We start from the raw sequence: 55,188 nt of genomic DNA on the forward strand, positions 1-55,188 counted from the left end.
GGTTTTGAATACCAGTATCCCGATCCGGCGCGCATGCCGGTCAGTTAAGACGGTATATGTCGTTTAAAGCGGGAAAAGGTGGCTCGTCACAAAGTCGACGAATAGCCTGATTTTGACTGACAGGTGGCGGCCCGACGGCCAGAGGACATGAAAAACCATGTTCTCGCGGTTGTAGTCATCCAAAACCGTTACCAGGCTGCCCTGTTCCAGTTGTCTGCGCACGGCGATCTCCGGCAGATAAGCGATGCCCAGCCCTTGTTCTGCGAAGCACACCTGCGGATCGAGGGTATTTGTCACCATGCTGGCCGGCCGTTCGGGGATCATCTCCGTCTTGTCTCCCAGCGGCCAGACATCCAGTTTGCCGGTGCTGGGAAAGCGATAATGCAAACGAGCATGGCTTGTCAGATCCTCGGGCTTGCGCGGCATACCCACTTTGCTGAAATAACCCGGCGCGCCAACGAAAACCTTGCGGCATGTACCCAGCCGGCGGGCAACCAGCCGTGAGTCGCTCGGGGTTCCGCTGCGGATAACGGCATCGAAACCTTCCTCAATCACGTCAACCAGCCGATCCGAATAATCAATATCCAGCTCGATCTCAGGATAGCGGCGCTTGAAGTCCCCCAGTTTTGGCATGAAAAGCGTGCCCAGCGACGGGAGACTGATGCGCAGCTTGCCCTGAGGCGTTCCCCGCGTTTGCAACAGCTCGGCTTCCGCCTCTTTCACCTCACTCAAAATTCGTCGACACCTTTCCAGAAACAAGGCCCCTTCAGGCGTCAGGTTGACCGTGCGGGTAGAACGGTGAAACAGGCGCACGCTGAGCCGTTCCTCCAGCCGGGCAATGGTTTTGCTGACCGCCGAGGCGGAGATCCCCAGCTGTTGCCCGGCCGCCGTAAAACTACGGCTTTCACTGACCCGGACGAAAACGTCGAGAGAACCCAAGCTTTCCATAGGCTTCCATTCTATTGATGAATTTTGAGTCATGAGTGTTGTTCACTTTAGCCTATTTTTCTTTTATCGGCGAGTGGGCAGCATGATGCAACCGTCATCCGCGATGGGCGGAAACATCTTTGAATGGGGAGTGATTGATGAATCAAACGACGATATCTGCGCCTGCCGGGAGCATCGAGCGGTTGCCGCTGGGGGGCCTGTTGGCATTGGCAATGGCCGCTTTTATCACGCTGCTGACCGAGATCATGCCGGCGGGCGTGCTGTCTTCGATCGCGGGCGATTTGAACGTATCTGAAAGCCTGGCGGGGCAGTTCATCACCGCCTATGCGGTGGGCGCGTTGGTCGCCGCTATTCCGCTCACCGCATTGACGCAAGGCATGCGGCGCCGCCCCTTGCTCTTGAGCGCGATCTGCGGTTTTGCCATCGTTAACTTCGTCACGGCGCTGTCGAACGATTATCACGTCTCATTGGCGACGCGTTTCTTCGCCGGCGTTTTCGGCGGCATCGTTTGGTCTTTGCTGGCTGGTTATGCGGTGCGCATGTCACCGGCCCACCTTGGCGGCCGCGCTATTGCGATCTCCGGCGCCGGCGCCACTCTGGCGCTGGTGCTTGGCTTACCGCTCGGCACGTTGCTTGGCCGAGCCATCGGCTGGCAGGGCGCTTTTGGTCTGATGACGTTGATGGCGCTCGTGCTCGTGGCGTGGATCATCGCCATCGTGCCGGATTTCCCCGGTCAGGCTAAGGCGCATCGGCCGTCTCTGAGCGGCGTATTCTTGCAACGGGGGATCCGCGCCGTGCTATTCGTGGTGTTCACCTTTATCGTTGCCCATAACATTCTGTATATCTACCTGGAGCCTTTTCTCAAACCGTCGGGGTTGTCCGAACGGGTCGATATCGTTCTGTTTATCTTCGGGCTGGGCGCGATTGCCGGATTGGGCGTCGCCGGGATGCTGGTCGATCGGCGAGTCCAATCTCTTACGGTGATGAGTATCGTCATCTTTGCTCTCGCTGCCGTGCTGCTGGAGAGTGGGGGACGGATGCTCCCGATGGTCTATCTCTCTGTCGCTTGCTGGGGCTTGGCTTTCGGCGGCTTCGCCACCCTCACGCAGACGGCGTTGTCACGCCTTTCCGGCCGTGCGGCCGACGTTGCGCAGTCCATGTATACGACGGGCTGGAATACGGCCGTAGCCGCCGGTGGCGCGGTCGGCGGCATGTTGCTCGATAAGGGCGGGGCGCCCTCTTTCGCCTGGGCCATCATCGGATTACTCGTCCTGTCTTTAACCGGCACGGTGTTTGCCATGAATCGGGCGCTGGCCTCTCAGCGATGAGGTGATGGGCGTGCGGCGCGCGCCAAATCCTCCAGCAGCGCGTTCAACGCCTCGTCGGGTTGGACGGGGCGGCTGACCAGGCTGAGCGTGGCGCGGTAAGAGAGCGCCGTGCCGCCCAACTGCCGCAGCAGCCCTTGCTCCACCCAGCGCGCCGCATAGTGGGTGGGCAGATAACCGAGACAGGTGCCGCTCAGCACCAGATGGGCGACGCTCTCCATGTGGTGGGCCACCGCGGCCAGATGCGGCGGGGCGATCGGGCACAGCTGCTGCGCCAGCAGGTAGCCGCGCTTGACCCAGCGCGCGTTTTCAATCTGCTCGCGCTCGGGTTCTTCCACCGCGAACAGCGGGTGATCCTCACTGCAATAGATCGCCTGCGTCTCCTCCAGCCACGGTTGATAACGCAACGCCTCCAGCTGCTGGCCAAAGTAGCCGATGCCCAGATCGAGCTGCCGATGCAGCAGCCCTTGTTCAATCTCGGTCGGTGAACAGATGCGGCACTGCAATTGCACGTCCTGGTGGCGCCGCTGAAAGTGCTTGATGGCCTGACTGAACGGGTTGCCCGGCAGTGAAACCAGGTTATCCACCAGACCAATTTGCAGATCGCCGGTCAGCAGGCCGTTCAGCGACTGGCTGACCCGGGTGAAGTCGCGGGCGGCGTTGAACAAGGAGCGGCAGGCGATCAGCATGCGTTCCCCTTTTGGCGTCAGCCGGAAGCCGGAGCGCCCGCGCTGGCACAGGCGAAAACCCAGTCGCGTTTCCAGCGAGGCCAGATGGGTGCTGATGGTAGATTGGTTCATCAGCAGCGTTTCCTGTGCGGCGCTGACGCCCTGGGCTTCCGCCACCGCGACGAACACCCGCAACAGCTTCAGATCGATATCGCTTAGGTTAGTGAGCATCGCCCCCTCCGCAGAACGTCGGCCGCTTAACCCATTTTTAACATCGAAGAAATAGGCGCGGCGCTGAAGATATGGCCTTTCTTATGGCATGAGATTGAAATAAAAATCAATGCTTCAATGGGTTAGTTACATCGTGTTTTTCGATGTTTACATGCAAAAGCGGGAATGGTAGCCGGTGCGGTCAACGGGGTAGTCTGCGAATGTTGCTTAAATGTTTCAATTTATCGCAAGCCCAAGACAAGGAAACGCCATGCTGAACCAACCCCAAAGCGGCAACGACATGCCGCGCTTTGCCGGTCTCCCCACCATGATGCGCCTGCCCGCCGCCGATCAGGCGCGTGGTCTGGACGCCGCCTTTGTCGGCATTCCTCTGGATATCGGCACCTCCAATCGCAGCGGCACCCGCTATGGCCCGCGCCAGATCCGTCAGGAGTCGGTGATGATCCGCCCCTACAACATGGGCACCGGCTCCGCCCCATTCGAACGGCTGCAGGTGGCCGATCTGGGGGACGTCGCCATTAACCCCTACAGCCTGGCGGACAGCGTACGGCGCATCGAGGCGGCTTACCGCGAGATCCTGGCGCACGGCTGCACGCCGTTGACGCTCGGCGGCGACCACACCCTGACGCTGCCGGTGCTGCGCGCCATCGCCCATCGACATGGCCCGGTCGGGCTGATCCACGTCGATGCGCATTCCGACACCAACGAGGAGATGTTTGGCGAACAGCTGGCGCACGGCACCACCTTCCGCCGCGCGTTTGAGGAGGGGCTGCTGGCGCCGGAAAAAGTGGTGCAGATTGGTCTGCGCGGCAGCGGCTATGCGGCGGATGACTTCGATTGGTCACGGCGCCAGGGCTTCCGCGTGGTGCCGGCCGAAGCCTGCTGGCATCGGTCGCTGACGCCGCTGATGGCGGAGATCCGCGAGCAGATGGGCGATGCGCCGGTTTATCTCAGTTTCGATATCGACGGGCTGGATCCGGCCTTCGCGCCGGGCACCGGCACGCCGGAGGTCGGCGGACTGTCGGTTTGGCAAGGGCTGGAGATCGTGCGCGGCTGCCGTGGGCTGAACCTGATTGGCGGCGACGTGGTGGAGGTGTCGCCGCCTTACGATCGCTCCGGCAATACGGCGCTGCTGGCGGCCAACCTGCTGTTTGAAATGCTGTGCGTGCTGCCGGCCAGCTGAGGCCGGCGTACTGACCCTGCCGGCGGAGCGGTTGCGTCGGGCCCCCTGATAACAATAACAACGGAGTGGAGGTACCCATGAATTTCGATCTGCTGGTTGTGGTGATTTACTTTTTGGTGATAGGCGCGGTGGGGTGGATGGGCATTCGCCGCGCCAACTCCAAAGAGGCGTATCTGGTGGCCGGGCGCAACCTGGGGCCGGGGCTGTATCTGGGCACGCTGTCGGCGGTGGTGCTCGGCGGCGCGTCGACCATCGGCAGCGTCAAGCTCGGCTACACCTACGGCATCTCCGGCGTCTGGCTGTGCGGCGCGCTCGGGCTGGGCATTGTGGTGCTGAGTCTGGTGCTGGCCAAACCGCTGCTCAAACTGAAGCTGTATACCGTCAGCCAGGTGCTGTCGCGGCGGTATCACCCGGCGGCGCGGGTCACCAGCGGCGCGATCATGCTGGCGTATGACCTGATGGTGGCGGTGACCTCGATCATCGCCATCGGCAGCGTGATGCAGGTGATGTTCGGCCTGTCGTTCAGCGCGTCTATCCTGCTCGGCGGCGGGCTGGTGGTGCTGTATTCGACGCTGGGAGGCATGTGGTCGCTGACGCTGACCGACATCATTCAGTTCATCATCATGACCGTCGGCATGATGCTGGTGCTGATGCCGATGAGCATCGTCAAGGCCGGCGGCTGGGAGGCGTTCACCAGCCTGCTGCCCGCCGGTTACTACCAGCTGTCGTCGATCGGGCTGGATACTATTCTGGTATTTTTCCTGATCTACTTCTTCGGCATTTTGATCGGTCAGGACATCTGGCAGCGGGTGTTCACCGCCCGTAGCGCCAATGTGGCGCGCTTCGCCGGGCTGGGGGCGGGCGTCTATTGCGTGCTGTACGGCGTGACCGGCGCGCTGATCGGCATGGCCGGCAAGATCGTGCTGCCGTCGCTCAGTAATACCGACGGCGCCTTCGCCGCCATCGCGCAAGCGGTGTTGCCGGTCGGCGTCAGCGGGCTGGTGGCCGCGGCGGCCCTGGCGGCGCTGATGTCCACCGCCAGCGCCTGCCTGCTGGCGTCTTCGACCATCGCACTGGAGGACGTGTTGCCGGCCATCCGGCGCAAACCTTCCGGCGGGCTGGCCGCCGGGCGCTTCACCACGCTTTTCATGGGCGCGGTCATGCTGGGGCTGGCGTTTGTGGTGCGCGACGTGCTGGCGGCGCTAACGCTGGCTTACAACCTGTTGGTGGGCGGCATGCTGATCCCGTTGGTGGGGGCTATCTTCTGGCCGCGCGCCACCAGCGCCGGCGCCATCGCCAGCATGCTGGCCGGCAGCCTGTGCGTGGTGGGGCTGATGATCTGGCACGGCATCGACGCCAACAGCCCGATCTACGGCGGTCTGCTGGGCGGCGGCGTCGCCTTCGTGCTGGGCAGCCTGCTGAGCCGTCCGGCGCCGCAGCTGGAGACTCAAACTGAACGCTGAGGGGCGGCCGGGCTTTTATCACGGCGCCTTTACTGATTTACTGAGGAGTAGGGGGTATCGCCGCCCTGTCGGTTTAACGGTGAGGGTAAGGAGAAGGTGAGTCATGGGTACGATCAGCGTCGCATGTTGCCAGTTGGCGTTGCGGGTAGGGGAAGCGGAACATAATCGGGCGCTGTCCGCCCAGGCGATCCGCCGGGCGGCGCAGCGTGGCGCCAACGTCATCGTGTTGCCGGAGTTGGTGAACAGCGGCTATGTGCTGCGCGACAAGGCGGAGGCGCGGGCGTTGGCCGAGGCCGAAGATGGGCCCAGCTTTAGCCTGTGGTGTGCCCTGGCGAGTGAGCTGGATGTGGCGATCGTCGCCGGTTTTTGCGAGCGCCTGCCCGAGGGGGAGGTGGCCAACAGCGCGGCGTTGATCGATGCGCAGGGGGTGAGGGCGATTTATCGCAAAGCGCACCTGTGGCATGAAGAGAGTTTGATCTTTACCGCCGGCGATCGGCCGCCGCCGGTCGTCGAGACGCGTTTTGGCCGGTTGGCGGTGATGATCTGTTACGACCTCGAGTTTCCGGAGTGGGTGCGCTTGCCTGCGTTGGCCGGTGCTCAGCTGCTGTGCGCGCCGGTCAACTGGCCGCTGGCGCCGCGCCCGCAGGGCGAACGGCCGGCGGAGATGGTGAAGGCCCAGGCCAACGCCGCCGTCAATCGGCTGTTCATCGCGGTGTGCGATCGCTGCGAAACGGAGCGCGGCGTTGCGTGGATCGGCGGTTCGGTGATCGTCGACGCCGACGGCTATCCGTTGACGCAGAGCCTGACAGGCGAAGGCATGGTGCTGGCATCGATGGATATCGGCGTAGCCGATGACAAGCACATTGGCCGCCACAATCACGTGCATCGCGATCGGCGGCCGATGCTGTATTGAAGCGGCGGGGCGGTCGGTGGACCCGGCTGCTCCGCAGATCGTCTTCGCCGGTGGGGAAAATCCGCCGTTCTGGCGCTTACAGCCAGCCCGATTTCTTCAGTTTCTGATACAGGAAAATGCAGCCGACGGCGGTCACTCCCAGCGTGGCGTGATAGGCCCACGGGAACTTCAGTTCCGGCATGTCGGCGAAGTTCATCCCGTACAGGCTGAAGACCACCGTCGGGATGGCCAAGATTGCCCCCCAACCCGCCAGCCGTTTCACCACTTCGTTTTGTTTGACCGTCACCAGCGCCAGGTTGACGTGCATGGCGTTGGTCAGCATTTCGCGCATGTCGTCGATATTGCTGACCACCTGATGGGCGTGATCTTGCACGTCGCGCACGTAGGCGCGCAGCTCTTTCGGGATCACCTCTTCGTGCAGGCGGATCAGCTGGTTGCAAATTTCATCCATCGGCAGCGCGGCGTTGCGCAGCGCCAGCAGATGGCGGCGCAGGGTATAGACGTTCTCGATCGCCGCCTGATCGAACTCTGACTGAAACATGTTGGCTTCAATGTTCTCGATGGTGCTCTCGAAGCGCGCCACCACGCTGCGGTAGTTATCCACCACGAAGTCCAACACCGAATAGAGGGCGAAGCCCGGCCCGCGGCACATCTGCTTGTGGTTCTCTTCCGCCTTGGCGCGGATCGGCGCGTAACTGGGCGAAGCGCCGTGGCGCACCGTCACCAGAAAGTTTTTGCCGACGAAGAAGTGGGTTTCGCCGTATTCGATTTCGTCGTGCTCGCCCCACTGCGCGGTTTTCACCACGATGAACAGCGAGTCGCCGTAGGTCTCCAGCTTCGGCCGCTGGTGCGCGCACAGCGCGTCTTCGATCGCCAAATCGTGCAGCCCGAACTCCTCCTGCACCTTGCGCATAAACGCCGGCTCCGGCTGCCTTAATCCCAGCCAGATGAAGGTGTCGGGCTGTTTGACCACCTCGCTGATATCGTCGATGGTCACTTCGCCCAGCCGTTGGCCGGCTTTGTACGCTACACAGTTCACCACCATGCTTTTGCTGTCCATCCGTCCATCCATTAATCAGTCAGCGTTTTGGTAAGTAAATAACACTCATGTTCCACCGGATACTCTTTCAGCGTCATTTGCAGCTGATAACCGAGCTTTTCGTAGAACGGCCGCGCCTGAAAGCTGAAGGTGTCGAGGCGGGCGTAGCGGCAGCCGCGCGCCTGCGCCTCGTGCTCGGCGGCGCGCATCAGCCGGCCGCCGAGGCCGCTGCCGCGCTGGGTATCCGCCACCCACAGCCACTCGATGCTCAGCCAGTTGCCCCAGGTTTCGGCGGTCAGGCCGCCGATCACCGCGCCGGTTTCGTCGCGCGCATAGACGCTGAGCGGCTTGCGGTGGCTGGCGTCGATATGCGGCAGGTTGTAAGCGCGCAGGCCTTGCCTGATCGCATCGAGGGTTTGTTCGTCGATCGCGTCGGTAACGGTAATGTCCATTTTTCCTCCTGGGTAATGGATTAACTTAAGCACATGGCGGCTAAAAGGCAACCCGTTGAAATGTAATGCAAACGACCGCGGCCGCTGAGTGGGCTACACTAAACGGGTTATTTTATCTTCAGGAGGACGCCATGCCCCGATTGACTCTGCTGGCCGGTTTGCTGCTGTGCAGCGGCCTGGCGCACGCCGCGCCGACGGTCAGCCAATTGCAGGACGGCCTGGAACACCCTTGGTCGCTGGCCTTCTTGCCGGCGGAACAAGGCCTGCTTATCACCGAACGGCCCGGCCGGCTGCGGCTGTGGCAGCAGGATAAAGGGCTGTCGCCGCCGATCGCCGGTGTGCCGCAGGTCTACGCCGAAGGGCAGGGCGGCCTGCTGGAGGTGCTGCCGGCGCCCGATTTCGCCGCCAGCCGCCGGGTGTATCTCAGCTTCGCCGAACCGGGCGAGGGCGGCAAAGCCGGCACGGCGGTCGGCTATGGCCGCCTGAGCGACGATGGCGCGCGGCTGGAAAACTTTAAGGTGATCTTCCGTCAGCAGCCCAAGCTGTCGGTCGGCAATCACTTCGGCGGCAAATTGGCGTTTGATCGGCAAGGCTACCTGTTTATCACGCTGGGCGAAAACAATCAGCGGCCGACGGCGCAAGAGACCGACAAATTGCAGGGCAAGCTGGTGCGGCTGACCGCCGAGGGCGCCGTGCCGCCGGACAACCCCTGGGTCGGCCAGGCAGGTAAACGCCCGGAGGTTTGGTCTTACGGCCACCGCAATCCGCAAGGGCTGGCGTTGAACCCGTGGAGCGGCGCAATCTGGGAGCATGAGCACGGTCCACGCGGCGGCGATGAGCTCAACATCCCGCTGCCGGGTAAAAACTACGGCTGGCCGCTGGCCACCTACGGCATCAACTATTCCGGCCAGCCGATCCCCGAGGCGAAAGGGGAGCGGGTGCCCGGCACCGAACAACCGCTCCACTATTGGCGGGTTTCGCCCGGCCTCAGCGGCATGGCGTTCTATGATGGGCAGCGCTTCCCCGCCTGGCGGCACTCGCTGTTCATCGGCGCGCTGGCGCAAAAGGCACTGATTCGCCTGACGCTGAAGGGGGACAAGGTGGTGGCGGAAGAGCGGCTGCTGGGCGATCGCGGCGAACGCATCCGCGAGGTGCGCAGCGGGCCGGATGGCTACCTGTATCTGCTGACGGACGAACGGGACGGCAAGCTGCTGAAGGTCGGGGCGTCGTAACGCCCCGCACGCGTCAGGTGAGTGCGCTCATCACGCCGCGCTGGTAGGCCGGGCGTGCGCGCAGTTGCTGATACCAGCGCTCCATGTTCGGCCGCGGGCGGCGGGCGATCGGCATTTCGAACCAGGCGTAGGCGAAGCTGCCGAGCGGGATATCGCCGAAACCGAACGCGCCGCCGGAGAGGTAAGGCTGGTGCGCCAGCGTCTGTTCGATGACGTCGAAGTGTTTTTCCAGCGTGGCGATCGCCGTTTCGATTTTCGCCATGTCGCGCAGCTCCGGCGCGGTGCGTATCAGGCCCCAAAAGACGATGGTGAAGGCCGGGACAATCGTCGAGGTGGTCCAGTCCATCCATTTCTCGGCGGCGGCGCGCGCCTGCAGATCTTGCGGATAGAACGTCGCGTCGCCGAATTTCGCCGCCAGGTAGCGCACGATGGTGTTGGACTCCCACAGCACGAAGTCATCGTCCTGCAGCAGCGGCACCAGGCCGTTCGGGTTCAACGCGCGGTAACTCTCTTCGTTGACTTTGCCGAACGCCCCGCCGGCGTTGATGTGGGTGTAGTTGAGCCCCAATTCGGCGGCGCACCACAGCACCTTCCTGACGTTGTTCGAATTCTCACGACCCCAAATGGTCAGCATGGGATAACTCCGTTAGCGGATAATAAGGACCCTCTATACCTACGCCACAACGCGCTTTTTGTCACACCGCAGGGCACTTTTTGTCTGCCGCTCAGCGTTCCCAGCGGCACACTTCCCAGCCGCGCTCCGCCGCCAGCGCGCTCAGTTCGCTGTCGGGGTTGATCACCGTGGCGCTGTCGACGAATTGCAGCATCGCCTTGTCATTGAGAGAGTCGCTGTAGCCGTGGCTGTGCTCGAACTTCAGGTGCGGGTGCTGCGCCAGCCAGTGCTGCAGGCGGATCACCTTGCCCTGTTGATAGGTCATGGTGCCGTAGGTGTTGCCGGTGAAGCGGCCATCGCTGATTTCCACGCCGATCGCCAGCGCATCGTCGGCGCCGAGCTGTTCGGCGATCGGCGCCACCAGATGCTCGCCGGTGGCGGAGATCACCAGGATGCAGTCGCCGCGTTCGCGGTGCCACTGCAGGCGTTCGCGGGCGGCGGGATAGACGCGCGGCAGGATGTCGCGGCGGATGTAACGTTGCACCCAGCCGGCCACGGTTTGCACGCTCAGGCCGGCCAGCGGCGCCAGCGTGGCCTGCATGTAGTCCTCCATCGACAGCTTGCCCTGATAGTAGAGCTGCATCAGCTGCTGCTCCTGCAGTTCCAGCTCCGCCGGCGCGAACCCCTGGCCGACCAGCCAGCGGATCCACAGGCTGGCGCTGTCATCGTCAATCAGGGTTTCATCCAGGTCGAATAAGGCTAAATCCATCAGTATTTCTCCGGCAGGCAGGGTATGAGGTCGTTTACAGGATAGCGGATAGCGCACGTCGCCAGCCAGCGGCGTCGGCGAAATTGCGCAGAGCATAAGAAACATTGATGACGGTTTTGCGACAGTTTGTTGAACGTTTGCATAACTTAGAACGCAACAATATTGGCCGCTCCGGCGAGCGCGGTGATAACTATGAAGCAAATGCAGCTACCCGCTGGGGAGTGACAATGTTGATTATTCGCCTGTATGGCAGCCCGATCGTGATCGGGGAAGAAGAGGAATCGCATGATGACGCATCTGACGACGCAGAAGACGCTGCCGCTGCTGGATCTTTCGCAGCTTGACGGTGATGCGCGCCAACGGCGCGCCTTTCTCGACGATCTGCGCGCGGCGGCCCGCGACGTCGGTTTTTTCTATCTGCGTGGGCACGGCGTGGACGGCGCGCTGAATGCGCGGCTGCAGCACGCCGCGCGGCAATTCTTCGCCCTGCCGGAAGCCGACAAGCTGGCGGTGCAGATGGTGCATTCGCCGCACTTTCGCGGTTACAACCGGGCGGCGGCGGAACTCACGCGCGGGCAGCCTGACTGGCGCGAGCAGTTCGATATCGGCGCTGAACGCCCGGCGCTGACGCTGTCTGATGACACGCCGCGCTGGGCGCGCCTGCAGGGGCCAAACCAGTGGCCGGCGGCGCTGCCGACGCTGAAACCGCTGCTGCTGCAGTGGCAACAGGCCATGACCGCCATGTCGCTGCGGCTGCTGCGCGCTTTCGCTTTGGCGCTGTCGCTGCCGGAGCAGGCGTTCGATCGCTTGTACGGCGAGAAGCCCAACGAGCACATCAAACTTATCCGCTATCCGGGGCGGGACGCCACCGGCAGCGCACAGGGCGTCGGCGCGCACAAGGACTCCGGGTTTCTCAGCTTTTTACTGCAGGACGTGCAAAAAGGGCTGCAGGTAGAGGTGAGCGAAGGGCAATGGATAGACGCGCAGCCGCGTGAAGACACCTTCGTGGTGAACATCGGCGAGCTGCTGGAGCTGGCGACCAACGGCTACCTGCGCGCCACGGTGCACCGGGTGGAAACGCCGCCGGCGGGGCGCGACAGGTTGTCGATCGCTTTCTTTCTCGGCGCGCGGCTGGACGCGGTGGTGCCGCTGTATCAACTGCCGCCGCAGCTGGCGGCGCAGGCGCGCGGCCCGGCCAGCGATCCGCTCAACCCGCTGTTTCGCGACGTGGGCGACAATTACCTGAAAGGGCGCATCCGCTCTCACCCCGATGTGGCGCACCGTTTTTATCAGGACGTCATCGGCGTCTGAACGCCGGGCGTAAAAAAGCCCGGCGCGTCGGCCGGGCTGATGGTGCACTGATGCGGTGATTATTCCGCCAGCGCCTGCTGCAGATCGGCGATCAGATCTTCCACATCCTCAATCCCTACCGACAGGCGCACCAGCTGCGGCGTGATGCCGGTTTCCAGGCGCTGTTCCAGCGGAATGGAGGCGTGCGTCATGCTGAACGGCTGGCTGATCAGGCTTTCCACGCCGCCCAGGCTTTCCGCCAGGGTGAACAGGCGCGAACGCTGGATGACCCGGCGGGCATAGGCGTCGTCGCCTTTCAGCCGTACCGAGATCATGCCGCCGAAGCGCGTCATTTGGCGCGCCGCCAGCTCATGCTGCGGATGGCTCGGCAGGCCGGGGTAATAGACGTTTTCCACCTGCGGCTGGCTCTCCAGCCACTGGGCGATGCGCAGCGCGCTGTCGCTGTGGCGCTGCATGCGCAGTGCCAGAGTGCGAATGCCGCGCAGCGTCAGGAAGCTGCTGAACGGATCGAGAATGCCGCCGACCGCGTTTTGCAGGAAACCGAGCTGTTCCGACAGCGCCGGGTTATTCCCCACCGCCGCGACGCCCGCCACCACATCGGAGTGGCCGTTAAGGTATTTGGTGGCGGAGTGCACCACCACGTCAAAGCCCAGATCCAGCGGACGTTGCAGATACGGCGAGGCGAAGGTGTTGTCCGCCACGCTGATGAGCTGATGCTTTTTGGCGATCGCGGCGATGGCGCTCAGATCCGCCAGCTTGAGCAGCGGGTTGGTCGGCGTTTCGACCCAGATCATTTTGGTATCCGGCTCGATCGCCTGTTCCAGCCCGGCGAGATCCGCCGGCGACACGTAAGTCACGCGCAGGCCGGCGGTGCGGCTGCGCACTTTTTCCAGCAGGCGATAGGTGCCGCCGTACAGGTCGTCTACCGCGATCAGGTGGCTGTCTTTATCGAGCAGCTCCAGCACCGTGGAGCACGCCGCCAGACCGGAGGCGAAGGCGTAGCCGCGGCTGCCGCCTTCCAGTTCGGCGATGGCGCTTTCCAGCGCGGTGCGCGTCGGGTTGGCGCTGCGGGAGTATTCGTAGCCGGTATGTTCGCCCGGCGCCGGTTGGGCGTAGGTGGAGGTGGCGTAAATCGCCGGCATCACTGCGCCGGTCGCGTCCGGGGTGTAACCGGCGTGAACGGTCAACGTATCAAACTTGGCCATAATGGATCCTTATTAACGTAATTTTTGGCGCCAGGCGTTAAGCACGTCTGTGCGGGTAATCAGGCCGAGGAAGCGCTCGCCGTCGAGCACCACCGCGACGTGGCCATGGTTGAAGGTGGCCTGTAATTCCTCGTAGCCGGCTTCCTTTTGCAGCGTCTGGACCTGCTTGGTCATCGCGCTGCCGGCCGGCAGGCTGAAGTGGGCGGCGTCGGCCTGGACGGCGTTCAGCAGATCCCACTCATCGATCAATCCGACCACCCGATCGCCTTCCAGCACCGGTAGCTGCGAGATGTCGTACAGCCGCATGCGGGCGTGCACGATCGCCAGCGTGTCGTCCGGCGCGGCGGAAACGGCGGCGCCTTCGTCGTGGCGATAAGCGATCAGATCGCGCAGATCGCCGTGCTGCGGTTTGCTCAGCAGGCCCTGCTCCAGCATCCAGTGGTCGTTATACATTTTAGACAGGTATTTGTTGCCGCTGTCGCAAACGAAGGTCACGACCCGCTTGGGTTCGGTTTGCGCGCGGCAGTAACGCAGAGCGGCGGCCAGCAGGGTGCCGGTGGAGGAGCCCGCCAGCACGCCTTCCTTGCGCAGCAGATCGCGCGCGGTGGTGAAGGCTTCTTCATCGCCGATGCGGTAAGCGTGGCGCACCTGGTCAAAGTCGCTGAGCGGCGGGACGAAGTCTTCGCCGATGCCTTCCACCAGCCAACTGCCCGCTTCGCCGATTTGGCCGTGGTCGAGATAGTCCGCCAGGATAGAGCCGGCAGGGTCGGCCAGCACGAATTCCGTCTGCGGCGAAACCTCGGCGAAATAGCGGCTCAACCCGCCCAGCGTGCCGCCGGAACCGACGCCGACCACGATGGCGTCCACGTCATGATCCATCTGCCGCCACAGTTCGGGCGCGGTGGTGGTGGTATGGGCCGCCGGGTTGGCCGGGTTGTTGAACTGATCGATATAAAAGGCACCGGGGATCTCCCCGGCCAGGCGTTTAGCGTAATCCTGATAATAAGCTGGGTGCCCCTTGCCGACGTCCGAACGGGTCAGCAACACCTCTACCCCCAACGCGCGCAGGTGGAAGATCTTTTCGCGGCTCATCTTGTCCGGCACCACCAGCAGCAGCTTATAGCCTTTCAGCGCCGCCACCAGCGCCAACCCCAGGCCGGTATTGCCGGCGGTGGCTTCGATGATGGTGCCGCCCGGCTGCAGTTTGCCGTCGCGCTCGGCCTGCTCGATCATCGACAGCGCCACGCGGTCTTTGATCGAACCGCCGGGGTTTTGGTTCTCCAGCTTGACGAACAGCCGGCACGGGCCGGTATCAAACTGGGTCAGTTCCAACATCGGGGTATTGCCAATCATCTCGATGACGGAATGGGGGATCGCCATGACTCATCTCCAGGATTATTCGGTATAAAAGTCGTTGTGCGGATGATAGCGCTGAGGATAAGCGCTTTAAAAAGAACAAATAACGGTTCTATATGCCATTATGGAATATATTAATCTTTTTTAGACGTATGGAAGCGCAGATGTTTAGCGGTGCAGATGCTTGGCCGTTTAGCCGTGGATGGGGGCGAAAGTGCGCGTCTCGATGCTTTTTTGAACGATAAGTGCGTGCCTGCGTACAGTTATGTAAAAATGCTGAAAATTCACGCTAAACCCTGCAAAAATAAGATAAATCACATAAACTCACAGCAAGGGCATTTTCGGTGTGTTGTGTTACCCGCTACGGGCGCCGCAGGGGGTTGCGGCCGGCACGCGCGCACCGGGCCACTCTCGCTGGTTGGCTTAAAACGTGAACATGTTTGAAAGTTAACGCTATTTCAATGGTTTTGAATGGACACTCTGGCGACGTCATGATGAAAAAAAACTTATCCACTTCCCTGAAAAAACTGACCTTCAGCGTAGGCATCCTGTTGCTGGCCGCCCCGGCCGTACACGCGGCCGAGCCGCCGGCGCCGCCGCAGGTAGACGCCAAGGCCTTCATTCTGATGGATTACAACAGCGGCAAAGTGCTGACCGAAGGCAATGCCGACACCCGTCTCGATCCCGCCAGCCTGACCAAGATCATGTCCAGCTACGTGATCGGCCAGGCGATCAAGGCCGGCAAGATCAAGCCGGAAGACATGGTCACCGTCGGCAAAGATGCCTGGGCGCCCGGTAACCCGGCGCTGCGCGGCTCTTCGCTGATGTTCATCAAGCCGGGCGATCAGGTGCCGGTACTGGAGCTGAATAAAGGCATCGTGATCCAGTCCGGCAACGACGCCAGCATCGCGCTGGCGGACTACGTGGCGGGCAGCCAGGATTCGTTCGTCGGCCTGATGAACAACTACGCCAAATCCCTGGGCCTGCAGAATACCCACTTCCTGACGGTGCACGGCCTGGATGCGGAAGGGCAGTACAGCACCGCGCGTGACATGGCGCTGCTGAGCCAGGCGCTGATCCGCGACGTGCCGGACGAATACGCGCTGCATAAAGAGAAAGAGTTCACCTTCAACAAGATCCGCCAGATTAACCGCAACCGTCTGCTGTGGAGCAGCAACCTGAACGTCGACGGCATCAAGACCGGCTACACCAGCGGCGCCGGTCACAACCTGGTGGCGTCCGCCACCGACGGCCCGATGCGCCTGATCTCGGTGGTGCTGGGCGCGCCGAGCGATCGCGTGCGCTTTAGCGAAAGCGAAAAGCTGTTGACCTGGGGCTTCCGCTTCTATGAAACCGCGACGCCGATCAAGGCCGATAAACCGTTCGTCATCCAGAAAGTGTGGTTCGGCGACGTCAGCGAAGTGCCGCTCGGCGTGGCGAAAGACGCCTCGGTCACCATTCCGAAAGGGCAGATGAAAAACCTGAAGGCCAGCTACAAGCTGACCCAACCGACGCTGGAAGCGCCGCTGGCGAAAAACCAGGTGGTCGGCACCATCGATTTCCAGCTGGACGGCAAAACCATCGAACAGCACCCGCTGGTGGTGATGCAAGAGGTGAAAGAGGGCAACTTCTTCAGCCGCATCTGGGATATGGTGATGATGAAGCTGAGCCAGTGGTTCGGCGGGATCTTCGGCTGAATAGCCTGATATGAGGAGCGCCCCGGGCGCACCATCCTCGACCAAGCCGCAACGGAGACGTTGCGGCTTTTTTTATTTTCAGTATCCGGCCGAAGCGGCGCTTTAAAAATAGTCCACCAGCATGGTGGCGCCGCTGGAGAAGTCGCCTTCCGCCAGGGTGACGGCGCTGTTTTTCACCGGCACTGCATCAAGCGTCGGCGGATTGGCGTAGTCGATGTTCAGCGGCGTATTGATGGCGAAGGCCTTACCGTTGGCCAACAGCTTGATGCCCAATCCAGTGACGCTGCTGATCAACACGCTGTTGTCAAAGGCCGCCGCGCTGCCCATGATCTTCATTTTCAACTGGCGGCTGTTATCCAGAAACTCGCATTTGATGCTGTAATCGATGCGTTGCATATAGCGGCTGCCGTCGATGCGTTTGATGCCGACCTTGCCGAAGTCGATATCGATGGTGCGCCCGTCGTTGATCACGCAAGGCGGAGGCGCCACCACGGTGGCGGTGATGTTGACTTTGGTGCCCTGATCGGCGGCCTGAGCGGCCGAGCTAATCAACTCCAGCGCCAACAGCAGGGCGTAGCCCGTTTTTATCGTCATGTTCATTCTGGCTCCCGTCTCAAGGTGCGCTGAAGATCAGCGTGGCCGAGCCCGACAGCGGACCGGTGGCGATGCTGGTGTAAGGGACATTGTTCTTCACCGGCACAAAGGTGACGGTGTCGTTGCCCAGACCGTTGACGATGCGCGTTCTGAAGGCATTGTTGGGCTTTACCACCGCGCCGTTGTGCACCATGGCCACGCCGACGTTGGGGTTGGTGGTCTTGATAAAATCGCTGGAGAAGCCGCTGGCGTCGCTGACCATCCGGATCAGAATATCCTGCGTCGCACTCTGATCGTCGCACTGGTAGCTGAGCGCTTTGTCCTGTTTGATCTGGGCGTCGTTGGCGCTCTGGGTCAGGAAGTCCTGGCGGATCTGACCAAAATCAACATTAATTTGCTGGCCGTTGTTGATGGTGCAACTGGTGGTGACGAAGTAGGCGTCGTTGTCGGCGATCAGGCGCCAGCGATAAACGCCGCACTGTGGGCAGCCCGGTTGATCGTTGGTCTGAATAAAGTTGATTTGGCCGATGACATCACCCTTATTCACCTTGATGTCCGGCGTTGGGAAACGGTTCAACACGATATAGACCCGGATGGCGACAGACTGGGTCTGCAAGCCGGTGAGGCTGAGTACGCTGATGCCGGCAGGCACCGGGGAGTTATAGTCGCTGCCGTTGATGGTCGTGCCGCTGCCGATCGAGCCAAAAATCGCGCCGTTCATCGACAGCGCCGGGCTATCGGTTTTGAGATAGTCGTACCAGCTCGCGACGTCGTTTTTACAGGTGACCTGGCTGACGTTGACGATTTCGTTTTTGCCATAAGAAAGCTGCGGCCCGATGCGAACCCGGACGTCAACCGGCGTGGCCGATCCCCCCGGGGGAATAAGTCCGCCATCGGACGTGCGGCAAGTAAATGCGTTGGCGTTGCCAAACAGCAGGAAGAAAGAGAGTGCCAGGCAGCAACGTAAAAATAGCAGGGCTGTTTTTCTCACGATAATATCCCGATATATATAAATGGTGTGCGGCGTTACTCCGCAATGAAATATTGCCAATCAGGCCGGCTGGCCATATTTATTCCGTTAAAGGAGAGTGAGATGCATCTTTGTTGGGTATGCCGTTGTTATCGCCACCGTCCAGCAACGCGGTGGGATACCACCTCAACGAGTTGTTGATGGAGCCGTCCGTCACAATCACTTCTTGTCGGGCGACAAGATCCAATAACAGCCGTCGAGCCCGGTAAACACCGACGTTGACGGCATTGGCCAGTTGCCGTGTCGAGAGCCACTGCTGCTGTGGCGGCGGCCCGGCGACGGGACATTGACGGGGCGATTGCGCGAATAATGTTTGCAGCAGATCGTGCTGCAATTGCCGTATTTCCTTTTGTTTCGGAGATAACGCTTCCATAGCACTTCCTCTGTATTCCGATTGCCGTATTCCTAAGAAAAAACAAACATTCGCCGTCTACCAACAACGAGGTAAAACGCGAACAAAGAAAATTCCTATCTATTTATCAGGATTGAAAAAAAAGGCGTTGCCCGCCCCGTTTTTACCTATGTTCAGGCAGGGGTGGCGTCACGCAGAAACCTAAAATTTTGGTTTATTATATTCACAAAGCGCCACTTTGCGATCTGATTACTTGTGAATCTCGCAAAAACAGGATATTGCTCTATAAAAGTATTTTTTACGATCTATGAGCCTAAAAATAACAGTAAATTAACTTTAATTAGGAAATAAATTGCGAATGTTCGCCTTGATCAAAAAAAGCCTTTTTTTGCTGAGAGGCATTTGCCAGAATATTCATCGCCGGACAAGAAGGGCGGATTAGAAAGTATTGGCCCCTACTCGTTGTGATTTCGTTTATTTTTATAGGGCGAATTCATTAATGGGTGGGCCGCTGCAGACTTACCGTTATCGACTTTTTATTGTCGGTGCCTTTGGGTTTTGGCAGTTAACCAACTAGCAAGATGCTAAAGAATCAGGGCTGCGCACATATAAGCGCGAGCAGGTTTCCTGTTGCTCTTTTTCTTGATTGGAATATGCATTTTTTCTTATAAGGAATATAGGTTCTATGAAACTTAACAAAATCATGATGGCTGCAGTGATTGCATTTGGCGCAAGTTCTTTTGCACAGGCAGCCGATCAGGGACACGGTAAGGTCACTTTCACGGGCTCTATTATTGATGCGCCATGCTCTATTGCGCCTGAGTCGATCGATCAGACCGTAGATCTGGGCCAGGTGTCCAACGTGGCGTTGAAAAACGGCGGCAAATCCAACCCGCGTCCGTTTGAAATCAAGCTGGAGCAGTGCGACATCACCACCCTGAAAACCGTTAAAACCACCTTCAGCGGCGTAGCATCGTCTACCGATAAGGATCTGCTGGGCATCGCGGGCACCGCCAGCGGCGCCGGCGTAGCCATCTCTTACAACGGCCAGCCGATCAAATTGGGTGAAGCGACTACCGCGCAGACCCTGAACACCGGCAACAACACCCTGCATTTCGCCGCCTACCTGCAGGGCGAAGGCGCTTCCGCCGCCATCGTTCCGGGCGACTTCACCGCCGTAGCCGATTTCACCCTGGCTTATCAGTAAGTGAGTCCGAAGGCTTAATCAACCAGGCATGGGGCTCGCCGCATGCCTGGTGAATCTCCCTGTCAAAGGAATGTCGCGATGTTTTTACCAAGGAATCGAGCGGGTGCCGTTCTTTTGGCGTCGTTGGCGTTTGCGCCCGGCTATGCAACTTCCGCCGCGCAGGGGTGGGGCAAGGTCAGCATGCACGGCGCCATTATCGACACCGCCTGCGCCATTGCCGCCGGCAGCCGCGATCAGACGATCGATATGGACACTCTTCCTCTCGGGCAGATCATTCGTGACGGCCAGGGGATGACCAAACCTTTCAGTATTGAATTGGTCAACTGCATTTTGGAACGGCCGGAAAACAAACCTGATTGGAAATTCTTTCAGGTCACGTTTGATGGTTATGCGGAAGGCGCTCTGTTTGGCGTACAGGGCGAGGCGCGCGGCGTCGCATTGAAGATAAAAGACAGCAACGGCACGCCGGTTATTCCAGGGAAACCCTTACCGATGGAAGGAATAATACCGGGAAATAGAGTGCTGAATTATTCCATGACGTTGATGCCGAATCATCAGCCGTTGAAGGCGGGAGCGTATTTTTCCACAGTGCGTTTTAAGCTGGATTATTTTTGATTTTTTCTCGTACTGACGGTTAATTCGTTATTGAAAGGACTTTTATTATGCTTTCACCGGCAGGGAAGTTATTTCGTCTTCAAGCTTTGGGGCTTTGTGTTGCCCTTTCTCTGGGAAATCCGATCGCGTTGGTCTATGCCGCCGACGTTATTCAATTCAATACTGACGTATTAGACATCAACGATCGTAAAAATATCGATCTGAGCCAATTTACGCGCAGCGGCTACATCATGCCGGGCGTTTATACCATGGTGGTGCACGTCAATAAGAACGACCTGCCGGAACAGCCGGTGACGTTTTTGGCGCCTGAGAACGATCCTAAAGGCAGCGAAGCCTGTCTTTCACCGGCATTGGTCAACCAACTGGGGCTGAAAGAAAAGCTGTTAAGCACGCTGAACTGGACACACGGCGGCCGCTGCCTTGACGCCTCCAGTCTGGCGGGGATGGAAGCGCGCGGCGATCTCGCCAGTTCCGCGCTGTATCTCAACATCCCACAGGCCTATCTGGAGTACAGCTCGGAAAACTGGGATCCGCCTTCGCGCTGGGATGACGGTATTCCCGGGCTGCTGTTTGACTATAACGTCAACGCCCAAACGCAAAAGCACCAGAAAGGCGGCAGCAGCTACAGCCTGAGCGGCAACGGCACCGGCGGCGCCAACCTGGGCGCCTGGCGCCTGCGCGCCGACTGGCAGGCCAACCTCAACCACCAGACCGGATCTTCTCAGCCGACTGACAAACAGTTCGACTGGAGCCGCTATTACGCCTATCGGGCGATCCCGGCGCTGCGTTCGCGGCTGACGATGGGGGAGGATTACCTGAACTCCGACATTTTCGACAGCCTGCGCTTTACCGGCGTCAGTCTGCGATCCGACGACAGCATGTTGCCGCCCAACCTGCGCGGCTATGCGCCGGAAGTGACCGGCGTGGCGAAAACCAACGCCAAGGTGGTGGTCAGCCAGCAAGGGCGCGTGCTGTATGAAACGCAAGTGGCGGCGGGGCCGTTCCGCATTCAGGACATCAACGACGCCGTTTCCGGCGAGCTGGACGTGCGCGTCGAAGAGCAGGACGGCAGTGTGCAGGAGTTCAAGATGAACACCGCCAACATTCCTTACCTGACGCGCCCGGGCACGGTGCGTTACAAGCTGGCGACGGGCAAACCGTCGGAGTGGGGGCATCACCTGCGCGGGCCGATGTTCGGCACCGGCGAGTTCTCCTGGGGCATCAGCAACGGCTGGTCGCTGTACGGCGGTGGCATCGCCGGCGGCGATTACAACGCGCTGTCGCTGGGGATCGGGCGCGATCTGATGGCGCTGGGGGCGCTGTCGTTCGACGCCACGCAGTCGCGCGCGCGTTTGCCGCAGGAGGGCACGCTTACCGGCGGTTCGTATCGGTTGAGCTATTCGAAGAACTTCGATGAATACGACAGCCAGGTCACCTTCGCCGGTTACCGCTTCTCCCAGGAGGACTTCATGAGCATGGGGGACTACCTCGATGCGCGTTACGAAGGGGGACGCAGCGGCAAGAGCAAGGAGATGTACACCATCACCTTCAACAAACAGTTCCGCGATCTGGGGCTCAGCACCTATCTCAACTACAGCCACCAAACCTATTGGGATCGGGCGCCGAACGATCGTTACAACCTGATGGTATCGCGCTACTTCGATATCGGCGATTTCAAGAACGTCAGCGTATCGCTGTCGGCCTATCGCAACCGTTACAACGAGCGCAACGACGACGGGATGTACCTGTCGCTGTCGCTGCCCTGGGGCAGCGCCGGGACGCTCAGTTACAACATGACGCTCGATCGTGAAGAGAACGCTCATCGGGTCGGTTACTACAACCGGGTCGATGAACACAACAACTATCAGATCAGCGCGGGCGCCGCGCGCAGTGGGGCGACCGCCAGCGGGTATTACAGCCATCAGGGCGATATGGCGCAGATCAACGCCAACGCCAGCTACCAGGCCGGTCGCTACAGCGCCGTCGGCATCGGCGCGCAGGGCGGCCTGACGATGGCGGCGGAAGGGACGGTGCTGCATCGCGTCAATACGCCGGGCGGCACGCGCTTGCTGCTCGATACCGAAGGCGTCGCCGGCGTGCCGGTACGCGGCTACGGCAGTACGGTGCTGACCAACCGTTACGGCAAGGCGGTGGTGGCGGATGTGAACAGCTACTACCGCAACAAGGCCAGCATCGATCTCAACAGCCTGGGCGACAACGTCGAGGCGACGCGTTCCGTGGTGCAGGCCACGTTGACCGAGGGCGCCATCGGCTACCGCAAGTTCGAGGTGATTGCCGGCGAGAAGGCGATGGCGATCGTCAAGCTGGCGGACGGCAGTGAGCCGCCGTTTGGCGCCACGGTGCTGAATGCCCGCAAACAGGAGACCGGCATCATCAATGACGGCGGCAGCGTTTACCTGTCCGGCCTCAACCCCGGCGAGCGCATGAGCGTGCACTGGAACGGCGCGGCGCAGTGTGAAATCCAGCTGCCGGCGCCGTTGCCGGCCGAAATGCTGATGAATACGTTGCTGCTGCCTTGCCGTCCTCTCACCGGTAACAAGCCGGCGGAGAACGCCAACTGATACCCCCGGCGGAGCGTGCTTCGCCGCTAAACCGCCGGGGCGGAATCGCCCGCCTTCGGCTGACTGGAACCGTGAAGACATGATGAATCTGACTATGACCAGAAAGACCGTTTCCCTTTTGAGCTCGCTCGCCGCCGCGTTGACGATCGGCGCGATCGGCCTGCCCGCCCATGCGGCTATCGCGCTGGATCGCACGCGCGTGATTTTCGACGGCGACCAGAAAACGGTCAGCCTCAACATCAGCAATCAGAATAAGCAATTGCCCTATCTGGCCCAGGGGTGGATTGAAGACGATCGCGGCAACAAGATCCAAAGCCCTTTCACCGTGCTGCCGCCGGTGCAGCGGGTGGAGCCGGGCAAACCGAGCCAGGTGAAGATCCAGTCGCTGCCGGCGGCGCGTCAGCTGCCGCAGGACAGGGAGACGCTGTATTACTTCAACCTGCGCGAGATCCCGCCGCGCAGCAATAAGCCGAACACGCTGCAGATAGCGTTGCAGACGCGCATCAAAATGTTTTATCGCCCGGCGGCGCTCGCCCCGAAAAAGAACGCCGCACCGTGGCAGGAGCAGCTGACGCTGACCCGGCAGGGCGACAAGTACGTGGTGAACAACCCGACCCCGTATTACGTGACGATCGTTGAGGCGAGCGCCGGCAAGGGCGGGAAAGGGGCCGCCGGCTTTGAACCGTTGATGGTGGCGCCGAAGGCCAGCGCCTCGCTGAACGTCTCAGCCGCGAGCCTCGGCAGCGGCCCGTCGCTGGCGTACATCAACGATTACGGTGGTCGGCCGCAGTTGAACTTCCGCTGCGCCGGCAATGCCTGCCAGGTCGTGCCGGTCGCCAAATGACGCGCCGCGCGCAAGCAGGGAAGACCAAGTCATGAACACAGCGGAGTGAACGAATCATGCAACGAAAGAACCCCATGCTGTTGGGAAAGGCCTATGAACGTCATCAGCGACGCACTATTGGCCTGACGGTGTTGGCCGCGCTGATGGTGCCGCTGACGGCGGGCACGATGTTGATGCTGATGCCGCCGGCCCGCGCGGTGGATAACTGGGACGTTGAGGGGGCGAACGGCACGCTCCACGTCTACGGCGCGTTAACGGAAAGCGCCTGCAGCCTGGAAATGACCACCGCCCGCCAGGAGGTATGGCTGGGCGAGACGGGAACGGCGCACTTCCAGCGCCCGGGCGATCGCGGCACGCCGGTCGCCTTCGAGCTGACGCTGAAAGACTGCCTGCGGGCGCCGGCGAGCAACCGCGACGCCTGGACCGGGGTTCTGGCCTGGAGCGGCAGCCAGCCTGCGGTGTCCGTCGCGTTTTCCGCGCCGACGGATGACGACGCGCCGGGTCTGGTCAGGGTCGCCGGCGTCACCGGTTTGGGGTTGCAGTTGGCGGATGCCCGCGGTCTGCCGGTCCGCCTCGGCGCGCGCAACAAACCGGTATTGCTGACGCCGGGACAAAACACCCTGACGTATACGGTGACGCCGGTGCGCACTCCGGCGACGCTGAGCGCCGGCGCTTACCGCGCGGCGATCGATTTCCGTCTTTATTACGACTAATACGCCGCTTGCGCCTGGCAGGCGCAAGCATAACCAAAGGGAGTGGCGTCATGCGCGCGACAGAGACGAACCGGCGCCGAAGCGCGCTGCTGGGAGCCGGCATGGTGATGCTGGCCGGCATGATGGCGCAGCCGGCGGCTGCGGCGGAAAACATGCGCTTTCACGGTACGCTGGTGGCCGAGCCGTGTGTCATACAACCGGGGGATGAGGACATCCAACTGGATTTCGGCACCATCGTCGACAAATACCTGTACCTGAACACCCGCACCCACAGCCAAACCTTCACGTTGCACCTGACCGAGTGCGATCTCAGCCTGGGCAATACGGTGGCCATTACGTTTACCGGTACTGAAAACGCCAAACTGCCCGGCCTGTTGGCGTTGGATGGCGGCAGCCTGGCGTCGGGGATCGGCATCGGGCTGGAGGACAGCAGCGGCAAGGCGCTGCCGCTCAATCGCGCCAGCGATAAATTCCGTCTGAACGCCGGCAACACCACACTCACGCTGCAAGCCTATGTGCAGGGAGAGCCGGAAGCCATCCAGACGAAGTCCATCGGCCGCGGCACCTTCAGCGCGGTGGCCACCTTCACGTTGGAATACGAATAAGCGCCTACAAGGACAAGAAACGCAATGATGAGAAAGCACGTCAATCACGCCCTGCGCATGGGGATGCTGTGCCTGTTGGCGTTGAGCGCCGCCGCTTGCCAAAGCCAAAAGCCGGGCAAGCCTGCCGTGAACACCCAAAATCAGGCTGCGCAACCTCCGTCAGAAGAGGTGTTGCGCAAGCAGCGTGAGGCCGAGCAACTGCGCCAGTGTCAGGAGCAACTGGGCGCGTTGCGCACGATCAACGAGAAACAGTATCAGCGCTACAAACAGGCGTTCGACAGCCTGATGAGCGGCGCTTCCCAGTACGCCAACCTGCGCGCCCGGGTAAACGGTGACACGCAGGAGACGGTGGATGCGCTGTATCGCTACAAGGTCAACTATCTGTGCGCCGGGGTGAATCAGGCGGTGTTGACCGGGCTGGCGGATCGCGGGGAGCAGGTTAAATGAGGCTGCGTCTGCTGGGCTGTGTCGCTTTGCTGTTCACCGGCGTCGCGCAAGCGGACGACGGCGTGCCGGCGCTGCTGCAGTTTGCCGAGCAGTATCAACGGCAGAATATCGGTCCGGCGACCGAAAAAACGGCGCCGGACGACCGTGAGTCAGGGAAAAAAAAGCGTGAGCCGGCGAAGCGCCTGTCGGACAACAGCCAATCCGCCTCACCGGCCAAAACGTTTACGCTGAGCCAGGAATTATTGGCGCGCGATCAACAGCTGGCGCGCCAGCGAATGGCGCTGACGGCGCTGCGCCAGGAGCTCGCCGCGCTGCGGGCGGAGAAAGCGGCGCCACCCGTCGCGGCGTTGCCGGACTCGTCAACGCTTCAACAGTGGATCGCCGGGCTGGGCGCCGCCTGGTGCGGTTCGCCCGACGCGCAGCGCGCCGAGGCGCTGTTGCGTCAGGCGACGCAGGAAACCGCCAAAAGCAGAGCGACGGCGGCGCAGGCCGAACGGCGCGTCACCGAACTTGAGTCTGCCGCGCAGGCATCGGCACAAACGCTTGCACAACGCCAACGCGAGCACCAGGAGGCGTTGCACGCTCTGCGCGCCGCGTTGGAAGAAAGCGAGCAGAAGCGGGCCGGTGAGCAGAAGGCGACTCAGCAGGCGCGCGAAGACCTGCTGGCGTTGCGTAAGCGGCTGCAATGGGAGATGACGCCGGAGCAGTTGAAGGATGAACGCAAGCGTTTGTCCTATGCGGCGGGCAGTGCGCTGGGGCGGGATATTCAGGGGTTGATGACGGAGCGTCAAAGCTGGGGCGTGCCGGTGGATCGCGACAGCCTGTTGGCGGGCGTTATCGACAGCGTGTCGGGACGTTTGCAGCTGTCGCCGCAGGAACTGAATACGTTGACGGCGCAGGCGGATGCCGCCGCCGTGGCCGCGCGTGAGAAACGCGTTAACCAGCAGCGGCGGCGCGATGACGATTACCTGACGCAGTTCAGTCAACAAAAGGGCGTAAAGCAGTCGGCGATGGGCTTCTGGTATCGGGTGGATTATGCCGGGGAGGGGGCGCTGGCGCCAACGGCGGTGGTCGATGTTGTGGTGAAAGAGAAGCTGACCGACGGCACGGTGATCCAGGATATGGATCTGAGCGGCAAGGTGCTGTCGCAACCGCTGTCCGAATACCCGCCGCTGTTCCGGGAGGCGATAAGTCATCTGCACAACCACGGCTCGTTGACGATGGTCGTGCCGCCGGCGCTGGCCTACGGTGAAACCGGCTACCCGCCGAAGGTGCCGCCCAACGCCACCATGGTTTATGAATTGCGCATCGACAACAGCCAGGCGCCGGCAAAGGGCGTCCAGGCGGTTAAACGGGAAGCCGACACGGCGGGAGGGCAGGGATGAACACGATGATAAAAATCGCGTTATTTGATGAGAATCGATACTTCAGCGCAGGTTGGCAAGAGGCTCTGGCGCTGCACTTCAGCACTTACGGCAAGCGCACGCTGTTAGTGGATGCGCGGCAGGCTCATGAAGCCGATCTGGTGTTCTGCTATTTTCCTCCCGGCGTGCAAAGCTGTTTTTGTCACCTCTCTGAGGCGCAGCCCGTGGGGCGTAAAACGCTGTATTTCTCGTTGCGAACGCCGGAGGGACGGCATAAACGCACCGTCGGTAACCGCTGCTCGCTGGAGGCCGGCGTCATCTACCACGATATGCCGTTGGTTTCGGCGCTGTATCAGGTGAGCGCCGAGCTGGAGCGGCGCAGCAAATGGCCGGGCCGACTGAGCTGTGGCAGGAACTGCGCATGCCAACACCGGGGCTTGACGTTGCGCGAACAAGAGATTATGCGCTGCATGACGCGGGAGATGGGAGTCACGCAAATCGCCCGGATGCTGGATATTAGCGTGAAGACGGTCAGCAATCACAAGATGAGCGTCATGCGCAAAATGGGATTCCGGCGTAATGCCGAACTTTACGGCTGGCTGCGGCACAGCGCTCGTCCCGGGGCTGTGGGGCTTCGCGCGGGCATTCAGCCCGGCGTTGCGGCAGGAAAGGATCGCTATTGAAACGGCGCCGGCCAAGTCACACCGGCCGGCGCCTTAAGTGCCTCGCCGTGGCGATCAGTTGCAGGCCACGACCTTGATCGCCAGCCCGCCCTGTGAGGTTTCGCGGTATTTGGCGTTCATGTCTTTGCCGGTCTCGTACATGGTTTCGATCACCTTATCCAGACAAACCCGCGGTTCGCTGGTCCGGCGCATCGCCATGCGTGCGGCGTTGACCGCCTTAACGGCGGAAATGGCGTTGCGTTCGATGCACGGCACCTGAACCTGGCCGGCGAGCGGATCGCAGGTCAGCCCCAAATGGTGCTCCATGGCGATCTCCGCCGCGATGCACACCTGCGCCGGGCTGCCGCCGAGCAGCTCGGTCAACCCGGCCGCCGCCATTGAACAGGCCACGCCCACTTCCCCCTGGCAACCCACTTCGGCGCCGGAGATCGAGGCGTTCATCTTGTACAGCGCGCCAATCACGCCGGACGCCAGGAAATAGCGGGTGTAGGAGTTGGCGTTCACCGGGCGGATGAACTTGTCGTAGTAGGCCAGCACCGCAGGGATGATGCCACACGCGCCGTTGGTCGGCGCGGTGACCACGCGGCCGCCGGCCGCGTTCTCTTCGTTGACCGCCAACGCGAACATGTTGATCCAATCGACCACGTTCATCGGATCGATATTGTTCTTGTCTCCGGTCACCAGAATGCGGCGCAGCGCGGCGGCGCGGCGCGGCACTTTCATCGGGCCGGGCAGCAGCCCTTCGGTGTTGATGCCGCGCTCGATACCGGCGCTCATCACCTGCCAGACATCGGCGAAATGCGCGTCGATATCCGCCTTGCTGCGCAGCGCCAGCTCGTTTTGCATCACCAGGCCGGACAAGGACAGCCCGGTCTCCTTGCAATGCTGCTGCAGATCGTGCGCTGATTTGAACGGATAGGGCACCGGCGTGGCGCCCTCGGCGGACTGGCCGAAGTGCTCTTCGTCGACGATAAAACCGCCGCCGATCGAGTAATAGGTTTTGCTGTGCAGCAGGCGTTCACCGGCGAAGGCGCGGATGCGCATGCCGTTTTCATGCAGCGGCAGGTTGTCGCTGTGGAAGTTCATGCCGCCGTGCAGCGGGAAATCCACCTCGTGGTGGCCGTTGGCCAGCGGCAGGCGGCCGCGTTGCTCAACGTCGCGAATAAAGCCCGGAATGCTGTCGATGTCTACATCGTGCGGCAGGTTGCCGGCCAGGCCCATGATGATGGCGATGTCGGTGTGGTGACCTTTACCGGTCAATGACAGCGAACCGTAGACGTCGACCACCACGCGGGTGGTGTCCTGCAACTGCTGGTGCGCGATCAGCTCGTCGACGAACTGTTTGCCGGCCTTCATCGGGCCAACGGTGTGGGAGCTGGATGGGCCGATACCGATTTTGAAAATATCGAAAACGCTGACCATGGTCTCGCCTCCTTCTTCAGGTTTCAGGCGGTGAATACGGGAAATGGGGGAGTGCGGGAGGGCCGGCGCGCAAGCGGCGCCGGCCGGGCGTGATTAGCCGAGCAGGCTGAACACGATGGCAGAGATGGCGATCAGACCCATCACAACCACGAACACGTTGCTGATGTGGCCGCTGTACTTGCGCATGGCAGGCACTTTACGGATGGCGTACATCGGCATCAGGAACAGCAGCATGGCGATGATTGGGCCACCCAGGGTTTCGATCATGCCCAGGATGCTTGGGTTCAGGGTGGCGACGATCCAGGTGGTCACCAGCATGAAGATAGCGGTCATGCGGTTCAGCTTGGCGGTGCTGACGGTTTTGCCGCGGCTCTTCATCGACTTGGCGACCAGGCCGTTGAAGCCTTCACGGGCACCCAGGTAGTGGCCCAGGAACGATTTGGTGATGGCGACGAAGGCGATAACCGGCGCGATGTACTCGATCATCGGGTTGTTAAAGTGGTTGGCCAGGTAAGACAGAATCGAGATGTTCTGCGCCTTGGCTTCCGCCAGGTTTTCCGGCGTCAGGCTCAGCACGCAGCTGAACACGAAGAACATCACGGTCAGCACCATCATGATGTGTGCATAAGCCAGAATGCGGGAGCATTTCTTCTCGGCGTCTGCGCCGTACTCTTCGCGTTTGGCGACGGCGAAGGCGGAGATGATCGGCGAGTGGTTGAAGGAGAACACCATCACCGGGATTGCCAGCCACAGGGTCATGATCAGGCCGTGACCCATGCCGGTACCGCTGCCGGACAGCGACACGTTTTCGAAGATGGCGCCGGTCCAGTTAGGGATCAGGTATACCGCCAGCAGCATCAGCACCGCCACGAACGGGAAGACCAGGATGCTCATGGTTTTCACGATGGCCTGCTCACCGAAGCGCACGATGGTCATCAGGCCGACGATCAGGATCAGCGACAGGATGGCGCGCGGCGGCGACGTCATGCCCAACTGGTGGGTAATGAAGCTGTCGACGGTGTTGGTGATCGCCACGCTGTAAACCAACAGAATCGGGTAGATGGCGAAGAAGTACAGCAGAGTAATCAGTTTACCGGCGGTGATGCCGAAGTGCTCTTCTACCACGGCGGTGATGTCTTCACCGGGATTTTTACCGGACAGAACGAAACGGCACAGGCCGCGGTGGGCAAAGAAGGTCATCGGGAAAGCGATGATGGCCATGATGATCAAAGGAATCAAACCGCCGATGCCGGCGTTGATTGGCAAGAACAGGACGCCTGCGCCGATGGCGGTGCCGTACAGGCCCAACATCCACATGGTATCCGTTTTACGCCAGGTAGTGCTGGAACCCGAAGCCGCAGAGGCAATTGTGCCGGTCTGTGTAGTGTCCATAAATATCTCCGAAGTGAACACGAATTTAAAATTAAAAGGCAAAACTTAAGGTTAAACCGTCAAACGTCCTATTCAGGCAACGCTTGCGGTAAGAATCAGGTGTTGCTTGCGGGGATGTTTTGGCGTCCCCCTGGTTGTTTATTGTGTTCATTACCACAGGCACAGCGCCGGGTAATTCACCAAAGACTTTTCACCGCCACGGGGTGATAAAAGTCGTTACCGCTGCCGACAGGTCTTTGCCTGTCGATTTTTGTTGGCGGCAAGATAACGATTTACAGTAGAAACAACCGTGATCCTGCTCTCAAATGCGTAATATGTGCAGTTATCTGCTTTTTTATCGATTTTTCGCGCATTTGTTGCACATTTGTGTAAGATTTTGTGCTGAGAACGCTCTCATAAAAATTTCTGCGATTATGCGGCTTGTACAATAATTAGCCGGATAAAGCGCTGTGCTCAGCAGCAAGCCGAGCAATATATTTTATGCGTGGTTTTGGATCTAGCTAAAAACCCGGATTAAGCAGTTTTAGTGACGTAGATCACATTGTATTTTTAAGTCAAATGAGCTGTATTGATTTGTTTTTAAAGGATTTTAATTGAAAAGCACCGCTAGTAACGAAGGGAAATTACTTACGTGGTTAGCGGATAAAAATGCGTAACCATTCATCATATAAATAACAGATAGCTAACAGGTATTGGCGAGATTTGCTGCAATAGCCTAACCGGCCGTTTATTTAAACATCCCGGTCTTTGGCGCGATTTATCATATAAAAGCCATAAATAGTCGTTAATTCATCCAGCCGAAAGCGGGTTTTACCGGAGAGATAATAATCACTCGGGTGACCTGTTGCATTTTATTAACCTGATGTTGCGTGAGGATAAGCGAAAAATGCGTATCGATTGCGCATTATTTGTTCATCTCGGGCTGTGGGAAAAGAGAGATTTCAGCGGCGCGCCGTCGTTTCCGACGGCGCTGAAGGGGGATCAATAGCGGGTAGCGATGGCGTTATCGTTGAAGAACGCCATGAAGTCGGCGTCCGGCTGGCGATCGGTGATCACCCGATCGAACTGCGTCAGCGGGCCGATACAGGCCGGCTTGATTTTGCCGAACTTGCTGTGATCCGCCACCAGGATCTTTTGCTGCGCCATCGCCATCGCGCGATGCTTCATCTCCAGCTCGTCGAAGTTGAAGCAGGTGGCGCCGTGCCGCAGGCTGAGGCCGGCGGCGGAGATAAAGGCGATGTTCGGGCAGATGTGATCGAGCTCATTGCGGCCGCCGACGCTGGAAAAGATGTAGTTGTTCGGTTTGAACTCGCCGCCGCACAGGATCACCTTGCAATTCGGTTTGTCTTGCAGCGCCAGGAAGGTGTTCAGCGAATGGCACACGGCGGTGAAGGTCAGTTCGTCGGCAATGGCGTCGATGATCGTCGGGGTAGTGGTCCCGCAGTCGAAAAACACCGTGTCGTTTTCATTAATCAACGGCGCCGCCAGCAGGCCGATGCGCCGTTTCTCCGTGACCTGTTTGGCTTTTTGATCGGAAACGAAGTAGTTGGTTACGCCGTTGCTGCGCGGATCGGTCACCACATAGCCGCCGAGCAGCACCACCGCCGCCGGCTCGGCGCTCAGATCGCGGCGAATGGTCATCTCCGAGACCCCCAGCAGCGCGGCGGCTTCTTTCAGGTGGATCTTGTCAGCGCGTTTTAACGCCTGAACTAACCGGTTGATACGTTCTTCGCGCCGCGTTTCCATAGATCCGTCTTCCCACAGGTAGTAGAGGTAAAAAAGCGTGCCGCCGTTTCCGGCGCTAAACACAACGATGCGGGGCAATATCGGGCCGCATCGGCCGCCCGTATTGTCCCGCATCGGAGTGTATTGGCTGCGCCCGTCAAGGCGCGCCGACGATCAGTAGCTGCCAGCCGCCGCCTGCGCGCCGGATACGATGGCAACGCCGGAGCTGGTGCCGATACGCGTGGCGCCTGCTTTGATCATCTTCTCGGCGGTGGCGCGATCGCGCACGGCGCCGGAAGCTTTCACGCCCATTTCGCTGCCCACCGTCTCGCGCATCAGTTTGACGTGCTCTTCCCGAGCGCCGCCGGTGCTGAAGCCGGTGGAGGTTTTAACGAAGGCGACATCGAGTTCGCGACACATTTCACAAACCTGGACGATCTGCGCATCGCTGAGCAGGCAGGTTTCCAATATTACCTTCAACGGGATCGCTGCGCAAACCTCGCGCACGGCGGCGATGTCGGCTTTCACTTCGTCCAGCAGGCCGCTTTTCAGCCAGCCGACGTTGATCACCATATCGATCTCTTGCGCGCCGGCGGCGATCGCCGCTTTGGCTTCAAAGGCTTTGGCGACGGTCAGACCGGCGCCCAGCGGGAAACCGATCACCGAGCAGACTTTCACGGTGCTTTCCTGCAGCAGCTGGGCCGCCAACGGCACGTAGCCGGAGTTGACGCACACCGCATAGAAGTTGTGCTGCTGGGCTTCTTCGCACAGTTTGGCGATCTGCATTTCGGTGGCGTCCATGGCCAGCAGGGTGTGGTCGACATAGCGGGCGTAATCGATGTTTTCGGAGGTCATCGCGGTTCCTTAATGAAGTTGAGAAAAGAGCGTTGATAGAGAATGTGAAAATAATAACATTGCAATGCGGGTAAACCTAGCGGGATTTGAAAAATGTCGACGAGATCATAGTTATCTCACTGTTATGTGTATAACTTAGGGGAGGTTTATTTGTTATTTAAATAACATTTTCAGCGGCCGCTCGCGGCCAGCGCGGGCGAAATGTCGAGGGAAAACGATGAAAATCAACATTGATCTGGTTCCTGCCGCGTTCGGGGCGCATCGGCAGGCGCTGTTCCGCAATGCGGATTTCGCGGTGAGCGCCCATCGCTGCGCAGAGCGCGGGCCAATGCTGACGCTGGCGAATCGGCGCGGGGCACTGACGGTCTTGCCGTATCAGGGCCTGGCGATTTGGGATGCTGAATTTGACGGTTACTCATTGAAATCGGGCCGCCGCAGCGGGCGGGGCGCCGGAAGAAAGCGCGATGATGTCGCCGCGTTCTGCCCCGCCTGGCCGAGTCACGACGGCGCATCGCTCCAGATGCAACGCGTGTGGCTGCAGCTGGCGGGCGATGAGCTGACGTTGCAGGGCGAAGGCGAGCGGTTGGGCGAGGGATGGCGCATCGGCCCGGCGCTGCGTTTGGCGGCGCAGAGCGCGCAGTTCGCCATTGAGATGAAAGTCACCAATCTGGCCGATCGGCCGCAGCCGCTGCGCTATGTGTGCCGCCTCAACTACGATTGCATTCCCGACGCGGTATTCCGCCAAAACTTACCGACGCCGGCGCTGTTGGGGGAGGCGCTCGGGCAGGAACTGCTGTGTTCCGAGGATCTGTCTCGCTACGTGGACCGAGCCGAATTCTTTATGCTGGCGCCGCAAGGCCGGCGCTATGTAACGCGTTTCGCCACCGGGCAATTCAACTATGGTCTCCGGCGCATCGCCGTTCAGGGCAACCGGCAGTTGCTTTCCTTTATCCAGCCGGCAAACTGCCGCCCGAATGCGCCAGAGGGTGAGGGAGTGATGCTGGGAGCGGGAAAAACGCGGGCGTTCTGCGTGACCACCGGCGTGGTGTGAAATAAGCAGGGGCGGTAACGCCCCTGTCATGTTGTGCGGTTACTCTTTCACCCAACCGCGGCGAATGGCGAAGGCGAACAGGAAACGATACAGGCGCGACAGCCTGTCGGCGATGACATCGCCGAACAGATTCCACACCAGTTGGGCGAACAGGCAGCCCACCAGGCCGAGCAGGAAACCGCCGACCATATCCAGCGGCCAGTGCACGCCGAGGTAAACGCGTGACCAGGCGATGCCGACGGCGACGATCATCAGCAGCACGCCGGACCAAACGCGGTGCCAGAACAGGAACGCCAGCGCGAAGGTAAAGATGGCGGTGCCGTGATCGCTCGGGAACGAGCTGTCCGGCGCGTGTGGCAGGAAGGTATAACCAACGCCGGCGACGAACGGGCGCTCATGCGGCAGCAGCGCGCCGATAGCGGAAGCGGCAAGCATGGCGAACAGCAGCGCGATAGTGGTTTTCGCTACCACCTGGCGTTGCGAAACCAGCTGGCTTTGCGGCCCCCACAGCCAAAGACCGACGATCAGCAGCGGCACGATGATGATCAGATCGCGCGCCAAAAAGGTGGCGAAATCGATCATCCATTCGGGAGACGCCGGAGTCGCATTGATCCAGGCGAAAAGAAAATGGTTCAACTGTTCCATAACCGTTACCTCGTCTTGCGGCGCCAATAGCCGCTAACCGTCCAATAAATAGCCAACTGGCTTAACCAAACCCACCAACCCGCCCACAGGTTATGGGTAAGAAAATGTGCGCCGCGCATGATCTGACCAAAGCCCATCACCATGCCAAGCGCGATGCCGCCGCACCAACACCACCAGGCGAGGCGCGGACGCTGCGGATAAAACAGGAAAAACAACGCCATCACCGCGAAACCGCTCGAGGCGTGCCCGCCGGGGAAACAGCGGCCGGGGCCCGGCAGCGCCGGTACCGCGCCGAATAGCGGGAAAGACATCGCTTTGCCGCCGTACTCAATTAGATCCCACGGGCAGGAGTGCGCGCTGGTGGCTTTGAGAATGCCCACCACCAGCGGGCCGATGCCAATCAGCAGCATGGTCACGATCAGGCGCGCGCTGCGGCGATAGATGCCCCAAAACAGCGTCAGCACCGCCCCTACGATCACTATCTGCTTCAACAGGCGGTGATTGATCAGATCCAGCCAATAATTGTTTTGCCACGGGAAATGCCCGCTGGCGGCATCGTACCAATAGTTGCTGATCGCCCAATCCAGCTGTTCGTTGCGGGAGAGCCACAGAAACGCCAGACCGCTGATCAGCAGGCCAAAAACCTGCCAACGGTAAAAGGATGTCGACAGGGAGTAAAGGGCGGTTGTCTTAATTTGCGGTGTCGTTGAGGATTGATTTAATGACGATTCTGGATTCACGCGCAGGCTCGGTGACAGGATTGAATGACGTCACTGTAATAATTCTGTCTTAAGAAAACCTTAGTCCGCCGGCAAGAAAACCCTATCTGATACACCCGCTTGTACGAAGCTAATCGCTTGTTTTTCTCGTCTTAACCCGAGGGTGTGCTGGCTAATTGCTCCGCTTAACGGTTTATATCAGGCGATTGTCACTATTTATCACCTATTGTAAAGAAGATTAAACCTGTGGCGGGCTTGGCGGTAGTGTATTAGTTTATAGTCGGATTATTTGACAAAGTGTAGGGATAAAACATGAACAAGGCATCCGTTGTATTTTCCGGCCTGCTGATGGCCGTTTCCGCTGGCGCTATGGCGGCGACCTCTGGCGATGACGCAGACATGAGCAAACAGCCGCTGGAAAAAGTCGCGCCTTACCCGAAAGCCGAGAAGGGCATGAATCGCCAGGTGATCTACCTGCCGAAGCAAGAGCACGAAGAGAACTACAAGGTAGAACTGCTGATCGGCAAGACGCTGGAAGTGGACTGCAACCGCCATATGATTGGCGGCACGCTGGAGACCAAAACCCTGTCCGGCTGGGGTTACGACTACCTGGTGCTGGAGAAGCTGTCTGAACCGGCCTCGACCATGATGGCCTGCCCGGACAATACCAAGACCAAGAAATTCATCGCCGCCAACCTGGGCGACGCCGCGATGCAGCGCTACAACAGCCGCCTGCCGATCGTGGTGTATGCGCCGAAAGACGCGGAAGTGAAATACCGCATCTGGAAAGCCGAAGACACCGTAAGCCAGGCTGAGCAGAAATAACCGCCGCCTGACGCCGCTCCGCTGGCCATTCCCGGTTGGCGGAGCCTTTCTCCTTCCTGTCTCCTTATCATTCCCGCATCTTTGACACTCGACTGATTGCTTTCGGACGTGGCTTTTAGGCGCGACATGGCAACGAAATACGCAAGCCAATACCTCTTCACAAGGGCACAGGAAGCACGCAGCTGCATGGATGGGAGAGGATGCGCGCGTATAGAAATAGAGCAAAGAAATCTTTACTGAAGTGTGATAATTTTGCGCATTCCCTATTAATGGAATGACACAGAAGATAAGGATATCCAATGCGTTATCGTTCGCTAACGCTCGACGAGCCCCGTAACAGCCGCACACCTGGCGAGTTGCTTGATGATGGTGCGCCTGTGCCGACCACGGAACCCTGCGAGTGGGCAGGCACCGTATGAAACTGATTCATTTCTCCTCTGAACACACGGCGCCGGAAAGCTTTTCCAGGATACTTAACCCGACAGCAGCGCGGCATGAGCTGGAACGGCACTATTTGTTCGGCGGCGCAGCCGGCATATCGATAAGCAGCCGGTATCCTATTACCCGCAATACTCAATCCGGGATTGGCGTCACCGGTTATCGTGAGGACGTGGCTATGAAGCGCAGCGTACTCGATGAGATCAACCGGGGCGGCTTGCTGGCGATTGATCAGGGAATGGGCACCTGGACGCCGACGAAATATGCCTTTTACGTCGACGCGGAAGGCCGATTACAGCGCTACCCAGGCAGCTCTCTTCCCGCCTTTTATCCTACCGGGCGCGTGATCGCCCGCTATGAAGAAATGGTCAGCCGCTATGGCCACCGGGCAAAACCGACGGTGCTGCCGGCGAGGCAGAATACGACCCGGAATCCCCCTCTGCAGCAAGCCATTGCTACCGCAGTGGCAACCGTTGCCGCCACGGTGCAGGCCATCCGCCCAATGACCAAGGCAGAACGCTGGTAAGAACGCCAGTACCTGATAGGGCGAGGCAACCGCAGCATTTACCCGGATGCGCGCCTGGCGGCACAGCGCCTGGCGGAGAACAACATCGCGGTCGAAAAGGCGAAGTTGGCTGAGAATGTCTATAAGACCACTAACCCGCTCAAGGACACGATAGACATCCCTGAAGGCTGGAAGGATATCAGTAACAATGATGGGGCGCTGGGTCGGCTAGGTTTGAGCAGTAACATGCTTTATGACAAACCAATGAATCCCGATTTTTTAGCCCGAGTTTATCAGCCAGACGAGAGTGTCTTTGGTAAGGCGATGAACCCGACGGTGGTGTTCCGCGGATCGCGCGCACCAGAATTCCCGGAGGGGATAAGCCACGCAGCCCAAAAAGCCTTATTAAGGGGGGACTTGTCAGGCGTTAAAAATCTCAGTGACTGGAAAAACAACGGTGCTCAAGGAATAGGACTTAATTCTGAATACTACAAAAAAGCGGTTGGTATTGGCGATAAAATTTCAAAAGTATCCAATATCGACGTTGCAGGTCATTCATTAGGAGGAGGTATGGCGTCCGCGGCCTCTATGGCCAGCGGCAAACCGGCTTGGACGTTTAATGCAGCAGGCCTGAATGCGGGAACCGTCGAAAAATACGGCGGCTCTATAATAGGCAGCGCCGATAATATTCAGGCGTATCGCGTAAAAGGGGAGCTGTTGACCAAGCTGCAGGAGGTTGATTTGTGGGAGGATGCCAAAGACCTCAAATTTTATCCGCCTGCGGTGATGGCGAAAGAACGGTTGTCCATGTTGGCGCCTGACGCCGTGGGAGTAAAGCACACGCTTCCCGGTGGAACAGGTTCACTGCTGGATAAGCACGGTATAGACCAGGCGATACAATGCATTGAAAATGAGAAAGACGATGACATTGCCACAATCAAGGGACGAATATGAAAAAAATCATACTCATTATCACGATGCTAGTGTCTACGCTCATCATGCAGGGGTGCAAACAAGGTATGGATTTACAACCACAGGATTATTTTGACGGTCAGCAATTGGACATTGCCAAAGCCATTTATGATGGTGACAGGCCGCAGTTGGATAACTTATTGTCATCAGTAAGCAAAGAGATCTTAAATCGTCCAGCTAAGGAAGAAATGACCTTATTGTTTTGGGCAATAAACAATGCCATCTATGACAAAACCACACCTGAAAGGCTGAAAATTATCACTGACTTGGTAAAAGCCGGAGCAGACCCTTTACAGCCTCAACCTAACACTCCGGGTAGTCCCGCTGAATTTGTTATGAAAGCGGATAAAGGCATCTGGATACAGGCTATGTTAGAGGGCGGACTCTCTCCAAATGCTAAGGATAAGGTTCATAATCAACCCATTATATTCAATAGCATCTTTGCAAAAAACACAGAGACATTAGAGATCATGTTGGATTATAGCGCTGATATAAATATAAGAAATTCACTGGGTGATACGCTGCTCATCGATGCTTTAGATTATCACTCCTATGACCACGTCATTCTTCTATTAGAAAAAGGCGCCGATAGCAATATAAGAGGCAACTCGGGTTGGACAATGGGCAATCAACTGCAACGGCTGATTAATAGAAGCCCGGACGGTAGTGAGGCGAAAGCGTCTCTTGAGCGCATCAAAGACGAGCTAATTAAGCGTGGTGGGAAATGGCCGCCGGCTCCTGTCAGTCAATAAGCAAACCCGAAGTGGCGGGATGCTAAGATCAATCCAATTAGTGACCGACGGTACCGTTATGGCCAGTGGCGACGAGAGTGCTGTTGTTAAGTACCGTTTGTGACGCCATCTCTTTGAACAGTGGCGAACCCACAAGCAGCGTTTCTATGTTGAAACCTGCACATTGATAGGGATGCTGGCGTAAGCGACGCTCAGAGATAGGATGCTTTATGCCTGACGACGAGGCCGCGACAGCGGGTGTTGTGGGCTGCTTCAGGCAACAAAAAACCCGATAATCTTGAACCTAAAAGGCGGGATTATCGGGCTCCACAAAATGGGGACATCAAAGAAAAGCAGTGGCACTAATTCAGACTGCGGCCCCCAACGAAAGTTCTGGCCGGCGACAAAAAAATCAAAATATTTTTATCGCCGATCCATCTCTCTCGCTAATCGATCAGCCGAGTATGCCCGGCCATAGCACCACGATGAGTGAACCCGCCAGCGTTAACAGCACGTTAGCGATGGCGTAGGTGCCGGCGTAGCCCAGCGCCGGGATGTTGCTGCGCGCGGTATCGCTGATGATCTCCATCGCCGGCGCGCAGGTGCGGGCGCCCATAATCGCGCCAAACAGCAGGGCGCGGTTCATGCGCAGCACGTAGGCGCCGAACAGGAAGCAGATAATCACCGGCACCAGGCTGACGATCAGCCCGGCGATCAGCATCTGGCCGCCGACCGCGCCCAGACTGTGGCCAATGCCGGCGCCGGCGCTCAGGCCTACGCCCGCCATAAACACCATCAGGCCGAACTCTTTCACCATGTTCAGCGCGCCCTGAGGAATGTAGCCGAAGGTCGGGTGGTTGGCGCGCAGGAAGCCGAGCATAATGCCGGACATCAGCAGGCCGGCGGCGTTGCCGATGCCGAACGAGAAGTTGCTGAACTGTATGGTGATCTGGCCGATCAAAAGGCCGATGATGAAGAAGGCGCAGAACGCCAGCAGATCGGTCACCTGGCTGTGAATCGAGATAAAGCCAATTTTCTCCGCCACGCTCTTCACCCGGCGCGCGTCGCCGCTCACCTGCAGCACGTCGCCTTTGTTGAGCACGATGCTGTCGTCGATCGGCATTTCGATCTGGCTGCGGATCACGCGGTTGAGGAAGCAGCCGTGGTCGGTCAGCTTCAGCTGGCTCAGGCGTTTGTTCACCGCGTTGCTGTTCTTCACCACGATCTCTTCGGTCACGATGCGCATGTCGAGCAGATCGCGGTCAAACACTTCCTTACCGTTGCGGAAGCTCGGATCCAGCCGCGCGTGGGCGTCCGGGTAGCCGACCAGCGAAATCTCATCGCCCACCTGCAGCACCGCGTCACCGTCCGGGTTGGCTAGAATGCCGTTGCGGCGGATGCGTTCGATGTAGCAGCCGGTCTGGCGGTAGATGCCCAGCTCGCGCAGGTTCTTGCCGTCGGCCCAGGCCACCAGCTCGGGGCCGACGCGGTAGGCGCGGATCACCGGCAGGTAGACCTTGCGCTGGCTGTCGGTGTCCAGGCCGCGTTCACGAGCGATTTGCTGGGCGGAGGTGGACAGATCCTGGTGCTGCAGCTTCGGCAGGTAGCGCGCGCCAAAAATCAGGCTGACCAGACCGATCAGGTAGGTGAGGGCATAGCCGAGGCTCAGATGATCCTGCGCCGCCAGCAGCGCCGGGCCGTTGACGATGGTGTTGCGCAGCGTATCGCCGGCCCCCACCAGCACCGGCGTGGAGGTCATCGAGCCGGCCAGCATGCCGGCGGTCAGGCCGATGTCCCAGTGGAACAGCTTGCCGAGACCGATGGCGATCACCATCGCCGAACCGACCATCACCAGCGCCAGCATCAGGTAATTTTTGCCGTCGCGGAAGAAAATCGAGAAAAAGTTAGGCCCGGCTTCCACCCCGACGCAGAAAATAAACAGCATGAAGCCGAGATTCAGCGCCTCGGTGTTAATGGCGAAGTGTTGCTGGCCGAGCAACAGGGAAACCACTAAAACGCCAATGGAATTACCGAGTTGGACGGAGCCCAGACGGAGTTTACCGAGGCACAGCCCCAGCGCGAGTACCACGAACAGTAACAGAATGTAGTTACCGTTTAACAAACTAGCGACGTTTATGTTCACGGAGGATAACTTATTGTTTACCAGTAAGTGCTTGATATAGATAACTATAAGAGATAAATTCAGCCTTAAAACGACGTCATAAATCACCACCAGCAGAAAGCGAAGCGAACCATCGTTCGGCGGCGTTCATTCTAGACGCTATGACCGATGACAGCCAGCACAGAAAGCTGATTTCCTGCGCCGCCGTGCGCATTTAACTCTCTTTTGACCAAGGAAAAAATTCGGTTCAGCGTCACCTGACGGGTGGCCGGGCTGATTTCTATTGATGCGGTAATTGGGCGGGGGAGAATTCGCATGACGAGTTATCGATATTGGCTGGGCATTCTCAGCTGTTTTCTGTTGTTCAACCTGGTGTTTCTCGGCCAGCAAACCGGCCTGTTCGGCAGCACGGATCATGAGCACCACGGGGAAACCGGCCTGCTGCTGTTTGTGATCCCCGGCGCGATCGCCAGCTATCTGTCGAGCCGCAAGCGGCTGCTGTGTCCGCTGCTGGGGGCGCTTTATGCCTTGCCGCTCTGCCTGCTGATCCGTCACTTCTGGCTGACGCCGTCCTATTCGTTCTGGCAGGAGCTGGCTTACGCCACCAGCGCGGTGTTCTGGTGCGTGTTCGGCGCGATGCTGATGCTGTTCGCCCTCGGTCTGTTGCACACGCTCCAGCAGCTGCATCGGCGGCAGCGGCAATAAAAAAAGGCGCGTTAAGCGCCTTTTTTGTCGTTCAAAAACTTACTGGAACAGGTTCAGGTGTTCTTTAGCGTAAGCTTCGAAATCGGTGCAACCGCCGATGTGCTTCTCGTCCAGGAAGATCTGCGGAACGGTTTCAACCGGTTTACCGACGGTTTTTTCCAGATCGGCCTTGGTGATGCCTTCCGCGTGGATGTCAACGTAACGGAAGTTGAAATCGTCGCGTTCTTCAGTCAGTTTTTCCGCCAGTTCTTTAGCGCGGACACAATAAGGACAGCCAGGACGCCCGAAGATTACTGCAAACATGCAACGCTCCTTAATTGGATTTTCAAAAAATTGTTCGCTACCGCAACGACATCCCGTCACCGAAAAAGTCATTACCTGCGTCAGATGGCGCCTACTATGCCCGTTGAGGCGGTGAAAAAAAAGCAGGAATTACCTGTTAATCTGATTCATGTAACCAATTAGTCTGCCGGGGCTGTCGTCGTCGACGGGAATTCACTACACTGGGGGCAGACCTTCTGGAGAAGAAAAATATGCGTTCATTCGGTGACTTACCGCGCCCAGTGCTGGTGTTGGAAGGGCTGGGCATCGTGATGCTGGTATTGGCCTACCTCAGCATTCACGGGCACCTGCAGCTGCCGGGCTGGCTGGCGTCGCAGCAGGCGGCGGTCGGCATGATTTTCCTCGGCGTGGCGCTGATGGTGCCGGCGGCGGCGTTTCTGGTATGGCGCGTGGTGCAGGGGTTCGGGCCGCTGATGCGCGGCGGCCTGCCGCCGGAAAACGATCGCCGCAAGCCGCAAGATACGGACGTATCGAAAAATCATCAGGACAGCGATCCGCGCGCCTGAGCGCCGCGGCCGCTAACCCGCCTGCGGGGCAGGCGTTGGCCTTTTTGGGGTGACGAGTGAAAATTGCCATTCTTTCTCGCGACGGATCGCTCTATTCGTGCAAGCGGCTGCGTGAAGCGGCGGAAGATCGCGGGCACAGCATCGATATCATCGATCCGCTTTCCTGTTATATGAACATCAACCCGGCGGCGCCGACCATTCACTATCGCGGCCGTCAGTTGGAGCGTTATGACGCGGTGATCCCGCGCATCGGTTCCGCCATCACCTTTTACGGCACCGCGGTGCTGCGCCAATTCGAGCTGCTTGGCAGCTACCCGCTCAACGAATCCGTGGCCATTACCCGCGCCCGCGACAAGCTGCGTTCGCTGCAACTGTTGGCCCGGCAGGGTATCGATCTGCCGATCACCGGTTTCGCCCATTCACCGGACGATACCGGCGATCTGATCGAACTGGTCGGCGGCGCGCCGCTGGTGGTCAAGCTGGTGGAAGGCACGCAGGGCATCGGGGTGGTGCTGGCGGAAACTCGCCAGGCGGCGGAAAGCGTGATCGACGCCTTTCGCGGCCTGAACGCCCATATTCTGGTGCAGGAGTACGTGCGCGAAGCGCAGGGCCGCGACGTGCGCTGCCTGGTGGTGGGCGGCCGGGTGGTGGCCGCCATCGAGCGGCAGGCGAAGCCCGGCGAGTTTCGTTCCAACCTGCACCGTGGCGGCAGCGCCCGCAAAGTGACCATCACCGCCAGGGAGCGGGCGATTGCGGTCAAAGCGGCGAACACGCTGGGGCTGGACGTCGCCGGGGTGGATATCCTGCGCGCCGAGCGCGGCCCGCTGGTGATGGAGGTCAACGCCTCACCGGGGCTGGAAGGGGTGGAAACCACTACCGGGCTGGACATTGCCGGCATGATGATCGAATACATCGAGCAGCGCGGCCGGCCGGGGTTCCGCCTGAAATCGGGCGGCTGACGGTACGCGCGTTGCGCTTTTCCCGCCGAGCAATATCTTAATTAGTGAATTAAGCCGCATTGATCGTGGCGTATCGGGTGAATATTCCGTAAGCTATGCGCCTTTTCGCGTTTTGAATATTGTGAGGCTGGTTATTATGGATTCACTCATTGTCCCCGATTTGGCGCTGTTGCGGCGCTGGCTGGATCAGTCGGGCATTTCTTTCTTTGAGTGCGATTCCTGCCAGGCGCTGCACCTGCCGCACATGCAGAACTTCGACGGCGTGTTCGACGCCAAGATAGATCTGGTGGACAACGTCATTCTGTTCTCCGCGCTGGCCGAGGTGAAGCCGACCGCGCTGATCCCGCTGGTGGCGGATCTGAGCCAGATCAACGCCAGCTCGCTGACCATCAAGGCCTTTGTCGACATTCAGGACGACAACCTGCCGAAGCTGATCGTCTGCCAGTCGCTGAGCGTGGCGGTCGGCATCACCTACGAGCAGTTCACCCACTTCATGCAGCAGGGCGAAGAGCAGGTCTCGATGGTGATCCTCGAGGCGCGGGCGAACGATCTGCTGTTTATGGGGGACGAAGAAGAGATCCCCGCTGGCGCCGTGCGTCAGCCGATGCTGCACTGATCCTCGCTGTACCTTAAGCATGCCGTCGCTCCGGCGGCATGCTGCCGTGATTCCCCTCCGCAATTAAATATTCTGCACTTTGGCCTCTGTCGCCCGATCTTTCTCGGCTTTTACGCCGTTAATGCCGTATCACATAGAGAAAAATTGCATAAAAAATCGATAAATGGCGTTTTTTACCCTGGGGGCTGGCGGGTTGCGATGGCAGCGGCTATGCTGCTGATTCTGCAAAGGGCTTGCGATTTCCCTTGTAACCACGCGAGCAGGGCAGTGCAAAAAGGCGCATGCAATCATATGCATAGCCATTCATTTCGCGGTTGCAACGATTGCGCTCAATCAGGAAAGGTTTTGTATCGCTGCAGATACAAGTTCAATTCTATGATTTACCCTGTTTTGGAGGAAGTTACGGATGGTCACCCAACGTAAAAAGTGGTTATCGGGTGTGGTTGCCGGTCTGTTGATGGCCGCGTCCGTCACGGCGTCAGCCGAAGAGAAAACGCTGCACGTGTATAACTGGTCCGACTATATCGCGCCGGATACCCTGGCCAAATTCCAGAAAGAAACCGGTATCAAAGTGGTGTACGACGTCTTTGACTCCAACGAAGTGTTGGAAGGCAAACTGATGGCGGGCAGCACCGGTTACGATTTGGTGGTCCCTTCATCCAACTTCCTCGAGCGTCAGTCGCAGGCCGGCATTTTCGAGCCGCTCGACAAGAGCAAGATCCCCAACTACAAAAATCTCGATCCCGAGATGCTGAAGCTGGTGGCGCATAACGACAAAGACAACAAATACGGCATCCCTTACATGATGGTGACCACCGGCATCGGCTATAACGTCGACAAGGTGAAAGCGGCGTTGGGCAAAGACGCGCCGGTCAACAGCTGGGATCTGATCTTCAAGCCGGAAAACCTGGAGAAGCTCAAGAGCTGCGGCGTCTCCTTCCTCGATGCGCCGAGCGAGGTCTACGCCACCGTGCTGCATTATCTGGGCAAAGATCCCAACAGCACCAACGCGGCGGACTACACCGGCGCGGCCAACGATCTGCTGCTGAAGCTGCGGCCGAACATCCGCTATTTCCACTCTTCTCAGTACATCAACGATCTGGCGAACGGTGACATCTGCGTGGCGATCGGTTGGTCTGGCGACGTGATGCAGGCGGCCAACCGCGCCAAAGAGGCGAAGAACGGCGTGAATGTGGCCTATGCGATCCCGAAAGAGGGGGCGCTGACCTACTTTGACATGTTCGCCATGCCGGCGGACGCCAAAAGCAAGGACGCCGCCTACCAGTTCCTGAACTTCCTGCTGAAGCCGGACGTGATGGCGGACATCAGTAACCACATTTACTACGCCAATGCGGTGAAAGATTCCACGCCGCTGGTGAACGCCGAAGTGCGCGATAACCCGAACGTCTATCCGCCGGCCGATTTGCGCGCCAAGCTGTTCACGCTCAACGTGCAGTCGCCGAAGCTGGACCGTGTCATTACCCGCGCATGGACTAAAGTTAAAAGCGGGAAGTGATGATGGGGGAGCCCCCCATCGTCGGTAAACCGGCAGGCGGGTGTTCCCCGCCTGCATTGCCGTTTTGGGCCACGGCGCTCGCCGTGGTTTTGTGCCGCTTTACGCCGGAGAGCACCCCGATTGAACGACGCTATTCCTCGTCCTCAAGCCAAGTCGCAGAAGGTTTTCACCCCTCTGCTGGAAATCCGTAACCTCACCAAAACCTTCGACGGGCAGAATGCGGTCGAAGACGTCAGCCTCACCATCTATAAGGGTGAGATCTTTGCGCTGCTTGGCCCGTCCGGCTGCGGCAAGTCCACCTTGCTGCGCATGCTGGCCGGTTTTGAACAGCCGACGGAAGGGCAGATCGTGCTCGACGGGCAGGATATGTCGCATGTGCCGCCGTACCAGCGGCCGATCAATATGATGTTTCAGTCGTACGCGCTGTTCCCGCACATGACCGTGGAGCAGAATATCGCGTTTGGCCTTAAGCAGGACAAAATGCCGCGGGCGGAGATCGCCGAACGGGTGGCGGAAATGCTGGCGCTGGTGCACATGCAGGAGTATGCCAAGCGCAAACCGCACCAGCTTTCCGGCGGCCAACGGCAGCGGGTGGCGCTGGCGCGCAGCCTGGCCAAGCGGCCGAAGCTGCTGCTGCTGGATGAACCCATGGGCGCGCTGGACAAGAAGTTGCGCGACCGCATGCAGCTGGAAGTGACCGACATTCTCGAGCGCGTCGGCGTGACCTGCGTGATGGTGACGCACGATCAGGAAGAAGCGATGACCATGGCGGGGCGCATCGCCATCATGAACCGCGGCAAGTTCGTGCAGATCGGCGAGCCGGAAGAGATCTACGAGCATCCGAACAGCCGCTTCAGCGCCGAATTTATCGGTTCGGTCAACGTCTTCGACTGCGTGCTGCAAGAGCGCCACGACGATGCGCTGATCCTGCAAAGCCCGGGGCTGCGCCATGCGATCAAAGTGGATCCGGACGCCTCGGTGGTGGACGGCGTGCCGATCCAGGTCGCGCTGCGGCCGGAAAAGATCCTGCTGTGCGAACAAGTGCCGGAAGACGGCTGCAACTTCGCGGTGGGGGAAGTGGCGCACATTTCCTATCTGGGCGATCTGTCCATCTACCACGTGAAGCTGCACAGCGGGCAGATCATCAGCGCCCAGCTGCAAAACGGCCATCGTTTCCGCAAGGGGATGCCCACCTGGGGCGATGAAGTGCGTCTATGTTGGGAAACCGACAGCTGCGTCGTGTTGACGGTGTAGTGGATCCGGTGAGGAGTAACCCGTATGACCCTGCTTTCTGAACGCGCGCCGGAACCGCCGGCCAAAGCGCCTGGTGCCCTCAGGGCGCTGTTCCATCGCCTGCTGATGGCCCATGGCCGCAAGCTGGTGATCGCGCTGCCGTATTTATGGCTGACGCTGCTGTTTATGCTGCCTTTCCTGATCGTGTTCAAGATCAGCCTGGCAGAGTTGGCGATGGCGGTGCCGCCTTACACCGAGCTGATGAGCTGGGTGGACGGCAAACTGAACATCGCGCTCAACTTCGCCAACTACCTGCAGCTGACCGACGATCCGCTGTATATCGACGCCTATCTGCAGTCGCTGCGCGTGGCGGCGGTTTCGACGTTGTGTTGCCTGATCATCGGCTATCCGCTGGCCTGGGCGGTGGCCCACAGCAAGGCGTCGACCCGCAACATCCTGCTGTTGCTGGTGATCCTGCCTTCCTGGACCTCGTTCCTGATCCGCGTCTATGCCTGGATGGGCATTCTGAAAAACAACGGCACGCTGAACAACTTTCTGATGTGGTTAGGGGTGATCGACCAGCCGCTGGTGATCCTGCACACCAACCTGGCGGTGTATATCGGCATCGTCTATTCCTACCTGCCGTTTATGGTGTTGCCGATCTACACGGCGCTGATCCGGTTGGATTACTCGCTGGTGGAGGCGTCGCTGGATCTGGGCGCCCGGCCGCTGAAAACCTTTTTCAGCGTGATCGTGCCGCTGACGCGCGGCGGCATCATCGCCGGCTCGATGCTGGTGTTCATTCCGGCGGTGGGGGAGTTCGTGATCCCGGAGCTGCTCGGCGGGCCGGACAGCATCATGATCGGCCGCGTGCTGTGGCAGGAGTTTTTCAATAACCGCGACTGGCCGGTGGCCTCGGCGGTCGCCACCATCATGCTGCTGTTGCTGATCGTGCCAATATTGTGGTTCCACAAGCACCAGAACAAGGAAATGGGAGGCCAGGCATGAACAACTTGCCGGTAGTGCGTTCACCGTGGCGCATCGCCATCCTGACTGTCGGCTTTACCTTCCTGTATGCGCCGATGCTGATGCTGGTGATTTACTCCTTCAACAGCTCCAAGCTGGTGACGGTGTGGGCCGGCTGGTCCACGCGCTGGTATAGCGAACTGTTCCACGATTCGGCGATGATTAGCGCGGTGGGGCTCAGCCTGACCATCGCCGCCGCCGCCGCCACTGCCGCGGTGGTGCTGGGCGCCATCGCCGCGGTGGTGATGGTGCGTTTCGGCCGTTTTCGCGGCTCGACCGGCTTCGCGTTTATGCTGACCGCGCCGCTGGTGATGCCGGACGTGATCACCGGCCTGTCGTTGCTGCTGCTGTTCGTGGCGATGGGGCACGCCTTCGGTTGGCCGTCGGAACGCGGCATGTTCACCATTTGGCTGGCGCATGTCACCTTCTGTACCGCTTATGTGGCGGTGGTGATCAGTTCGCGCTTGCGCGAGGTGGATCGCTCAATTGAAGAGGCGGCGATGGACCTGGGGGCGCCGCCGCTGAAGGTGTTTTTCGTCATCACCTTGCCGATGATTGCGCCGGCGCTGATCTCCGGCTGGATGCTGGCGTTTACCCTGTCGCTGGACGATCTGGTGATCGCCAGTTTCGTCTCCGGCCCGGGCGCCACCACGTTGCCGATGCTGGTGTTCTCCAGCGTGCGCATGGGGGTGAATCCGGAAATTAACGCGCTGGCCAGCCTGATCCTGCTGGTGGTGGGCATTCTCGGCCTGATCGCCTGGTGGTTTATGGCGCGCTCGGAAAAACAACGATCGCGTGAATTGCAGCGGGCGGCCCGTAGCTGAATCGTAACAAACCTGCTATTTTTGCAATCAATAAGTATTGCAACTAACTACCTGACTTTACATGCGCCATTTGAATGGCTCCAATGAATTTCACACTGCCGCCAACAACGCGGCAATGTGAAAGGCGTAGGGGCAGTGGCGCGTCGTAGCGGAACACGGATATGTCAGACATGCTGAAAAGCGGGCAGGGAATAAGATCGACTTCGGATGCGCCGGTGCCGGTGATGGTGGCGGGCACCGCCATGGTGGCGATCAAGTGTATCAGCGTGGTGCTGCTGCTGGGCGAGCTGGGCGTCGACGGCGCGAAGGAGTTTGTCAGCACCAGCGCGCAGGCGTGGGATTCCACCTTTATCTTTCTGGCCGGGCTGATGCTGCTGTGCCTGCAAATCAGCTGCGGTTTTGCGGTGATGCGCGGCCGCAACTGGGGGCGCTGGGGCTACGTGGCCTGTCAGTGCATCGTGGTGCTTTACCTGCTGCTGGCCACCATCGGCAGCGTCTTCCCCGAGGTGTTCACCGTGGAGGGGGAAACCAGCGGCCAAATCCTGCACGTTCTGATCCTGCAAAAGATCCCCGACGCGGTGATCCTGGCGTTGCTGTTCGTCCCCACCGCCAGCCGCCGCTTCTTCACCGCGCGCAAGTGAGATTTTAGGCGCGCGGAGTGGTAAACTCTGCGCCCTTAATTCGTCATCCTGAACTTCACGGTATCTTCATGCATTGCGCTTTGTATACGGCGGGCACCTGCCGTTCCTGTCAGTGGTTGGAAAAGCCCTATCCGCAGCAGCTGGCCGACAAACAGCATCACCTGCAATCGCTGCTGGCCGGGCGCGATGTCGCGCAGTGGCTGCAGCCGGCGGCGGGGGAGCTGAGCGCATTTCGCAATAAAGCCAAGATGGTGGTCAGCGGCAGCGTGGAGCGCCCGCTGCTCGGCATGCTGCACCGCGACGGCACGCCGGTCGATCTGAGCGACTGCCCGCTGTATCCCGCCGGCTTTGCGCCGATGTTTGCGGTGCTGAAAAGCTTCATCGCCCGCGCCGGCCTGACGCCGTATAACGTGGCGCGCAAACGCGGCGAGCTGAAATACCTGCTGCTGACCGAAAGCACGCTCGACGACGGCGTGATGCTGCGCTTCGTGCTGCGCTCGGAAACCAAGCTGGCGCAGCTGCGCGCCGCGCTGCCGTGGCTGCAGCAACAGCTGCCGCAGCTCAAGGTGATCTCCGCCAATATTCAGCCGGTGCATATGGCGATCATGGAAGGGGAGCGCGAGATCGCGCTGACCGATCAGCAGGCGCTGGAGGAACAGTTCAATCAGGTGCCGCTGTTCATCCGCCCGCAAAGCTTCTTCCAAACCAACCCGCAGGTGGCCGCCGATTTGTATGCCACCGCCCGCGACTGGGTGCGCGCGCTGGGTATCGACAGCATGTGGGATCTGTTTTGCGGCGTCGGCGGTTTCGGTCTGCACTGCGCGCAGCCGCAAACTCGCCTGACCGGCATCGAAATCAGCGCGGAAGCGATCGCCTGCGCGCGCCAGTCGGCGCAGCGATTGGGGTTGCTGCAGGTCGACTTTCAGGCGCTCGATTCCACCCGCTTCGCCACCGCCGAAGGGCAGGTGCCGCAGCTGGTGTTGGTCAACCCGCCGCGGCGCGGCATCGGCCAGGCGCTGTGCGATTATTTGAGCCGGATGGCGCCGGATTACATTCTGTATTCCAGCTGCAACGCCGAGAGCATGGCGAAAGATATCGAGATGTTGCCGGGATACCGCATCGAACGGGTGCAGCTGTTCGATATGTTCCCGCATACCGCGCACTACGAAGTGTTGACGCTGTTGGTGCGGCGCTTATAAAACATAAGGCCCGGTTATCCGGGCCTTATTGCTTATTGCGGGAACCATTTGTCGTTGATGGCCTTGTAGGTGCCGTCGGCCTTGATGGCGTCCAGCGCGGCGTTCAGCTTGGCCAGCAGCGCCTGATTGTCCGGGCGCACCGCGATGCCGAGGCCGGTGCCGAAGTATTGCGCATCGGTGATATGTTCGCCGACCGGCGCCAGCTGCGGGTTGGTTTTGAGCCACTCGTTCACTACGGCGGTATCGCCGAAGACGCCGTCAATACGGCCGTTTTTCAGCTCCAGAATAGCGTTCTGGTAGCTGTCGTAAGAGACGGTGTTAATCTCCGGGTGCTTGTCCTGCATGTATTTCTGGTGGGTGGTGCCGTTTTCCATGCCGAGCTTTTTGCCTTTCAGATCCGCCAGCGAGCTGAACTTGCCTTTTTGCGCGATCACAATCGCCGAGTTGGCATAGTAAGGTTGGGTGAAGGCGACCTGTTTGCTGCGCTCCGGCGTGATATCCATACCGGAAATCACCGCATCGTATTTTTTGAATTTCAGCGCGGCGATCAGGCTGTCGAACGCCTGGTTGGTGAAAGTGCACTGCGCCTGCATCTGTTTGCACAACGCGTTGGCCAAGTCGATATCGAAGCCGACGATCTGGTTGTTGGCGTCCAGCGATTCGAACGGCGGATAGGTGGCGGAGGCGGCGAAGCGGATAGTCTCGGCCGCGGTGGCGTTAAAGGTCATTCCGGCCAACATCGTCGCGGCAAGCAGCAGTTTTTTCATGCGTAGAGCTCCTGTCTGGATCCTGAAAGTGATTATTTCGCTATCGTTTGTTTTTACTGGTAATCGCCAGAGGTTTTTGCGAGGACACCTGCTGATAACCCTGCCACTGAGTGAATTAAAATGCAATATAAATGATTAAATATTGCAGTGGGGATAAAAAAAGCCCCGCGCAATGGCGGGGCTGGAGAGGGGGATGGCTTCAGTTGCGGCGCTCAAACGCCAACGCGCGGCGCTCCACCAGCCGCATCAGCAGCGTTAGCAGGCCGTTGACGCACAGGTACACCAGACCTGCGGCGCCGAACACCATCACGTCGTAGGTGCGGCCGTACATCAGCTGGCTATAGCCCATCACTTCCATCAGCGTGATGGTGTAGGCCAGCGACGTGCTTTTGAACACCAGTACCACTTCGTTGGAGTAAGATGACAGCGCGCGCTTGAAGGCGAACGGCAGCAGAATGCGCAGCGTCTGCCGGCGCGACATGCCCAGCGCTTCGCACGACTGCCATTGTCCGGCGGGGATGGCGCGCACCGCGCCGTAGAACAGCTGCGTGGTATAGGCCGCGCTGTTCAGCGCCAGCGCAATCATCGCGCACAGCCAGGGCTGCGACAGCAGGTTCCACAGCCACGGGTAGTCGCGGATCGCCGGAAACTGACCGGGGCCGTAGTAGATCAGGAAGATCTGCACCAGCAGCGGCGTGCCGGTGAACAGCGTCACATAGGCCTTGACCAGCGGCGTCAGAACCGGCGTTTTCAGCGTCAGGATCACCGTCAGCAGCAGCGACAGCAGCAGCGCCACCAGCAACGCGGCGACGGTTAGCGTCAGGCTGGTATGCAACCCTTTAAGGATTTCCGGTAAATATTCAATCATCAGACCGGCCCCCGTTCAAACCGCGTGGCGCGCAGCTCAATGCACTTGATGACGTATTGGCTGAACAGCGTCACCAGCAGATAGATGGCCGCCGCGATCACGTACCAGGTAAAGGGTTCCTGGGTGCGGGTGGCGATGCTTTTGGTTTGCAACATCAGATCGTTCACGCTGATCAGCGACACCAGCGCGGTGTCTTTCAGCAGCACCAGCCACTGATTGCCGAGGCCGGGCAGGGCATGGCGCCACATCTGCGGCATGATCAGGCGAAAGAAGATCGCCGCTTTGCCGAGACCCAGCGCCTGGCCGGATTCCCACTGCCCCTGCGGTACCGCTTTGAGCGCGCCGCGCAGCGTCTGCGAGGCGTAGGCGGAATAGAGCAAGGCCAGGGCGATCACCCCGCACAGGAACGGGCTGACTTCGAAATTGTCGATCGCCAGCTGAATCGGCAACTGGAACAGACCGAGGTTAAGGGTAAAGCCGTCGGAGAGCATCAGCAGCAGCTGCGACGAGCCGAAATAGATAAACAGCACCACCAGGATTTCCGGCAGGCCGCGCAGCACGGTCACCCAGGCGGTGCCGAGCCAGCTGACGGCTTTCCAGCGGGACGATTCCCATACGGCGAACAGCATCGCCAGAATCAGCCCGAGGATCAGGGCGCAAACGGCAAGGCCGACGGTCATGCCGGCGGCGCTTGCTAAAGGTTGTAATTCATTCATCGGGGCGTATTACTGCTGGAACCATTTTTTGTAGATGGTTTCATAGGTCCCATCCTGCTTGATCTTGTCCAGAGCGGCGTTGAACTTGCCCTGCAGATCGGTATTTTTCTGGCGTACCGCGATGCCGAGGCCGGTGCCGAAGTAGTCTTTATCCGTTACTTTGGCGCCCACTGTCGCCAGCGCGTCATTCTGCTTCAGCCACTCGTTGACCACCGCGGTATCGCCGAACACCGCATCAACGCGGCCGTTCTTCAGATCCAAAATGGCGTTTTGGTAGCTGTCGTAAGGCACGGTGGTGATTTCCGGGTGCTTGTCGGTCAGGTATTTTTGGTGAGTGGTGCCGTTTTGCACGCCGACTTTCTTGCCTTTCAGCGCCGCCACGTCGGCGATTTTGCCTTTCTGCGCGATGAACAGCGCCGAGTTATCGTAGTACGGCTTGGTGAACAGCACCTGCTTTTCACGCTCCGGCGTAATGTCCATACCGGCCATGACCGCATCGAAACGCTTGAACTTCAGGCTTGGGATCAGGCTGTCGAACGCCTGATTGGTGAAGGTGCACTCGGCCTGCATCTCTTTGCACAGCGCGTTGGCCAGATCGACATCAAAACCCTGAATTTTGTTGCCGGCGTCAATAAATTCAAATGGAGGATAGGAGGCTTCGGTAGCGAAACGGATGGTTTCGGCTGCGGAGGCGGAAACGCTGATGCCGGCCAGAACGGCGGCGATTATTAGTTTTTTCATCGCAAACTCCCCAAATTACAGCAAGTTAATTGTTAGTGTGATAAGTAGTTGGCAAACTCGGTGGTCCGCGGCTGCGTGAAGTGGCTGCTGTCGCCTTGCTCCACCACATGGCCGTTTTCCATGTACACCACGCGGCTGGCGGTCTTGCGTGCCACTTCCACTTCGTGGGTGACGATCACCTGAGTGATGCCGGTGCCGGCCAGTTCGCGAATGATGCTGACGATCTGGGCGGTGATTTCCGGATCCAGCGCTGCGGTCGGTTCATCGAACAGCAGCACCTGCGGCTCCATCATCAGGGCGCGAGCGATCGCTACGCGCTGCTGCTGGCCGCCGGAAAGGTGCAGCGGAAAGCGATCGGCGAAGTCGGTCAGGCGCAGACGCTTGAGCAGCTTGTCGGCGCGCTCCATCGCCTGAGCCTTGGTCAGACCCAGCACGCGGCAAGGCGCTTCGATCAGGTTCTGGACCACGGTGAGGTGAGGCCACAGGTTGTATTGCTGGAAGACCATGCCGACATTTTGCCGCAGTTCGCGAATGGCTTTTTCGCCCGGCGCCTGCTTGAAATCGAATTGGTTGCCGGCGATCTTTAGCTGACCCGAACGCGGCATTTCCAGCAGGTTCAGCACCCGCAGCAATGAACTTTTCCCGGCGCCGCTTGGGCCAAGCAGCACCAGGGTTTCCCCGGCTGGACATTCCAGCGTGATGTCAAACAGCGCCTGGTGAGCGCCGTAATAGCAGTTGATACCGTTAAGTTGAATACTCATGCGCCAGAATTGAATAGACATTGATGCCGCAAATGTTAACTTCCACAGAATACTTATGCAATCTTTGTGCGTTAAAATTTATGAGTGTGCGGCGGGACAGTAAAAGATTAGCACAAGATACCGCGACTCAGGCCGAGGGAGGGGATTTGTGGCGCAGGCTGTGAGATCGGTAGCGAAATTTTTTCTATCGGACGAAATCTGAGCGGCGCAAGGGGAGACGGGAACGACCGACGCGGCGGGCCCGCGTCGGCCGGGGAGTGCGGGTTATCGGTTTTCCAGCACCTGACGCACGCTGCCGTTGGTGGCGTGCGCTGGAACATTCAGGTAGCGAATATCATCAACCACCCAGCAGGTGCCTTCGCGCACCATCAGCACTTCGTCTTGCCAGTTCACGGTACTGTTGGCGTCTTTCTGGTAGCTCAAGTCAACGCGCAGCGGGATGTTCTTCGCATCGGTGTTGGGAATGGTCGAGGCGCTGGCGACGGACGCGCTGCTTGGCCCTTGCGCGTTGCCGGAGAACAGATCGCCGGTTATCTGATGCTTGCCCGGATTTTGAGCGGCGCTGACCAGATCCTGATACAGCACTTTGCTCAGATAAGGCTGCAGCTGCGCCAGGCGGTTGCTGTCCGGCAGGCTGGAACCTTGCTGGATGCGCAGGTCATAGAACTTTTGCGCGACCGTATCCGGGCCGCCTTCCACACAGCTGCCGCTGCGGGTGCCGATATCCTTGTATGCCGGTTCCACCGTGGTACAGGCACTCAGCAACAGCGCTAAGGGTAAAACAGCCGCAATCGTTTTTGTTTTCATCTTATTACCTTATGTGAAAGTCTCTACCATGAAGACCGATAGCTTACAGTATAAATGCGTTTTTTAGCCTTGCATTCGTACTGCGTGCCATTGATTAAGCGAACATAATGTCAATCTT

General features: G+C 59.4%; 56 protein-coding genes and 1 pseudogene (1 of these 57 running past the window's edge). 32 read left to right on the forward strand and 25 right to left on the reverse strand.

Going from position 1 to position 55,188, the window contains the following annotated elements; genetic code table 11:
- Window positions 1–48, forward strand: partial view of an SDR family oxidoreductase gene (locus tag ACORQT_RS07900; RefSeq protein ID WP_164057318.1) — the final stretch only. The gene continues 777 nt to the left of window position 1, outside the view; 48 of the gene's 825 nt are visible here — the last part of the coding sequence; its start codon lies off the left edge, out of view; its stop codon occupies window positions 46–48.
- Between the two features lie 15 nt (window positions 49–63).
- On the opposite strand, the gene ACORQT_RS07905 is transcribed toward ACORQT_RS07900, so the two are convergent.
- Window positions 64–948: a LysR family transcriptional regulator gene (locus ACORQT_RS07905; protein ID WP_089180716.1), complete on the reverse strand. Its 885-nt coding sequence runs from the start codon at window positions 946–948 to the stop codon at window positions 64–66.
- A gap of 137 nt (window positions 949–1,085) precedes the next feature.
- Here ACORQT_RS07905 and ACORQT_RS07910 point away from each other — a divergent pair, with 137 nt between their 5' ends.
- Window positions 1,086–2,276: an MFS transporter gene (locus ACORQT_RS07910; RefSeq protein WP_164057319.1), complete on the forward strand. Its 1,191-nt coding sequence runs from the start codon at window positions 1,086–1,088 to the stop codon at window positions 2,274–2,276.
- On the opposite strand, the gene ACORQT_RS07915 is transcribed toward ACORQT_RS07910, so the two are convergent.
- On the reverse strand, window positions 2,267–3,172 hold the full coding sequence (locus ACORQT_RS07915) for a LysR family transcriptional regulator (protein WP_164057320.1): 906 nt from the start codon (window positions 3,170–3,172) through the stop codon (window positions 2,267–2,269). The genes ACORQT_RS07910 and ACORQT_RS07915 overlap by 10 nt on opposite strands.
- 250 nt (window positions 3,173–3,422) lie before the next feature.
- Between ACORQT_RS07915 and speB the strand changes: the two genes are divergently transcribed.
- From speB to ACORQT_RS07930, 3 genes are all read left to right on the forward strand, one after another.
- Window positions 3,423–4,355 (forward strand): agmatinase, encoded by a 933-nt coding sequence (speB, locus tag ACORQT_RS07920; protein WP_089191432.1) that lies wholly within the window; start codon window positions 3,423–3,425, stop codon window positions 4,353–4,355.
- A 77-nt stretch (window positions 4,356–4,432) separates the two neighbouring features.
- Window positions 4,433–5,818 (forward strand): sodium:solute symporter, encoded by a 1,386-nt coding sequence (locus tag ACORQT_RS07925; protein ID WP_164057321.1) that lies wholly within the window; start codon window positions 4,433–4,435, stop codon window positions 5,816–5,818.
- Between the two features lie 103 nt (window positions 5,819–5,921).
- Window positions 5,922–6,731: a nitrilase-related carbon-nitrogen hydrolase gene (locus ACORQT_RS07930; RefSeq protein ID WP_164057322.1), complete on the forward strand. Its 810-nt coding sequence runs from the start codon at window positions 5,922–5,924 to the stop codon at window positions 6,729–6,731.
- Between the two features lie 76 nt (window positions 6,732–6,807).
- Here the strand turns inward: ACORQT_RS07930 and ACORQT_RS07935 are convergent, their stop codons facing one another.
- Window positions 6,808–7,791, reverse strand: a complete 984-nt coding sequence (locus tag ACORQT_RS07935) for a magnesium and cobalt transport protein CorA (RefSeq protein ID WP_033642493.1) — start codon at window positions 7,789–7,791, stop codon at window positions 6,808–6,810.
- 11 nt (window positions 7,792–7,802) lie between these two features.
- Entirely contained in the window at window positions 7,803–8,222 is a 420-nt protein-coding gene (locus tag ACORQT_RS07940; protein WP_164057323.1) for a GNAT family N-acetyltransferase, read from the reverse strand.
- Window positions 8,223–8,353: 131 nt separating this feature from the next.
- On the opposite strand from ACORQT_RS07940, the gene ACORQT_RS07945 reads away from it, so the two are divergent.
- On the forward strand, window positions 8,354–9,454 hold the full coding sequence (locus tag ACORQT_RS07945) for a PQQ-dependent sugar dehydrogenase (protein WP_033642495.1): 1,101 nt from the start codon (window positions 8,354–8,356) through the stop codon (window positions 9,452–9,454).
- 13 nt (window positions 9,455–9,467) lie between these two features.
- On the opposite strand, the gene ACORQT_RS07950 is transcribed toward ACORQT_RS07945, so the two are convergent.
- Window positions 9,468–10,088, reverse strand: a complete 621-nt coding sequence (locus ACORQT_RS07950; protein WP_033642496.1) for a glutathione S-transferase family protein — start codon at window positions 10,086–10,088, stop codon at window positions 9,468–9,470.
- Between the two features lie 91 nt (window positions 10,089–10,179).
- On the reverse strand, window positions 10,180–10,836 hold the full coding sequence (locus ACORQT_RS07955; protein ID WP_033642497.1) for an HAD family hydrolase: 657 nt from the start codon (window positions 10,834–10,836) through the stop codon (window positions 10,180–10,182).
- 107 nt (window positions 10,837–10,943) lie between these two features.
- Here ACORQT_RS07955 and ACORQT_RS07960 point away from each other — a divergent pair, with 107 nt between their 5' ends.
- Complete coding sequence (locus ACORQT_RS07960; protein ID WP_147880293.1) at window positions 10,944–11,180, forward strand: hypothetical protein; 237 nt, start codon at window positions 10,944–10,946, stop codon at window positions 11,178–11,180.
- Window positions 11,125–12,147: an isopenicillin N synthase family dioxygenase gene (locus tag ACORQT_RS07965; RefSeq protein ID WP_033650768.1), complete on the forward strand. Its 1,023-nt coding sequence runs from the start codon at window positions 11,125–11,127 to the stop codon at window positions 12,145–12,147. The genes ACORQT_RS07960 and ACORQT_RS07965 overlap by 56 nt, the downstream gene beginning before the upstream one ends.
- Before the next feature lie 59 nt (window positions 12,148–12,206).
- Here the strand turns inward: ACORQT_RS07965 and ACORQT_RS07970 are convergent, their stop codons facing one another.
- Both ACORQT_RS07970 and ACORQT_RS07975 read right to left on the reverse strand, forming a co-directional pair.
- Window positions 12,207–13,352, reverse strand: a complete 1,146-nt coding sequence (locus ACORQT_RS07970) for a trans-sulfuration enzyme family protein (RefSeq protein WP_164057324.1) — start codon at window positions 13,350–13,352, stop codon at window positions 12,207–12,209.
- 12 nt (window positions 13,353–13,364) lie between these two features.
- Complete coding sequence (locus ACORQT_RS07975; RefSeq protein WP_042784067.1) at window positions 13,365–14,732, reverse strand: pyridoxal-phosphate dependent enzyme; 1,368 nt, start codon at window positions 14,730–14,732, stop codon at window positions 13,365–13,367.
- A gap of 467 nt (window positions 14,733–15,199) precedes the next feature.
- Here ACORQT_RS07975 and ACORQT_RS07980 point away from each other — a divergent pair, with 467 nt between their 5' ends.
- The gene (locus ACORQT_RS07980) at window positions 15,200–16,405 is read left to right on the forward strand and encodes a serine hydrolase (protein ID WP_444859354.1); all 1,206 of its coding nucleotides are present in this window, start codon (window positions 15,200–15,202) and stop codon (window positions 16,403–16,405) included.
- 102 nt (window positions 16,406–16,507) lie between these two features.
- On the opposite strand, the gene ACORQT_RS07985 is transcribed toward ACORQT_RS07980, so the two are convergent.
- From ACORQT_RS07985 to ACORQT_RS07995, 3 genes are all read right to left on the reverse strand, one after another.
- Window positions 16,508–16,999 (reverse strand): fimbrial protein, encoded by a 492-nt coding sequence (locus ACORQT_RS07985; protein ID WP_239507471.1) that lies wholly within the window; start codon window positions 16,997–16,999, stop codon window positions 16,508–16,510.
- Window positions 17,000–17,018: 19 nt separating this feature from the next.
- A complete protein-coding gene (locus ACORQT_RS07990) occupies window positions 17,019–17,837 on the reverse strand; it encodes a fimbrial protein (RefSeq protein ID WP_033633691.1) in 819 nt (272 codons plus the stop codon).
- A 232-nt stretch (window positions 17,838–18,069) separates the two neighbouring features.
- The gene (locus ACORQT_RS07995; RefSeq protein WP_025302211.1) at window positions 18,070–18,402 is read right to left on the reverse strand and encodes a hypothetical protein; all 333 of its coding nucleotides are present in this window, start codon (window positions 18,400–18,402) and stop codon (window positions 18,070–18,072) included.
- 664 nt (window positions 18,403–19,066) lie between these two features.
- Between ACORQT_RS07995 and ACORQT_RS08000 the strand changes: the two genes are divergently transcribed.
- The 9 genes from ACORQT_RS08000 (at window position 19,067) to ACORQT_RS08040 (ending at window position 27,441) form a co-directional block, all read left to right on the forward strand.
- Window positions 19,067–19,588, forward strand: a complete 522-nt coding sequence (locus ACORQT_RS08000) for a fimbrial protein (RefSeq protein ID WP_025302212.1) — start codon at window positions 19,067–19,069, stop codon at window positions 19,586–19,588.
- A 78-nt stretch (window positions 19,589–19,666) separates the two neighbouring features.
- Window positions 19,667–20,203, forward strand: coding sequence for a fimbrial protein (locus ACORQT_RS08005; protein WP_033642500.1), 537 nt, complete (start codon window positions 19,667–19,669; stop codon window positions 20,201–20,203).
- Between the two features lie 47 nt (window positions 20,204–20,250).
- The gene (locus tag ACORQT_RS08010) at window positions 20,251–22,785 is read left to right on the forward strand and encodes an outer membrane usher protein (protein ID WP_164057326.1); all 2,535 of its coding nucleotides are present in this window, start codon (window positions 20,251–20,253) and stop codon (window positions 22,783–22,785) included.
- A gap of 79 nt (window positions 22,786–22,864) precedes the next feature.
- Window positions 22,865–23,629: a fimbria/pilus periplasmic chaperone gene (locus ACORQT_RS08015; protein WP_089191437.1), complete on the forward strand. Its 765-nt coding sequence runs from the start codon at window positions 22,865–22,867 to the stop codon at window positions 23,627–23,629.
- A gap of 74 nt (window positions 23,630–23,703) precedes the next feature.
- Window positions 23,704–24,342: a fimbrial protein gene (locus ACORQT_RS08020; protein WP_046897038.1), complete on the forward strand. Its 639-nt coding sequence runs from the start codon at window positions 23,704–23,706 to the stop codon at window positions 24,340–24,342.
- 50 nt (window positions 24,343–24,392) lie between these two features.
- A complete protein-coding gene (locus ACORQT_RS08025; protein ID WP_047024965.1) occupies window positions 24,393–24,947 on the forward strand; it encodes a fimbrial protein in 555 nt (184 codons plus the stop codon).
- A 24-nt stretch (window positions 24,948–24,971) separates the two neighbouring features.
- The gene (locus tag ACORQT_RS08030; protein WP_046686746.1) at window positions 24,972–25,394 is read left to right on the forward strand and encodes a hypothetical protein; all 423 of its coding nucleotides are present in this window, start codon (window positions 24,972–24,974) and stop codon (window positions 25,392–25,394) included.
- A complete protein-coding gene (locus tag ACORQT_RS08035; protein WP_164057327.1) occupies window positions 25,391–26,779 on the forward strand; it encodes an FKBP-type peptidyl-prolyl cis-trans isomerase N-terminal domain-containing protein in 1,389 nt (462 codons plus the stop codon). Before ACORQT_RS08030 ends, ACORQT_RS08035 begins: the two co-directional genes overlap by 4 nt.
- Window positions 26,776–27,441 carry a response regulator transcription factor gene (locus tag ACORQT_RS08040; RefSeq protein ID WP_033650640.1) on the forward strand — a complete coding sequence of 222 codons (666 nt, stop codon included), beginning with the start codon at window positions 26,776–26,778 and terminating at the stop codon, window positions 27,439–27,441. The genes ACORQT_RS08035 and ACORQT_RS08040 overlap by 4 nt, the downstream gene beginning before the upstream one ends.
- A 54-nt stretch (window positions 27,442–27,495) precedes the next feature.
- Here ACORQT_RS08040 and ACORQT_RS08045 read toward each other — a convergent pair whose 3' ends face one another.
- The 4 genes from ACORQT_RS08045 to deoC form a co-directional block, all read right to left on the reverse strand.
- Window positions 27,496–28,863 carry an L-serine ammonia-lyase gene (locus ACORQT_RS08045; RefSeq protein WP_033642507.1) on the reverse strand — a complete coding sequence of 456 codons (1,368 nt, stop codon included), beginning with the start codon at window positions 28,861–28,863 and terminating at the stop codon, window positions 27,496–27,498.
- A 93-nt stretch (window positions 28,864–28,956) separates the two neighbouring features.
- A complete protein-coding gene (locus ACORQT_RS08050) occupies window positions 28,957–30,255 on the reverse strand; it encodes an HAAAP family serine/threonine permease (protein WP_033650641.1) in 1,299 nt (432 codons plus the stop codon).
- A 981-nt stretch (window positions 30,256–31,236) separates the two neighbouring features.
- A complete protein-coding gene (gene deoR / locus ACORQT_RS08055) occupies window positions 31,237–32,001 on the reverse strand; it encodes a DNA-binding transcriptional repressor DeoR (protein ID WP_042784074.1) in 765 nt (254 codons plus the stop codon).
- 153 nt (window positions 32,002–32,154) lie between these two features.
- Window positions 32,155–32,835 carry a deoxyribose-phosphate aldolase gene (gene deoC / locus ACORQT_RS08060; protein ID WP_033642510.1) on the reverse strand — a complete coding sequence of 227 codons (681 nt, stop codon included), beginning with the start codon at window positions 32,833–32,835 and terminating at the stop codon, window positions 32,155–32,157.
- Window positions 32,836–33,052: 217 nt separating this feature from the next.
- Between deoC and ACORQT_RS08065 the strand changes: the two genes are divergently transcribed.
- Window positions 33,053–33,886, forward strand: coding sequence for a hypothetical protein (locus ACORQT_RS08065; RefSeq protein WP_033642511.1), 834 nt, complete (start codon window positions 33,053–33,055; stop codon window positions 33,884–33,886).
- Between the two features lie 39 nt (window positions 33,887–33,925).
- Here the strand turns inward: ACORQT_RS08065 and ybjG are convergent, their stop codons facing one another.
- A complete protein-coding gene (gene ybjG / locus ACORQT_RS08070) occupies window positions 33,926–34,531 on the reverse strand; it encodes an undecaprenyl-diphosphate phosphatase (RefSeq protein WP_033642512.1) in 606 nt (201 codons plus the stop codon).
- 5 nt (window positions 34,532–34,536) lie between these two features.
- Window positions 34,537–35,271, reverse strand: coding sequence for a phosphatase PAP2 family protein (locus ACORQT_RS08075; RefSeq protein WP_033642513.1), 735 nt, complete (start codon window positions 35,269–35,271; stop codon window positions 34,537–34,539).
- Between the two features lie 291 nt (window positions 35,272–35,562).
- On the opposite strand from ACORQT_RS08075, the gene eco reads away from it, so the two are divergent.
- From eco to ACORQT_RS08090, 3 genes and pseudogenes are all read left to right on the forward strand, one after another.
- Complete coding sequence (gene eco, locus ACORQT_RS08080) at window positions 35,563–36,075, forward strand: serine protease inhibitor ecotin (protein WP_033642514.1); 513 nt, start codon at window positions 35,563–35,565, stop codon at window positions 36,073–36,075.
- 415 nt (window positions 36,076–36,490) lie between these two features.
- A pseudogene (locus ACORQT_RS08085) lies at window positions 36,491–37,972 on the forward strand (phospholipase).
- Complete coding sequence (locus ACORQT_RS08090; RefSeq protein WP_164057328.1) at window positions 37,969–38,742, forward strand: ankyrin repeat domain-containing protein; 774 nt, start codon at window positions 37,969–37,971, stop codon at window positions 38,740–38,742. Before ACORQT_RS08085 ends, ACORQT_RS08090 begins: the two are co-directional and overlap by 4 nt.
- 433 nt (window positions 38,743–39,175) lie before the next feature.
- Here ACORQT_RS08090 and ACORQT_RS08095 read toward each other — a convergent pair whose 3' ends face one another.
- On the reverse strand, window positions 39,176–40,864 hold the full coding sequence (locus ACORQT_RS08095) for an aspartate:alanine antiporter (RefSeq protein WP_004938680.1): 1,689 nt from the start codon (window positions 40,862–40,864) through the stop codon (window positions 39,176–39,178).
- A gap of 294 nt (window positions 40,865–41,158) precedes the next feature.
- On the opposite strand from ACORQT_RS08095, the gene ACORQT_RS08100 reads away from it, so the two are divergent.
- Window positions 41,159–41,548: an inner membrane protein YbjM gene (locus ACORQT_RS08100; RefSeq protein ID WP_033642521.1), complete on the forward strand. Its 390-nt coding sequence runs from the start codon at window positions 41,159–41,161 to the stop codon at window positions 41,546–41,548.
- Between the two features lie 39 nt (window positions 41,549–41,587).
- Here ACORQT_RS08100 and ACORQT_RS08105 read toward each other — a convergent pair whose 3' ends face one another.
- Window positions 41,588–41,851 carry a GrxA family glutaredoxin gene (locus tag ACORQT_RS08105; RefSeq protein WP_004938676.1) on the reverse strand — a complete coding sequence of 88 codons (264 nt, stop codon included), beginning with the start codon at window positions 41,849–41,851 and terminating at the stop codon, window positions 41,588–41,590.
- 230 nt (window positions 41,852–42,081) lie between these two features.
- On the opposite strand from ACORQT_RS08105, the gene ACORQT_RS08110 reads away from it, so the two are divergent.
- The 9 genes from ACORQT_RS08110 (at window position 42,082) to rlmC (ending at window position 50,410) form a co-directional block, all read left to right on the forward strand.
- Entirely contained in the window at window positions 42,082–42,396 is a 315-nt protein-coding gene (locus ACORQT_RS08110; RefSeq protein WP_042784084.1) for a YbjC family protein, read from the forward strand.
- A gap of 56 nt (window positions 42,397–42,452) precedes the next feature.
- Complete coding sequence (rimK, locus tag ACORQT_RS08115; RefSeq protein WP_033642523.1) at window positions 42,453–43,355, forward strand: 30S ribosomal protein S6--L-glutamate ligase; 903 nt, start codon at window positions 42,453–42,455, stop codon at window positions 43,353–43,355.
- 136 nt (window positions 43,356–43,491) lie between these two features.
- Window positions 43,492–43,971: a YbjN domain-containing protein gene (locus ACORQT_RS08120; RefSeq protein WP_004938666.1), complete on the forward strand. Its 480-nt coding sequence runs from the start codon at window positions 43,492–43,494 to the stop codon at window positions 43,969–43,971.
- Between the two features lie 406 nt (window positions 43,972–44,377).
- Entirely contained in the window at window positions 44,378–45,487 is a 1,110-nt protein-coding gene (gene potF, locus ACORQT_RS08125; protein WP_033642524.1) for a spermidine/putrescine ABC transporter substrate-binding protein PotF, read from the forward strand.
- Between the two features lie 120 nt (window positions 45,488–45,607).
- Complete coding sequence (potG, locus tag ACORQT_RS08130; protein ID WP_004938650.1) at window positions 45,608–46,741, forward strand: putrescine ABC transporter ATP-binding subunit PotG; 1,134 nt, start codon at window positions 45,608–45,610, stop codon at window positions 46,739–46,741.
- A 24-nt stretch (window positions 46,742–46,765) separates the two neighbouring features.
- Complete coding sequence (potH, locus tag ACORQT_RS08135; protein ID WP_042784087.1) at window positions 46,766–47,728, forward strand: putrescine ABC transporter permease PotH; 963 nt, start codon at window positions 46,766–46,768, stop codon at window positions 47,726–47,728.
- A complete protein-coding gene (gene potI, locus ACORQT_RS08140) occupies window positions 47,725–48,570 on the forward strand; it encodes a putrescine ABC transporter permease PotI (RefSeq protein ID WP_042784088.1) in 846 nt (281 codons plus the stop codon). Before potH ends, potI begins: the two co-directional genes overlap by 4 nt.
- 161 nt (window positions 48,571–48,731) lie before the next feature.
- Window positions 48,732–49,211 (forward strand): YbjO family protein, encoded by a 480-nt coding sequence (locus tag ACORQT_RS08145; protein WP_047024958.1) that lies wholly within the window; start codon window positions 48,732–48,734, stop codon window positions 49,209–49,211.
- A gap of 68 nt (window positions 49,212–49,279) precedes the next feature.
- A complete protein-coding gene (rlmC, locus tag ACORQT_RS08150; RefSeq protein WP_042784090.1) occupies window positions 49,280–50,410 on the forward strand; it encodes a 23S rRNA (uracil(747)-C(5))-methyltransferase RlmC in 1,131 nt (376 codons plus the stop codon).
- Window positions 50,411–50,442: 32 nt separating this feature from the next.
- Here the strand turns inward: rlmC and artJ (ACORQT_RS08155) are convergent, their stop codons facing one another.
- The 6 genes from artJ (ACORQT_RS08155) to ACORQT_RS08180 form a co-directional block, all read right to left on the reverse strand.
- Window positions 50,443–51,177 carry an arginine ABC transporter substrate-binding protein gene (gene artJ, locus ACORQT_RS08155; protein WP_015377297.1) on the reverse strand — a complete coding sequence of 245 codons (735 nt, stop codon included), beginning with the start codon at window positions 51,175–51,177 and terminating at the stop codon, window positions 50,443–50,445.
- Between the two features lie 199 nt (window positions 51,178–51,376).
- Entirely contained in the window at window positions 51,377–52,045 is a 669-nt protein-coding gene (gene artM, locus ACORQT_RS08160) for an arginine ABC transporter permease ArtM (protein WP_033650651.1), read from the reverse strand.
- Window positions 52,045–52,761, reverse strand: coding sequence for an arginine ABC transporter permease ArtQ (artQ, locus tag ACORQT_RS08165; RefSeq protein ID WP_042784091.1), 717 nt, complete (start codon window positions 52,759–52,761; stop codon window positions 52,045–52,047). Before artQ ends, artM begins: the two co-directional genes overlap by 1 nt.
- Before the next feature lie 9 nt (window positions 52,762–52,770).
- The gene (gene artJ / locus ACORQT_RS08170; RefSeq protein ID WP_033642533.1) at window positions 52,771–53,502 is read right to left on the reverse strand and encodes an arginine ABC transporter substrate-binding protein; all 732 of its coding nucleotides are present in this window, start codon (window positions 53,500–53,502) and stop codon (window positions 52,771–52,773) included.
- A 32-nt stretch (window positions 53,503–53,534) separates the two neighbouring features.
- Entirely contained in the window at window positions 53,535–54,263 is a 729-nt protein-coding gene (gene artP / locus ACORQT_RS08175) for an arginine ABC transporter ATP-binding protein ArtP (protein ID WP_089192582.1), read from the reverse strand.
- A gap of 264 nt (window positions 54,264–54,527) precedes the next feature.
- A complete protein-coding gene (locus ACORQT_RS08180) occupies window positions 54,528–55,070 on the reverse strand; it encodes a lipoprotein (protein WP_033642535.1) in 543 nt (180 codons plus the stop codon).
- Between the last annotated feature and the right edge of the window lie 118 nt (window positions 55,071–55,188).

Source organism: Serratia sp. (in: enterobacteria) (assembly GCF_052400455.1).
Taxonomy (GTDB): Bacteria; Pseudomonadota; Gammaproteobacteria; order Enterobacterales; family Enterobacteriaceae; genus Serratia; species Serratia ureilytica.

What these genes read in the sequence shown, in the direction of transcription:
- ACORQT_RS07905 (WP_089180716.1), bottom strand. Translation starts at nt 948, where the DNA reads ATGGAAAGCTTGGGTTCTCTCGACGTTTTCGTCCGGGTCAGTGAAAGC.
- ACORQT_RS07910 (WP_164057319.1), top strand. Translation starts at nt 1,086, where the DNA reads ATGAATCAAACGACGATATCTGCGCCTGCCGGGAGCATCGAGCGGTTG.
- ACORQT_RS07915 (WP_164057320.1), bottom strand. Translation starts at nt 3,172, where the DNA reads ATGCTCACTAACCTAAGCGATATCGATCTGAAGCTGTTGCGGGTGTTC.
- speB (WP_089191432.1), top strand. Translation starts at nt 3,423, where the DNA reads ATGCTGAACCAACCCCAAAGCGGCAACGACATGCCGCGCTTTGCCGGT.
- ACORQT_RS07925 (WP_164057321.1), top strand. Translation starts at nt 4,433, where the DNA reads ATGAATTTCGATCTGCTGGTTGTGGTGATTTACTTTTTGGTGATAGGC.
- ACORQT_RS07930 (WP_164057322.1), top strand. Translation starts at nt 5,922, where the DNA reads ATGGGTACGATCAGCGTCGCATGTTGCCAGTTGGCGTTGCGGGTAGGG.
- ACORQT_RS07935 (WP_033642493.1), bottom strand. Translation starts at nt 7,791, where the DNA reads ATGGACAGCAAAAGCATGGTGGTGAACTGTGTAGCGTACAAAGCCGGC.
- ACORQT_RS07940 (WP_164057323.1), bottom strand. Translation starts at nt 8,222, where the DNA reads ATGGACATTACCGTTACCGACGCGATCGACGAACAAACCCTCGATGCG.
- ACORQT_RS07945 (WP_033642495.1), top strand. Translation starts at nt 8,354, where the DNA reads ATGCCCCGATTGACTCTGCTGGCCGGTTTGCTGCTGTGCAGCGGCCTG.
- ACORQT_RS07950 (WP_033642496.1), bottom strand. Translation starts at nt 10,088, where the DNA reads ATGCTGACCATTTGGGGTCGTGAGAATTCGAACAACGTCAGGAAGGTG.
- ACORQT_RS07955 (WP_033642497.1), bottom strand. Translation starts at nt 10,836, where the DNA reads ATGGATTTAGCCTTATTCGACCTGGATGAAACCCTGATTGACGATGAC.
- ACORQT_RS07960 (WP_147880293.1), top strand. Translation starts at nt 10,944, where the DNA reads ATGACGGTTTTGCGACAGTTTGTTGAACGTTTGCATAACTTAGAACGC.
- ACORQT_RS07965 (WP_033650768.1), top strand. Translation starts at nt 11,125, where the DNA reads ATGACGCATCTGACGACGCAGAAGACGCTGCCGCTGCTGGATCTTTCG.
- ACORQT_RS07970 (WP_164057324.1), bottom strand. Translation starts at nt 13,352, where the DNA reads ATGGCCAAGTTTGATACGTTGACCGTTCACGCCGGTTACACCCCGGAC.
- ACORQT_RS07975 (WP_042784067.1), bottom strand. Translation starts at nt 14,732, where the DNA reads ATGGCGATCCCCCATTCCGTCATCGAGATGATTGGCAATACCCCGATG.
- ACORQT_RS07980 (WP_444859354.1), top strand. Translation starts at nt 15,200, where the DNA reads ATGATGAAAAAAAACTTATCCACTTCCCTGAAAAAACTGACCTTCAGC.
- ACORQT_RS07985 (WP_239507471.1), bottom strand. Translation starts at nt 16,999, where the DNA reads ATGACGATAAAAACGGGCTACGCCCTGCTGTTGGCGCTGGAGTTGATT.
- ACORQT_RS07995 (WP_025302211.1), bottom strand. Translation starts at nt 18,402, where the DNA reads ATGGAAGCGTTATCTCCGAAACAAAAGGAAATACGGCAATTGCAGCAC.
- ACORQT_RS08000 (WP_025302212.1), top strand. Translation starts at nt 19,067, where the DNA reads ATGAAACTTAACAAAATCATGATGGCTGCAGTGATTGCATTTGGCGCA.
- ACORQT_RS08005 (WP_033642500.1), top strand. Translation starts at nt 19,667, where the DNA reads ATGTTTTTACCAAGGAATCGAGCGGGTGCCGTTCTTTTGGCGTCGTTG.
- ACORQT_RS08010 (WP_164057326.1), top strand. Translation starts at nt 20,251, where the DNA reads ATGCTTTCACCGGCAGGGAAGTTATTTCGTCTTCAAGCTTTGGGGCTT.
- ACORQT_RS08015 (WP_089191437.1), top strand. Translation starts at nt 22,865, where the DNA reads ATGATGAATCTGACTATGACCAGAAAGACCGTTTCCCTTTTGAGCTCG.
- ACORQT_RS08020 (WP_046897038.1), top strand. Translation starts at nt 23,704, where the DNA reads ATGCTGTTGGGAAAGGCCTATGAACGTCATCAGCGACGCACTATTGGC.
- ACORQT_RS08025 (WP_047024965.1), top strand. Translation starts at nt 24,393, where the DNA reads ATGCGCGCGACAGAGACGAACCGGCGCCGAAGCGCGCTGCTGGGAGCC.
- ACORQT_RS08030 (WP_046686746.1), top strand. Translation starts at nt 24,972, where the DNA reads ATGATGAGAAAGCACGTCAATCACGCCCTGCGCATGGGGATGCTGTGC.
- ACORQT_RS08035 (WP_164057327.1), top strand. Translation starts at nt 25,391, where the DNA reads ATGAGGCTGCGTCTGCTGGGCTGTGTCGCTTTGCTGTTCACCGGCGTC.
- ACORQT_RS08040 (WP_033650640.1), top strand. Translation starts at nt 26,776, where the DNA reads ATGAACACGATGATAAAAATCGCGTTATTTGATGAGAATCGATACTTC.
- ACORQT_RS08045 (WP_033642507.1), bottom strand. Translation starts at nt 28,863, where the DNA reads ATGGTCAGCGTTTTCGATATTTTCAAAATCGGTATCGGCCCATCCAGC.
- ACORQT_RS08050 (WP_033650641.1), bottom strand. Translation starts at nt 30,255, where the DNA reads ATGGACACTACACAGACCGGCACAATTGCCTCTGCGGCTTCGGGTTCC.
- deoR (WP_042784074.1), bottom strand. Translation starts at nt 32,001, where the DNA reads ATGGAAACGCGGCGCGAAGAACGTATCAACCGGTTAGTTCAGGCGTTA.
- deoC (WP_033642510.1), bottom strand. Translation starts at nt 32,835, where the DNA reads ATGACCTCCGAAAACATCGATTACGCCCGCTATGTCGACCACACCCTG.
- ACORQT_RS08065 (WP_033642511.1), top strand. Translation starts at nt 33,053, where the DNA reads ATGAAAATCAACATTGATCTGGTTCCTGCCGCGTTCGGGGCGCATCGG.
- ybjG (WP_033642512.1), bottom strand. Translation starts at nt 34,531, where the DNA reads ATGGAACAGTTGAACCATTTTCTTTTCGCCTGGATCAATGCGACTCCG.
- eco (WP_033642514.1), top strand. Translation starts at nt 35,563, where the DNA reads ATGAACAAGGCATCCGTTGTATTTTCCGGCCTGCTGATGGCCGTTTCC.
- ACORQT_RS08090 (WP_164057328.1), top strand. Translation starts at nt 37,969, where the DNA reads ATGAAAAAAATCATACTCATTATCACGATGCTAGTGTCTACGCTCATC.
- ACORQT_RS08100 (WP_033642521.1), top strand. Translation starts at nt 41,159, where the DNA reads ATGACGAGTTATCGATATTGGCTGGGCATTCTCAGCTGTTTTCTGTTG.
- ACORQT_RS08105 (WP_004938676.1), bottom strand. Translation starts at nt 41,851, where the DNA reads ATGTTTGCAGTAATCTTCGGGCGTCCTGGCTGTCCTTATTGTGTCCGC.
- ACORQT_RS08110 (WP_042784084.1), top strand. Translation starts at nt 42,082, where the DNA reads ATGCGTTCATTCGGTGACTTACCGCGCCCAGTGCTGGTGTTGGAAGGG.
- ACORQT_RS08120 (WP_004938666.1), top strand. Translation starts at nt 43,492, where the DNA reads ATGGATTCACTCATTGTCCCCGATTTGGCGCTGTTGCGGCGCTGGCTG.
- potF (WP_033642524.1), top strand. Translation starts at nt 44,378, where the DNA reads ATGGTCACCCAACGTAAAAAGTGGTTATCGGGTGTGGTTGCCGGTCTG.
- potH (WP_042784087.1), top strand. Translation starts at nt 46,766, where the DNA reads ATGACCCTGCTTTCTGAACGCGCGCCGGAACCGCCGGCCAAAGCGCCT.
- potI (WP_042784088.1), top strand. Translation starts at nt 47,725, where the DNA reads ATGAACAACTTGCCGGTAGTGCGTTCACCGTGGCGCATCGCCATCCTG.
- ACORQT_RS08145 (WP_047024958.1), top strand. Translation starts at nt 48,732, where the DNA reads ATGTCAGACATGCTGAAAAGCGGGCAGGGAATAAGATCGACTTCGGAT.
- rlmC (WP_042784090.1), top strand. Translation starts at nt 49,280, where the DNA reads ATGCATTGCGCTTTGTATACGGCGGGCACCTGCCGTTCCTGTCAGTGG.
- artJ (WP_015377297.1), bottom strand. Translation starts at nt 51,177, where the DNA reads ATGAAAAAACTGCTGCTTGCCGCGACGATGTTGGCCGGAATGACCTTT.
- artM (WP_033650651.1), bottom strand. Translation starts at nt 52,045, where the DNA reads ATGATTGAATATTTACCGGAAATCCTTAAAGGGTTGCATACCAGCCTG.
- artQ (WP_042784091.1), bottom strand. Translation starts at nt 52,761, where the DNA reads ATGAATGAATTACAACCTTTAGCAAGCGCCGCCGGCATGACCGTCGGC.
- artJ (WP_033642533.1), bottom strand. Translation starts at nt 53,502, where the DNA reads ATGAAAAAACTAATAATCGCCGCCGTTCTGGCCGGCATCAGCGTTTCC.
- artP (WP_089192582.1), bottom strand. Translation starts at nt 54,263, where the DNA reads ATGAGTATTCAACTTAACGGTATCAACTGCTATTACGGCGCTCACCAG.
- ACORQT_RS08180 (WP_033642535.1), bottom strand. Translation starts at nt 55,070, where the DNA reads ATGAAAACAAAAACGATTGCGGCTGTTTTACCCTTAGCGCTGTTGCTG.